This window comes from Sinosporangium album (genome assembly GCF_900100605.1).
Lineage (GTDB): Bacteria > Actinomycetota > Actinomycetes > Streptosporangiales > Streptosporangiaceae > Sinosporangium > Sinosporangium album.
In genome coordinates, this window is record NZ_FNCN01000007.1 from 114,201 (window position 1) to 169,862 (window position 55,662).

At 70.9% G+C, this 55,662-nt stretch carries 56 protein-coding genes and 1 riboswitch (2 of these 57 running past the window's edge); of the genes, 34 read left to right on the forward strand and 22 right to left on the reverse strand.

From position 1 onward, the window contains the following. The 8 genes from BLQ73_RS09510 to BLQ73_RS09545 all read left to right on the forward strand — a co-directional run. On the forward strand, positions 1-454 hold the 3' portion of the coding sequence (locus BLQ73_RS09510; protein WP_093170108.1) for a mannose-1-phosphate guanyltransferase. The gene continues 2,042 nt to the left of window position 1, outside the view; 454 of the gene's 2,496 nt are visible here — the last part of the coding sequence; the start codon falls outside the window, past its left edge; it ends in the stop codon at positions 452-454. A gap of 320 nt (positions 455-774) precedes the next feature. Continuing rightward, the gene (locus BLQ73_RS09515; RefSeq protein WP_093170018.1) at positions 775-1,284 is read left to right on the forward strand and encodes a double zinc ribbon and FHA domain-containing protein; all 510 of its coding nucleotides are present in this window, start codon (positions 775-777) and stop codon (positions 1,282-1,284) included. A 23-nt stretch (positions 1,285-1,307) separates the two neighbouring features. After that, complete coding sequence (gene ftsR, locus BLQ73_RS09520) at positions 1,308-2,030, forward strand: transcriptional regulator FtsR (protein WP_245690943.1); 723 nt, start codon at positions 1,308-1,310, stop codon at positions 2,028-2,030. 167 nt (positions 2,031-2,197) lie between these two features. Next, positions 2,198-2,668: a bifunctional nuclease family protein gene (locus tag BLQ73_RS09525; protein ID WP_093170020.1), complete on the forward strand. Its 471-nt coding sequence runs from the start codon at positions 2,198-2,200 to the stop codon at positions 2,666-2,668. 147 nt (positions 2,669-2,815) lie between these two features. Continuing rightward, on the forward strand, positions 2,816-3,436 hold the full coding sequence (locus BLQ73_RS09530; protein ID WP_093170021.1) for a MerR family transcriptional regulator: 621 nt from the start codon (positions 2,816-2,818) through the stop codon (positions 3,434-3,436). 131 nt (positions 3,437-3,567) lie between these two features. After that, a riboswitch (glycine riboswitch) is annotated at positions 3,568-3,671 on the forward strand. Between the two features lie 211 nt (positions 3,672-3,882). Next, positions 3,883-6,726 (forward strand): aminomethyl-transferring glycine dehydrogenase, encoded by a 2,844-nt coding sequence (gene gcvP, locus BLQ73_RS09535; protein WP_093170022.1) that lies wholly within the window; start codon positions 3,883-3,885, stop codon positions 6,724-6,726. A gap of 119 nt (positions 6,727-6,845) precedes the next feature. Further along, a complete protein-coding gene (locus BLQ73_RS09540; RefSeq protein ID WP_093170023.1) occupies positions 6,846-7,733 on the forward strand; it encodes a tetratricopeptide repeat protein in 888 nt (295 codons plus the stop codon). A gap of 83 nt (positions 7,734-7,816) precedes the next feature. After that, positions 7,817-8,446 (forward strand): alpha/beta hydrolase family protein, encoded by a 630-nt coding sequence (locus tag BLQ73_RS09545; RefSeq protein ID WP_093170109.1) that lies wholly within the window; start codon positions 7,817-7,819, stop codon positions 8,444-8,446. On the opposite strand, the gene BLQ73_RS09550 is transcribed toward BLQ73_RS09545, so the two are convergent. After that, entirely contained in the window at positions 8,403-8,600 is a 198-nt protein-coding gene (locus tag BLQ73_RS09550) for a DUF5999 family protein (protein WP_093170024.1), read from the reverse strand. The two genes, BLQ73_RS09545 and BLQ73_RS09550, sit on opposite strands and share 44 nt — an antisense overlap. A 272-nt stretch (positions 8,601-8,872) precedes the next feature. Next, positions 8,873-9,451 carry a TetR/AcrR family transcriptional regulator gene (locus BLQ73_RS09555; protein ID WP_093170025.1) on the reverse strand — a complete coding sequence of 193 codons (579 nt, stop codon included), beginning with the start codon at positions 9,449-9,451 and terminating at the stop codon, positions 8,873-8,875. Between the two features lie 183 nt (positions 9,452-9,634). On the opposite strand from BLQ73_RS09555, the gene BLQ73_RS09560 reads away from it, so the two are divergent. Continuing rightward, positions 9,635-10,021 carry a hypothetical protein gene (locus BLQ73_RS09560; protein ID WP_245690944.1) on the forward strand — a complete coding sequence of 129 codons (387 nt, stop codon included), beginning with the start codon at positions 9,635-9,637 and terminating at the stop codon, positions 10,019-10,021. Between the two features lie 94 nt (positions 10,022-10,115). Here BLQ73_RS09560 and BLQ73_RS09565 read toward each other — a convergent pair whose 3' ends face one another. The 3 genes from BLQ73_RS09565 to BLQ73_RS09575 form a co-directional block, all read right to left on the reverse strand. Continuing rightward, positions 10,116-11,501, reverse strand: a complete 1,386-nt coding sequence (locus BLQ73_RS09565) for an RNA polymerase sigma factor (RefSeq protein WP_093170026.1) — start codon at positions 11,499-11,501, stop codon at positions 10,116-10,118. 193 nt (positions 11,502-11,694) lie between these two features. Further along, entirely contained in the window at positions 11,695-12,117 is a 423-nt protein-coding gene (locus BLQ73_RS09570; RefSeq protein WP_093170027.1) for a hypothetical protein, read from the reverse strand. A 133-nt stretch (positions 12,118-12,250) separates the two neighbouring features. Further along, positions 12,251-13,414 (reverse strand): AMP-binding protein, encoded by a 1,164-nt coding sequence (locus BLQ73_RS09575; RefSeq protein WP_093170111.1) that lies wholly within the window; start codon positions 13,412-13,414, stop codon positions 12,251-12,253. A 170-nt stretch (positions 13,415-13,584) separates the two neighbouring features. Here BLQ73_RS09575 and menB point away from each other — a divergent pair, with 170 nt between their 5' ends. From menB to BLQ73_RS09595, 4 genes are all read left to right on the forward strand, one after another. Beyond that, positions 13,585-14,412: a 1,4-dihydroxy-2-naphthoyl-CoA synthase gene (gene menB / locus BLQ73_RS09580; protein ID WP_093170028.1), complete on the forward strand. Its 828-nt coding sequence runs from the start codon at positions 13,585-13,587 to the stop codon at positions 14,410-14,412. A gap of 13 nt (positions 14,413-14,425) precedes the next feature. Then, the gene (gene menD, locus BLQ73_RS09585) at positions 14,426-16,084 is read left to right on the forward strand and encodes a 2-succinyl-5-enolpyruvyl-6-hydroxy-3-cyclohexene-1-carboxylic-acid synthase (RefSeq protein WP_093170029.1); all 1,659 of its coding nucleotides are present in this window, start codon (positions 14,426-14,428) and stop codon (positions 16,082-16,084) included. 58 nt (positions 16,085-16,142) lie between these two features. Continuing rightward, positions 16,143-16,784 carry an IMPACT family protein gene (locus tag BLQ73_RS09590; protein WP_093170030.1) on the forward strand — a complete coding sequence of 214 codons (642 nt, stop codon included), beginning with the start codon at positions 16,143-16,145 and terminating at the stop codon, positions 16,782-16,784. A 95-nt stretch (positions 16,785-16,879) separates the two neighbouring features. Continuing rightward, the gene (locus BLQ73_RS09595) at positions 16,880-17,521 is read left to right on the forward strand and encodes a DedA family protein (protein ID WP_093170031.1); all 642 of its coding nucleotides are present in this window, start codon (positions 16,880-16,882) and stop codon (positions 17,519-17,521) included. A 37-nt stretch (positions 17,522-17,558) separates the two neighbouring features. Here BLQ73_RS09595 and BLQ73_RS09600 read toward each other — a convergent pair whose 3' ends face one another. The 3 genes from BLQ73_RS09600 to BLQ73_RS09610 form a co-directional block, all read right to left on the reverse strand. Next, on the reverse strand, positions 17,559-18,584 hold the full coding sequence (locus BLQ73_RS09600; protein WP_093170032.1) for a cytochrome d ubiquinol oxidase subunit II: 1,026 nt from the start codon (positions 18,582-18,584) through the stop codon (positions 17,559-17,561). 3 nt (positions 18,585-18,587) lie between these two features. Then, positions 18,588-19,952, reverse strand: a complete 1,365-nt coding sequence (locus BLQ73_RS09605) for a cytochrome ubiquinol oxidase subunit I (RefSeq protein ID WP_093170112.1) — start codon at positions 19,950-19,952, stop codon at positions 18,588-18,590. Between the two features lie 157 nt (positions 19,953-20,109). Then, positions 20,110-21,339 (reverse strand): isochorismate synthase, encoded by a 1,230-nt coding sequence (locus tag BLQ73_RS09610; RefSeq protein ID WP_093170033.1) that lies wholly within the window; start codon positions 21,337-21,339, stop codon positions 20,110-20,112. Between the two features lie 245 nt (positions 21,340-21,584). Between BLQ73_RS09610 and BLQ73_RS09615 the strand changes: the two genes are divergently transcribed. Beyond that, the gene (locus BLQ73_RS09615; protein WP_245690945.1) at positions 21,585-22,460 is read left to right on the forward strand and encodes a GDSL-type esterase/lipase family protein; all 876 of its coding nucleotides are present in this window, start codon (positions 21,585-21,587) and stop codon (positions 22,458-22,460) included. Positions 22,461-22,500: 40 nt separating this feature from the next. Here BLQ73_RS09615 and BLQ73_RS09620 read toward each other — a convergent pair whose 3' ends face one another. After that, complete coding sequence (locus tag BLQ73_RS09620; RefSeq protein WP_338056612.1) at positions 22,501-23,784, reverse strand: glycosyltransferase family 4 protein; 1,284 nt, start codon at positions 23,782-23,784, stop codon at positions 22,501-22,503. A gap of 318 nt (positions 23,785-24,102) precedes the next feature. Further along, entirely contained in the window at positions 24,103-24,516 is a 414-nt protein-coding gene (locus BLQ73_RS09625; RefSeq protein WP_093170035.1) for a VOC family protein, read from the reverse strand. 78 nt (positions 24,517-24,594) lie between these two features. Between BLQ73_RS09625 and BLQ73_RS09630 the strand changes: the two genes are divergently transcribed. Then, entirely contained in the window at positions 24,595-25,359 is a 765-nt protein-coding gene (locus BLQ73_RS09630; RefSeq protein WP_093170036.1) for a TetR/AcrR family transcriptional regulator, read from the forward strand. 6 nt (positions 25,360-25,365) lie between these two features. Here the strand turns inward: BLQ73_RS09630 and BLQ73_RS09635 are convergent, their stop codons facing one another. From BLQ73_RS09635 to BLQ73_RS32180, 3 genes are all read right to left on the reverse strand, one after another. Then, the gene (locus BLQ73_RS09635; RefSeq protein ID WP_093170037.1) at positions 25,366-28,650 is read right to left on the reverse strand and encodes a S41 family peptidase; all 3,285 of its coding nucleotides are present in this window, start codon (positions 28,648-28,650) and stop codon (positions 25,366-25,368) included. A 126-nt stretch (positions 28,651-28,776) separates the two neighbouring features. Further along, complete coding sequence (locus BLQ73_RS34540) at positions 28,777-28,908, reverse strand: hypothetical protein (protein ID WP_275936280.1); 132 nt, start codon at positions 28,906-28,908, stop codon at positions 28,777-28,779. After that, entirely contained in the window at positions 28,905-29,042 is a 138-nt protein-coding gene (locus tag BLQ73_RS32180; RefSeq protein WP_176955347.1) for a hypothetical protein, read from the reverse strand. Before BLQ73_RS32180 ends, BLQ73_RS34540 begins: the two co-directional genes overlap by 4 nt. Positions 29,043-29,333: 291 nt before the next feature. Between BLQ73_RS32180 and BLQ73_RS09640 the strand changes: the two genes are divergently transcribed. Continuing rightward, complete coding sequence (locus tag BLQ73_RS09640; RefSeq protein ID WP_093170038.1) at positions 29,334-29,618, forward strand: DUF3040 domain-containing protein; 285 nt, start codon at positions 29,334-29,336, stop codon at positions 29,616-29,618. Between the two features lie 70 nt (positions 29,619-29,688). Here BLQ73_RS09640 and BLQ73_RS09645 read toward each other — a convergent pair whose 3' ends face one another. Then, on the reverse strand, positions 29,689-31,320 hold the full coding sequence (locus BLQ73_RS09645) for a penicillin-binding transpeptidase domain-containing protein (protein WP_093170039.1): 1,632 nt from the start codon (positions 31,318-31,320) through the stop codon (positions 29,689-29,691). A 340-nt stretch (positions 31,321-31,660) separates the two neighbouring features. On the opposite strand from BLQ73_RS09645, the gene BLQ73_RS09650 reads away from it, so the two are divergent. After that, positions 31,661-32,125 carry a helix-turn-helix transcriptional regulator gene (locus tag BLQ73_RS09650; protein ID WP_093170040.1) on the forward strand — a complete coding sequence of 155 codons (465 nt, stop codon included), beginning with the start codon at positions 31,661-31,663 and terminating at the stop codon, positions 32,123-32,125. Positions 32,126-32,130: 5 nt separating this feature from the next. After that, positions 32,131-32,541: a VOC family protein gene (locus BLQ73_RS09655; protein WP_093170114.1), complete on the forward strand. Its 411-nt coding sequence runs from the start codon at positions 32,131-32,133 to the stop codon at positions 32,539-32,541. A gap of 184 nt (positions 32,542-32,725) precedes the next feature. Here BLQ73_RS09655 and BLQ73_RS09660 read toward each other — a convergent pair whose 3' ends face one another. Next, complete coding sequence (locus BLQ73_RS09660; RefSeq protein WP_093170041.1) at positions 32,726-33,700, reverse strand: Clp protease N-terminal domain-containing protein; 975 nt, start codon at positions 33,698-33,700, stop codon at positions 32,726-32,728. 1,356 nt (positions 33,701-35,056) lie between these two features. Between BLQ73_RS09660 and BLQ73_RS33120 the strand changes: the two genes are divergently transcribed. Next, positions 35,057-35,857 carry a helix-turn-helix domain-containing protein gene (locus tag BLQ73_RS33120; RefSeq protein WP_218125688.1) on the forward strand — a complete coding sequence of 267 codons (801 nt, stop codon included), beginning with the start codon at positions 35,057-35,059 and terminating at the stop codon, positions 35,855-35,857. Positions 35,858-35,863: 6 nt separating this feature from the next. On the opposite strand, the gene BLQ73_RS32185 is transcribed toward BLQ73_RS33120, so the two are convergent. Further along, positions 35,864-36,034, reverse strand: a complete 171-nt coding sequence (locus tag BLQ73_RS32185; protein WP_176955343.1) for a hypothetical protein — start codon at positions 36,032-36,034, stop codon at positions 35,864-35,866. Between BLQ73_RS32185 and BLQ73_RS09670 the strand changes: the two genes are divergently transcribed. Beyond that, the gene (locus tag BLQ73_RS09670; protein ID WP_420820004.1) at positions 36,008-36,118 is read left to right on the forward strand and encodes a response regulator transcription factor; all 111 of its coding nucleotides are present in this window, start codon (positions 36,008-36,010) and stop codon (positions 36,116-36,118) included. The two genes, BLQ73_RS32185 and BLQ73_RS09670, sit on opposite strands and share 27 nt — an antisense overlap. 48 nt (positions 36,119-36,166) lie before the next feature. On the opposite strand, the gene BLQ73_RS09675 is transcribed toward BLQ73_RS09670, so the two are convergent. Together BLQ73_RS09675 and BLQ73_RS09680 are read right to left on the reverse strand one after the other, a co-directional pair. Next, positions 36,167-37,618 carry an MDR family MFS transporter gene (locus BLQ73_RS09675; protein WP_093170042.1) on the reverse strand — a complete coding sequence of 484 codons (1,452 nt, stop codon included), beginning with the start codon at positions 37,616-37,618 and terminating at the stop codon, positions 36,167-36,169. 2 nt (positions 37,619-37,620) lie between these two features. Next, positions 37,621-38,565 carry an NAD(P)/FAD-dependent oxidoreductase gene (locus BLQ73_RS09680; RefSeq protein WP_093170043.1) on the reverse strand — a complete coding sequence of 315 codons (945 nt, stop codon included), beginning with the start codon at positions 38,563-38,565 and terminating at the stop codon, positions 37,621-37,623. A gap of 61 nt (positions 38,566-38,626) precedes the next feature. On the opposite strand from BLQ73_RS09680, the gene BLQ73_RS09685 reads away from it, so the two are divergent. Beyond that, complete coding sequence (locus BLQ73_RS09685; protein ID WP_245690947.1) at positions 38,627-39,055, forward strand: helix-turn-helix domain-containing protein; 429 nt, start codon at positions 38,627-38,629, stop codon at positions 39,053-39,055. Between the two features lie 72 nt (positions 39,056-39,127). On the opposite strand, the gene BLQ73_RS09690 is transcribed toward BLQ73_RS09685, so the two are convergent. Continuing rightward, positions 39,128-39,550: a tyrosine-type recombinase/integrase gene (locus BLQ73_RS09690; protein WP_093170045.1), complete on the reverse strand. Its 423-nt coding sequence runs from the start codon at positions 39,548-39,550 to the stop codon at positions 39,128-39,130. A 191-nt stretch (positions 39,551-39,741) separates the two neighbouring features. On the opposite strand from BLQ73_RS09690, the gene BLQ73_RS09695 reads away from it, so the two are divergent. The 4 genes from BLQ73_RS09695 to BLQ73_RS09710 all read left to right on the forward strand — a co-directional run bounded on the left by BLQ73_RS09695 (position 39,742) and on the right by BLQ73_RS09710 (position 41,358). Beyond that, positions 39,742-40,233 carry a GNAT family N-acetyltransferase gene (locus BLQ73_RS09695; protein ID WP_245690948.1) on the forward strand — a complete coding sequence of 164 codons (492 nt, stop codon included), beginning with the start codon at positions 39,742-39,744 and terminating at the stop codon, positions 40,231-40,233. A gap of 117 nt (positions 40,234-40,350) precedes the next feature. Beyond that, the gene (locus BLQ73_RS09700; RefSeq protein WP_093170046.1) at positions 40,351-40,677 is read left to right on the forward strand and encodes a PadR family transcriptional regulator; all 327 of its coding nucleotides are present in this window, start codon (positions 40,351-40,353) and stop codon (positions 40,675-40,677) included. Further along, positions 40,674-41,030: a DUF1048 domain-containing protein gene (locus BLQ73_RS09705; protein ID WP_093170047.1), complete on the forward strand. Its 357-nt coding sequence runs from the start codon at positions 40,674-40,676 to the stop codon at positions 41,028-41,030. The genes BLQ73_RS09700 and BLQ73_RS09705 overlap by 4 nt, the downstream gene beginning before the upstream one ends. Before the next feature lies 1 nt (position 41,031). Next, positions 41,032-41,358: a DUF1048 domain-containing protein gene (locus tag BLQ73_RS09710; RefSeq protein ID WP_093170048.1), complete on the forward strand. Its 327-nt coding sequence runs from the start codon at positions 41,032-41,034 to the stop codon at positions 41,356-41,358. 136 nt (positions 41,359-41,494) lie between these two features. Here the strand turns inward: BLQ73_RS09710 and BLQ73_RS09715 are convergent, their stop codons facing one another. Continuing rightward, on the reverse strand, positions 41,495-41,854 hold the full coding sequence (locus tag BLQ73_RS09715; RefSeq protein WP_093170049.1) for a hypothetical protein: 360 nt from the start codon (positions 41,852-41,854) through the stop codon (positions 41,495-41,497). Positions 41,855-42,175: 321 nt separating this feature from the next. On the opposite strand from BLQ73_RS09715, the gene BLQ73_RS09720 reads away from it, so the two are divergent. Together BLQ73_RS09720 and BLQ73_RS09725 are read left to right on the forward strand one after the other, a co-directional pair. Continuing rightward, complete coding sequence (locus BLQ73_RS09720) at positions 42,176-42,982, forward strand: ABC transporter ATP-binding protein (RefSeq protein ID WP_093170050.1); 807 nt, start codon at positions 42,176-42,178, stop codon at positions 42,980-42,982. Positions 42,983-42,991: 9 nt separating this feature from the next. Next, positions 42,992-43,753, forward strand: a complete 762-nt coding sequence (locus BLQ73_RS09725) for an ABC transporter permease (RefSeq protein WP_093170051.1) — start codon at positions 42,992-42,994, stop codon at positions 43,751-43,753. Between the two features lie 181 nt (positions 43,754-43,934). On the opposite strand, the gene BLQ73_RS09730 is transcribed toward BLQ73_RS09725, so the two are convergent. Further along, entirely contained in the window at positions 43,935-44,912 is a 978-nt protein-coding gene (locus BLQ73_RS09730) for a tyrosine-type recombinase/integrase (protein ID WP_245690949.1), read from the reverse strand. A 92-nt stretch (positions 44,913-45,004) separates the two neighbouring features. Further along, a complete protein-coding gene (locus BLQ73_RS09735; RefSeq protein WP_093170053.1) occupies positions 45,005-45,484 on the reverse strand; it encodes a pyridoxamine 5'-phosphate oxidase family protein in 480 nt (159 codons plus the stop codon). Positions 45,485-45,634: 150 nt separating this feature from the next. Between BLQ73_RS09735 and BLQ73_RS09740 the strand changes: the two genes are divergently transcribed. The 7 genes from BLQ73_RS09740 to BLQ73_RS09770 all read left to right on the forward strand — a co-directional run. Beyond that, positions 45,635-46,855, forward strand: a complete 1,221-nt coding sequence (locus BLQ73_RS09740) for an MFS transporter (RefSeq protein WP_245690950.1) — start codon at positions 45,635-45,637, stop codon at positions 46,853-46,855. Positions 46,856-47,270: 415 nt separating this feature from the next. Next, a complete protein-coding gene (locus BLQ73_RS09745; RefSeq protein WP_093170055.1) occupies positions 47,271-50,447 on the forward strand; it encodes an efflux RND transporter permease subunit in 3,177 nt (1,058 codons plus the stop codon). A gap of 93 nt (positions 50,448-50,540) precedes the next feature. Then, on the forward strand, positions 50,541-51,968 hold the full coding sequence (purB, locus tag BLQ73_RS09750; protein WP_093170116.1) for an adenylosuccinate lyase: 1,428 nt from the start codon (positions 50,541-50,543) through the stop codon (positions 51,966-51,968). Next, positions 51,965-52,705: a GNAT family N-acetyltransferase gene (locus BLQ73_RS09755; protein WP_218125690.1), complete on the forward strand. Its 741-nt coding sequence runs from the start codon at positions 51,965-51,967 to the stop codon at positions 52,703-52,705. The genes purB and BLQ73_RS09755 overlap by 4 nt, the downstream gene beginning before the upstream one ends. 158 nt (positions 52,706-52,863) lie before the next feature. After that, the gene (locus tag BLQ73_RS09760) at positions 52,864-54,168 is read left to right on the forward strand and encodes an MFS transporter (RefSeq protein ID WP_245690951.1); all 1,305 of its coding nucleotides are present in this window, start codon (positions 52,864-52,866) and stop codon (positions 54,166-54,168) included. 9 nt (positions 54,169-54,177) lie between these two features. After that, on the forward strand, positions 54,178-54,840 hold the full coding sequence (locus tag BLQ73_RS09765; protein ID WP_093170056.1) for a response regulator transcription factor: 663 nt from the start codon (positions 54,178-54,180) through the stop codon (positions 54,838-54,840). After that, on the forward strand, positions 54,837-55,662 hold the 5' portion of the coding sequence (locus tag BLQ73_RS09770) for a sensor histidine kinase (protein WP_093170057.1). It continues 545 nt past the right edge of the window; 826 of the gene's 1,371 nt are visible here — the first part of the coding sequence; the start codon lies at positions 54,837-54,839; its stop codon lies beyond the right edge, outside the window. The genes BLQ73_RS09765 and BLQ73_RS09770 overlap by 4 nt, the downstream gene beginning before the upstream one ends.

A 55,662-nucleotide genomic window follows, 5' to 3' on the forward strand; every position in this document is an offset into this window, starting at 1 on the left:
GACCTCGACCGCGGTCGACGCGCTCACCGCGGCGGCCTCCGCCCCGGACGTGATCTTCGCCGCGGACGGGAGGGGCGGGTTCGTCGTGCCCGAGTTCGGCCCCACCGTGGACGGCCTCGCCGTGTTCCTCCGCCTGCTCGGGCTGGTGGCGCGCACCCGCCTGTCGCTGAGCCAGATCGACGCGCGGATCCCCGAGGCCGAGCTGCTCCGCCGTACGGTGCCCACCCCGTGGGCCGCCAAGGGGGCGGTGATGCGCTCGGTGATCGAGGCGGCCGAGGGGCTGGAGCTCGACACCACCGACGGGGTGCGGGTGGTGACCGACGAGGGGTGGACCCTGGTGCTGCCCGACCCGGTCGAGGCCGTGACGCATCTGTGGGCCGAGGGCCAGGATGTCGACACCGCTCAGGCGATGCTGGAACACTGGGCTGGCGTCGTCGAAAGGGCGGCGCGGTGACGGCGCGCGGAGCCCGGTGCGGCGGCCCGCGTGGGGGCGTGTCCGCGGGGAGGGAACCAATGATCATCGGCGGCGCGGCGGCATGGACCTCGAGCCCGGCGCGGCGGTAACTTTGTCTACCGTCCGACCTTGTCCCGCCGAGCAATCCCCCAGACCGCTCGCCTTGACCTTTGCGTCTCATCAGCGTAAGTTTCGGCATTCGCAGTCTTGATGCAGCTCCATGAGACAGTCTTTGAACCATCAGTTGAGAAGCGAAGAGCGAGGCGCCCAGCCCCTGAGCACCGACACCGCCTCTTCGCGGTAGGAGGCCGAGCCGATCGATGCCGAGCGTCTACTGCACGCAGTGCGGTCATGCCAACCCCGAGGGCTCTCGATTCTGCTCGCGATGCGGATCGCCGTTGAACAGGGTGGACCCGCTGGGCGACACCACCTCGACGATCTCCCTCGCCGGCATCGAGGCGTATGAGGCGGAGGCGGGGGCCGCGCTGCTCGCCGAGCGTGCCGTCGCGGACCAGCCGCCCCCGGGCGGCGGGCTGCTGGTGGTGATGCGGGGCCCCAACGAGGGCAGCCGCTTCCAGCTCGTCCGCGACCTGACCACGGTGGGCCGCCATCCGGAGAGCGACATCTTCCTCGACGACGTGACCGTGTCGCGCCGGCACGCCGAGTTCACCCGGGGGCCCGGCGGGCATTTCACCGTGCGGGACGTGGGGAGCCTCAACGGCACCTACGTCAACCGGGAGCGCATCGAGGAGTCCGCCCTGTTCGGCGGCGACGAGGTCCAGGTCGGCAAGTTCCGCTTGGTGTTCCTGAGCGGCTCCGGCGGGCCATGAGCCCGCAGGCCGCCCGTTCCCACATGAGCATCGGGGAGGTCCTCGCCCTGCTCCAGGGCGAGTTTCCCGACATCACGGTGTCCAAGATCCGGTTCTTGGAGGGCGAGGGGCTCATCGAGCCGCAGCGCAGCCCGTCGGGGTTCCGCCGGTTCACCCACGCCGACGTCGACCGCCTGCGTTACATCCTGACCGCGCAGCGCGACCACTACCTCCCGCTTCGAGTGATCAAGGACAATCTGGAGGCCGCCGCGCGCGGCGCGACACGCCCGCACGGCGTCCGCGATGTTCTGGACGTGCGCGGTGTGCGCGATACCCGCGGGGGCCGCGACGTCCAGGGGGCCGACGGCCGCAAGGGCGCCGGGGACACGGCCGGGGCCGGGTGCCGGCTCGGCCGGGAGGAGCTGCTGGAGGCGGCCGGGCTCTCCGAGGAGAAGCTCCGGGAGCTTGAGGCGTACGGCCTGGTGTGTGCAGTGGCCCGCCGCTACGACGAGGACGCGCTGGTCGTGGCGCGCAGCGTGGCGGCGCTTGAGCGGTTCGGGATGCACGCGCGCCACCTGCGCGCGGTCCGGGCGGCGGCCGAACGGGAGGTGGGCCTTGTGGAGCAGGCCGTGGCGCCCCTGCTGCGCCGCAGGGCGCCCGGGGCGATCGGCGAGGCCGACGAGTCGGCCCGGGAGATCTCCGGGCTTCTCCTCGATCTTCACGCGGCTCTGGTGAGATCCGGTGTCCGCGGCGTTCTCGGACAGTGACCCGCTGGGGCATTCGAGGCGCTTCTGGTGTTACGTTGAAATGCGATGAGGGATGCGCGGCCTCCGTGCGTCCGCATGTCGGAAGCAAGTCAGAAGCACCACCGGAAACACCATCAGAAGCACGCCGCGCGTTGAGCGACCAGTGACCGAGTGAGACGGAGCAGCCCGTGTTGCAGATGGAGGTCGTGGGCGTTCGAGTGGAGATGCCCTCCAATCAGCCGATTGTCCTGCTCAAGGAGGCCAACGGAGATCGTTATCTCCCTATCTGGATAGGGATGACGGAGGCGACGGCCATCGCCATGGCCCAGACCGAGGAGCCGCCTCCTCGGCCGCTGACCCACGATCTTTTTCGAGATGTTCTGAACGCCCTCGGTGTGCGGCTGCGCAACGTCAACATCGTCGCGCTCCGCGACGGCATATTCTTCGCCGATCTGGTGTTCTCCAACGGCGTGGAGGTGAGCGCGCGGCCCTCGGATTCGATCGCTCTCGCGTTGCGCACCGGAGCTCACATCTTCGCCAGCGAAGAGGTGGTGAGCGAGGCCGGTGTCACCGTTCCGGACGACCAAGAGGACGAGGTGGAGAAGTTCCGCGAGTTCCTCGACACGATCAGCCCCGACGACTTCGGCCGGGCGGGGTAGGTATTTCAGTGCATTTACGCTTCACGACGCGCCGAGTTGGATCGTTGACTGAGGATGGCCCCGGTCCTACGGTGCAAGTGAACCCTGTGGTTGTCATACACGAACCCCCAGATCAGACCACGGGATGAGAGAAAGCCGGAGGTCCGCGTGGCGGTCAGCAGCGGCGAGGGTAAGACGGCCGGCCAGGACGATCAGGTGCGGCGTGAGACAGCGCGTCAGCGCGCCGGTGAACAGGGCCTGCTCTTCGACGGCCAGCCGTCGGCCCTGCCCACGGGCATCGGTTATCGCGGTCCGACGGCGTGCGCCGCGGCCGGAATCACCTACCGCCAGCTCGACTACTGGGCACGGACCGGTCTGGTCGAGCCCGGCATAAGGGCGGCGCACGGTTCGGGGTCCCAGCGGCTCTACAGCTTCCGGGACATCCTTGTGCTCAAGGTCGTCAAGCGGCTCCTCGACACCGGGGTCTCGCTCCAGCAGATACGCACCGCGGTCGGGCACCTCCGCGACCGCGGGATCAGCGACCTGGCCCAGATCACGCTGATGAGCGACGGCGTGAGCGTCTACGAGTGCACCTCCGCCGACGAGGTCATCGACCTTCTCCAGGGCGGGCAGGGAGTGTTCGGGATCGCGCTCGGCAGGGTCTGGCGCGAGGTGGAGGGCTCCCTGGCGGAGCTTCCGGGCGAGCGCGCGGAGGCCGAGCCGGGCGAGATCGACGACCACCCGGGCGACGAGCTGGCGCAGCGCCGCCGGGCACGCCGTACGGGCTGACCTCCGGTTCGCGGCGAGGGCGAAGCGGGGCAGGGCCGGTGTCCGCGCGGGGAGCGCGGCCAGGGGCCGCCGGTGGCGGGGTGTCGTATTCGTCGGTGATGCGGGTGCTTGTACAGTGGGGTCGAGGCTGACGACCTTGTGCGGGAGAGACCTCGGGAACCGACGCCGGTGACCCGGGGCGCCGAAGGAGCAAACTCCCCGGAATCTCTCAGGCAACGGGTACCGCACGGGCGAGGCAACTCTGGAAAGCAGGCGCATCCGCCAGGTGCGCCTCACCGACGGTGCAAATCCCGAAGTCTGCTCATATGTGCGACTCATGTGTGTGAGCCGATCGGGGGATGAAGCTCTCAGGTCGCGATGTAAGCCGTCGTGGATGACAGAGGGGGAGATTCGGACGCGCGATCTCGCACGCTCCGCATCTGTCTCGTGCCTCGGGAGGCCATGTCATGACCGATCAGACCCCGCTCCGCGATCTGACCGCCCCGCCGTTCTCCACACGTCACATCGGTCCCTCAGACGCCGACCAGGCCCGCATGCTCGCGGCCGTGGGGTTCGAAACCGTCGCGGATCTGCTGGCCGCGGCGGTGCCCGAGGCCATCAGGACCAAGGACGGGCTCAAACTCCCCCCGGCGGTGAGCGAGACCGAGGCCGCCGCCGCTCTGCGCGGCCTGGCCGCGCGCAACGAGGTCCTCACCTCGATGATCGGGCTCGGCTACCACGACACGATCACCCCCGCCGTCATCCGGCGCAACCTGCTGGAGAACCCGGGGTGGTACACCGCCTACACCCCCTACCAGCCGGAGATCTCCCAGGGCCGCCTTGAGGCGCTGCTCAACTTCCAGACCATGGTCGCCGACCTCACGGGCCTGGACGTCGCGGGCGCGTCCCTGCTGGACGAGGCCACGGCCGCGGCCGAGGCCATGACGCTGGCCCGGCGCGCCGGCCGCTCCGCGAGCGCGGTCTTCGTGGTGGACGCCGACGCGCTGCCCCAGACCAAGGCCGTGCTCGCCACGCGCGCGGAACCGCTCGGCATCGACCTGGTCGAGTCCGACTTCGCCGGCGAGCTGCCCGACTGCTTCGGCGTCCTCGTGCAGTACCCCGGCGCCTCCGGGCGCGTCGCCGGTTTCGCCGCCGTCGCCGAGCAGGCCAAGGCCAAGGGCGCCCTCGTCGTCGCCGCGACCGACCTGCTGGCCCTCACGCTGCTCACCCCGCCGGGGGAGCAGGGCGCCGACATCGCCGTCGGCTCCTCCCAGCGCTTCGGCACGCCCCTCGGCTTCGGCGGCCCGCACGCGGCCTTCATGGCGGTGCGCGAGGGCCTCCAGCGGCAGCTCCCCGGCCGCCTGGTCGGCGTGTCCCAGGACGCCGACGGCGGACGCGCCTACCGCCTGGCGCTCCAGACCCGCGAGCAGCACATCCGCCGGGAGAAGGCCACCAGCAACATCTGCACGGCGCAGGTGCTCCTCGCGGTGATCGCCGGGATGTACGCGGTCTACCACGGTCCCGAGGGGCTGGTCCGCATCGCCCGCCGGGCGCACCGCCACGCCGCGGTGCTGGCGGAGGGCCTGCGGGCCCGCGGTGTGCAGGTCGTCCACGACCGGTTCTTCGACACCGTGCTGGCGCGTGTGCCGGGCCGCGCGGCCGAGGTGGTCGAGGCGGCCCGGACGCGCGGGATCAACCTGCGCCCGGTCGACGCCGACCACGTGGGCGCCTCCTGCGACGAGACCACCACGGCCGCGACCGTGCGGCTGGTGTGGGAGGCGTTCGGCGGCGCCGCGGGCGGGCCTGAGGACGCCCCCGACGCGCTCCCGGCCGAGCTGCTGCGGACCTCGGACTTCCTCGCCCACCCGGTGTTCCGCACCCACCGCTCGGAGACCTCGCTGCTGCGCTACCTGCGCGGTCTGCAGGACAAGGACATCGCGCTGGACCGCTCGATGATCCCGCTCGGCTCGTGCACGATGAAGCTGAACGCCACCGCCGAGATGGAGCCGATCACCTGGCCCGAGTTCGGGGGCATCCACCCGTTCGCGCCGGTCGAGCAGGCCGCCGGCTACCTGGAGCTGATCGGCGACCTTGAGCGCTGGCTGGCCGAGATCACCGGCTACGACGCGGTGTCGCTCCAGCCCAACGCCGGATCGCAGGGAGAGTTCGCCGGGCTGCTCGCCATCCGCGCCTACCACCGGGCCAGGGGCGACCACGAGCGCGACGTGTGCCTCATCCCGTCCTCCGCCCACGGCACCAACGCCGCGAGCGCCGTCATGGCGGGCATGCGGGTCGCCGTGGTGGCCTGCGACGACGAGGGCAACGTGGACCTGGCCGACCTGGACGCCAAGATCGACAAGCATCGCGCCCGGCTCGCCGCGATCATGGTGACCTACCCCTCGACGCACGGCGTCTACGAGGAGGGGATCACCCAGATCTGCAGCAGGGTGCACGAGGCGGGCGGACAGGTCTACATCGACGGCGCCAACCTCAACGCCCTGGTCGGCCTGGCCAAGCCCGGCGAGTTCGGCGCCGACGTCTCCCACCTGAACCTCCACAAGACCTTCTGCATCCCCCACGGCGGCGGCGGTCCGGGAGTGGGCCCGGTCGCGGTCCGCGGCCACCTCGCCCCCTACCTCCCCGGCCACCCGCTGGCCGGCGACGGGCCGGTCGGCCCCGTCTCGGCGGCGCCGTACGGCTCGGCGGGGGTTCTGCCCATCTCGTGGACCTATGTCCGGCTCATGGGCGCGGAGGGGCTGCGCGCGGCCACCGAGCAGGCCGTCCTGTCGGCGAACTACCTGGCGCGGCGGCTCGCGCCGCACTACCCGGTCCTCTACACCGGCCGGGGCGGGCTCGTCGCCCACGAGTGCATCATCGACCTGCGCCGCATCACCAAGGAGACCGGCGTCACCGTGGACGACGTGGCCAAACGCCTCATCGACTACGGCTTCCACGCGCCCACGATGTCGTTCCCGGTGGCCGGCACCCTGATGATCGAGCCCACCGAGAGCGAGGACCTGGCCGAGCTCGACCGGTTCGCCGACGCCATGGTCTCCATCCGGGGCGAGATCGCCAAGGTGGCCTCCGGTGACTACGACCGCGAGGACAACCCCCTGCGCGGGGCGCCCCACACGGCCGACTGCCTCGTGGCCGGCGAGTGGGGCCACGCCTACGGCAGGGCCGAGGCGGCCTACCCCGTGCCCTCACTCCGCGAGGGCAAGTACTGGCCGCCGGTCCGCCGCATCGACCAGGCGTACGGCGACCGCAATCTCGTGTGCTCCTGCCCGCCGCTCGACGCCTACGAGGACTAGTCACCAGTCACGGAGGCGCCGGACTCGGCCGTCCTTGATCCGGATGTGTTCCCGCATGTTGGGCGACGCGGGGCGGCCGAGTCGTTAGGCTCTGGGTGATCGTCGACGGAGGAAGAGCCATGACGCCCCCAGAGCCCGGCACGCTGTCTCCCGGCACCACGTCCACGTGGGAGGACGACGCCCCCGCGGGCGGCTCGGCTTCCGGCGGCTCGGCCTCCGGCGAGCGGCTGGAGGCCGCACGGCGCCTGGCCGAGGACGGCGACCTCGGCGGAGCGGCCGAGATCCTGGCGGGCCTCGTGGCCGACGACACCGGACCGGACAGGGCGCAGGCGGCCGTGGGCCTGGCCGTCGTGCTCGAGGAGCGCGGCGACGTGGAGGCCGCGCGGGCCGCCGCCCGCACGGCGCTCGCCACGGGCCATCCCGAGTTCGCCGCGCAGGCCGCCTGCCATCTGGCGCGCGGCTTCGAGCGCGAGGGACGGGTCGACCAGGCCAGGGCGGCCTGGCAGGCCGCGGTCGGCTCCGGCAACGCGGCCTACGTCCCCCACGCCCACCTGGCCCTCGCGAGGCTCGCCTCCGGCCGGGGCGAGGGCGGGGAGGCCGAGCTGTCCCTGCGCGCCGCCATCGCGACGGGCGACGCCGAGGTCGGCTCCCTCGCGGCCCAGCGCCTGGCCGAGCTCATGCTGGAGGAGGGGCGGGCGGAGGAGGCGGCCGAGGTGCTGTTCGCGGCCCTGTCGTCCCCGGAGGCGGCCGAGACGCACCGGCTGCGGGTCCTGCTCGGCATCGTCCATCTGGAGCTGGCCTGCGCCGAGTTCACCGCCGCGGTGGAGGAGACCGACGAGGCCGACACGGCGGCGACCGCCCTCGCGATCGAGCTGCTGGCCCGCACCCTGCCCCTGCGGGGGAGGGACGAGGACGCCATGCACGTCTGGAACTACGGCCTCGGCCACCAGGACGAGGAGCTGGCCCACGAGGTCGCCCTCCGTCGTGATCGGGGCGTCGAGCTCTGAGGGCGTCCGCCCGGCCCGAGCGCGTCGCGGAACGGGAGGGGCGGTCGACGGGGGACGGGAGCGGGTCCGCTACCGTGGCGGTCATGGAGATCGCGACCCCGCATGGGCCCGCGCGCGTCGAACTCGACGAGGTGGCGGATCCCGGCCTGCTGCTCGTGCTGACGCACGGGGCGGGCGGGGGAGTCGACGCGCCCGACCTGCTGGCGGTGCGCGACGCGGTGCTCCCCCTCGGCGTGGCGGTGGCCCGGGTGCTTCAGCCGTTCCGCGTGGCGGGGCGGCGCGTGCCGGGCTCGGCGGCCAGGCAGGACGAGGCGTGGGAAGCGCTGGCCGCCGACCTCGCGGCCAGGTTCTCCGGGGTGCCTCTCGTGCAGGGCGGGCGGAGCAACGGGGCCAGGGTGGCCTGCCGTACGGCACGGGCCGTGGGGGCTCAGGCCGTCGTGGCGTTGGCCTTCCCCCTGCATCCCCCGGGAAGGCCCGAGCGGTCCAGGGCGGACGAGCTGCGGAGCGCCGGGGTGGACGTGCTCGTGGTGAACGGCGGGCGCGATTCCTTCGGGGTGCCCGATGCGGCCGACGCGGCACGTCTAATGGTGCTGCCGGAGGAGGGGCATGACCTCAAGAGGGCACCCGGGAGAGTCGGCGAGGTGGTCGCCGGTTGGTTGGAGGAGAGGTTCAGGCTGCGCCGACGAGAGGCAGCGGCCTGTGAGGGGCGATGACGGCGCCGTCGGGCAGGAGCTCACCGGTGTCGTCGAACAGGACGACGCCATTGCACAGGAGGCTCCAGCCCTGCTCCGGGTGCGCGGCGAGGGTGCGGGCGGCGTCGCGGTCCGGTGCTTCGGCGGACGGACAGGTCGGCTGGTGCGGGCACATCGGCGTGCCTCCGATATCTGTAGCTGATCGTGGCTTGCCGGACCTGAGGGGGCTGGCAAGCCCTGGTTTGCACTGGATGAAGCAATTGTGCGGTCTCTCACACCCTGGGGACATAGCCCTTTAGGACGGTTAGGGGGGACCTTCCAGGTGACCCACCGGCCTGGTCCGTCCTTGGTGTGATCTATAGCACACATTGTCTTAATTCATGATAAGACCGCCTTGATGCTCGGCCGCAAGCGTGTGCGACATCTTTTACCTCAGAATTGGCTAGGTCAGTTGGCCGCGAGACCGTCGAGGAGAGCCGCCAGACCGTGCTCGAACGCGGCGTCCGCGCGCTCGTCCGCCCGGGGCCAGGGACCCGGCTCCACCGACGCCTCCGGATCGGCCCAGCCCGACTGCTGCACCTCCACCGCGACGCTCCCGAACACGTAGGCCCGCAGCGCGCGCACGGCCCCTGCCGCGTCGGGGAGGCCCGCCCGCTCAAGCTGGTCGATCTGCTCGTGGATCGCCGCCGCCGTGCGCCCTTTCGGGGGCTTGGTGAGGGCGAGGGCGAGGACGCCCGGATGCGCCCGCAGCGCCTCGCGGCCCGCCCGGCACCACGCCGTGGCGATCTCGCGCCAGCCGCCGTCGCCGGGGTCGACCTCCACCGCCGTGACCCGCTCGGCCAGCGCGTCCATCAGGGCGTCCTTGCCTCTGGGCAGATGGTGGTAGATCGCCATGGCCTCGACCTGGAGGGCGTCGCCGAGCCTGCGCATGGTCAGCCTGCGCAGACCCTGGCCGTCGGCGATGTGGAGGGCGGCGTCGATGATGCGTTCGCGGGAGAGCGGCACGGGAGGTCGCTTGGCGGGCATGGGGATCATCCTGCCAAGTGAGCCTTACTGTGTAAAGGACCCCGGCCCGTGTCGCGCGCCCCCCTGTTTACCGGGCTGCGGCGCGGGCAGCGTACGCTGACCACGAGTGACCGGTGCCCGCGTGCGCCCGGTCACGTGAGCATCGACGAGGAAGGGCAGAGGATGGCGTTTTTCCGTCCGCGTGTGAGCAGGGAGGCGGAGGTTCGCTACCACGCCGACCAAGAGGTCGCCAAAGGCTTCCCCGAGGTGCTGGAAGAGGCCCGCAGGGCCGAGCGCGCCCTGCGCGACGTCCAGGCGGCCGGCGGCACCGCCGCGGAGCTGCGCACCGCCGGGATCGCCTTCGACCTGGCCATCACCGACGCGCTGCGCGCCGCCGAGGCCGGGCAGCGGGCCGTGTTCGGCGTGAAGGCCTACGACGACCGCATCCGCCGCCGCAAGGCCAAGGCGACGCCCCGAGGGGCCATGTGGACCTCCGAGGTCGACCGGCTGCGCACGCTGCGCGAGGTGAACCGGCTGACCGGCATCGCCCGCGTGCCGCGCCCCGTCCGCCTGGCCGCCCGCGCCGGCTAGCGTCCGAAGGCCCGGCCCTCCACCGCGCGGTGGAGGGCCGGGCCTTCGCATGCGCGCGGGCTACCGGGCCACGGGGGTGCGGGGTTGCCGGGGGTCAGCTCGCCCAGTCGAGCAGCGGACGGGCGTTGCTCGGGTGGCGCAGCTTGGACAGCGACTCCTTCTCCAACTGCCTGATCCGCTCCCGGGTCAGCCCCAGGTGCTTGCCGATCTCGTCGAGGGTGTGCGGCTTGCCGTCCACCAGGCCGAAGCGCAGCGACATGATCTTGGCTTCGCGCGGCGACAGGTTGCCGAGCACGCCCCGGAGCTGCTCGCCGAGCAGTTGCCGGTCCACGACCTCCGACGCCTCAGGGGAGTCGATGTCCTCGATCAGGTCCCCGATCGTGGTCTCGCCGTCCTCGCCGATGGTGGCGTTGAGGCTGATCGGCTGCCTGCTGGTACGCAGCAGCTCCTCGATCTGGTCCGGGGTCCTGTCCAGCTCGACCGCGAGCTCCTCGGGCGTGGGTTCGCGCCCGAGCCGCTGGTGCATGTCGCGCTCCACGCGGGAGAGCTTGGACAGCATCTCCAGCACGTGGACCGGGAGCCGGATGGTGCGGGCCGAGTCGGCGAAGCCGCGCTGGATGGCCTGCCTGATCCACCACATGGCGTAGGTCGAGAACTTGTAGCCCTTGGTGTAGTCGAACTTCTCCACGGCCCGGATCAGGCCGAGGTTGCCCTCCTGGACCACGTCCAGGAGCGCCATGCCGCGGTCGGTGTACTTCTTGGCCACCGACACGACGAGCCGCAGGTTGGCCTCCAGCATGTGCTCCTTGGCCTGCCTGCCGTCGTCGGCGATCCACTCCAGCTCGGAGCGCAGGTCCTCGGGAAGCGACGGGTCGTTCTCCAGCCGGTGCTCGGCGAAGAGCCCCGCCTCGATCCGCTTGGCCAGCTCGACCTCCTGGGCGGCGGTGAGCAGGGTGCGGCGGCCGATCGACTTGAGGTAGGTGTGGACCGAGTCGCCCATCACCGACGACTGGTCGTCCAGGTCGAGGGTCCCGCCGTCGTGGTCGCTCTCGGCCTCCTCGACGTCCGCCTGCAGGTCGGGTGCCGAAAGGCGGCTCTCGTCGGGCTCGTCCAGGGCCGGGTCCAGCGGCTCCTTGGGCACTTCGGAGTGCCCTTCGGCCGTTTCGGCCGTGGTCTTCGTGGGGGCTTTGCGCGCCGCTGCCCCGCTCTTGGCGCGGGATGCGGGCTTCGCCGCCTTCCCGGCTCTCGCCGTACGGCTCGGCGCCGACTTCTCGTCACCCCCGGCCAGGTCGACTCCCGCCTCGGCCAGCTCGCGCAGGATCGAACGGCCCCGGGCTGCGCTGATTCCCGCGACGCCGAAGGCGTGGCGCAGTTCGGAGAGGGAAAGGTGACCCTGGGCACGTCCTCGATCGAGGAGCTCGGCGAGAGTCGTCGGGGTCGCCCCACGCTCAGGTGAGGTCGCCACGGCGGTTCGGGGCATGAGGACACCTCCTCCATCACGGAGTCGTCGGTCGGCTGTCGGCAGGTGGGGCGGTCGCGGCCGCTCGGCGCACCGTTAGCAATAACGTTGTTCCGCCAAATTTGTTCCCGCGTGGTCACTGTTGGGCGAATAGCGGGTGGTCAGGGGGCCGTGCCGACGATGGAGGAGGTTCCGGGTAAAGAGGCGGGCGGGACTACTCGACGATCACCATGTCCGGCGCCGCGCCGGGGCCGTCCGCCCCGGGCGCTTGGGCGCCTTCGGTGCCGTCGGTCAAGGCGTCCTCCCCGGTGCCGGGGGCGACCGGCATGGGCATGGGCTCGACCTGCTCCATGCGCTCCTCGGTCCAGTAGTCCGCGACCTCCAGCGGACTCCCCTCGACGGCGTGGGTGACGACGTCGTCGGCCGCCCCCTGGTCCGGACCCTGATCGGGGGCGCGGTCGGGGGCGCGGTCGGGGGCGCGGTCAGGAGCGCCGCCCGCGCTGTCGCGGGCGGTTCCGCCGTCCTCGCGCATGTGCTCGGCCAGGCCCGCCGTGGCCGCGGCGGAGACGGACATGCCGCCGACGAGGACCGTGCCCACCACCGCGGCGGAGATCCACATCTTGCGGGTTACCTTCATCGATTCTCCTTGCCTGGGGAGACCCCGCCATCGGGCGGCGGAAGGGGGACACGGCTCCGGCGCGGGCCCCCGTCTCTCCCTCTCAGACGCGCGCGCACCGTGCGAGGTTCCGTAACAGTCGGGTCTCGGCTGATCATCGCGCGCCCTGCGGCAGGTGGCGCGGGGTACGGCGCAGCGCGGCGAGGTCGGTCTTGCCGTTGGGGAGCAGCGGCAGCGCCGCGGTCAGCACCAGCTCCCGCGGCAGCGCGTGCGAGGGGAGCTCGGCTCTCGCGTGATCGCGCAGGGCCGCCAGGGTGGGGCTCTCGCCCGCGGGCACCACGACCGCGACGACCCGCTCGCCCCATTCGGCGTCGGGGCGGCCCACGACGGCCACCTCGGCGACCGACGGGTGGCGCGCGAGCACCTCGCCCACCCGGGCGGCCACCACCTTCTCTCCGCCGGTGTTGATCACGTCGTCGGCCCTGCCCAGCACCCGCAGCCGCCCGTCCACCAGCTCGCCCAGGTCCGAGGTGCGGAACCAGCCGCCGCTGACGGGGGAGGCGTGCGCCCCCGGTGCCGCGCGGTAGCCGGAGAACAGGGTGGGACCCGACAGCATGATCCTTCCGTCGGCTCCGATCCGCAGCCCGACGCCGGAAAGGGGCAGCCCGTCGTAGACGCAGCCGCCCGACGTCTCGCTCATGCCGTACGTGGTGACGACCCGGGCCCCGCGGGTCCGCGCCGCGTCGAGCAGGCCGGGCGGGGCCGCCGCGCCGCCCAGCAGGATCGTGCGGAAGGCCGACAGGTCGGCGCCCAGGTCGAGGAGGCGGCGGAGCTGCGTCGGGACCAGCGACACGTGCGCGGCTCCGCTGCGGGCGACGCGGGCGGCGTCGAAACGCTCGTGGACGATCGGGTCGGTGCCCGCGCGCAGCGACCGCACCAGCACCTGGAGGCCGGAGACGTGCGAGGGCGGCAGGCAGCACAGCCAGCGCTCGCCCGGCCCCGCCCCGAGGCGGCGCAGCGAGGCGTCGGCGGAGGCGTGCAGCGCCGAGGCCCGCAGCTCCACGCCCTTGGGCGTGCCGGTGGAGCCGCTGGTGGCGATGACGACCGCCGTGCCGTCGCGGGCGCCCGCGCCGCCGGCGTGCCGGCGGACGCCGTCCTCGGTGGCCACGTGCGTCGGCCGCAGCGCCGCGAGCGTCTCGCGCAGGGCGGCCGCGGGAAGCGCGGGGGACAGGGGGAGCACGGCGGGGCCCTCGCCCGACAGGGCCTTCAGGACCGCCTCGGTGAGCCTCGGCCCCGGCGGCAGCACCACGGCGTGCAGTGCCTGCTCGACCCGGCCGCGGGACCCGCCACCCGCCGAAGGCCGATCCACGTGTTCGAATCCGGTCGCCACGGTCGTAAGGTTAGTGCGACAGGACGCACGCCGCCGTGCGGGGTCACCGGGCGTTTCGGTGAGCGGGTCGCCGCGGCGGGCACGACACGAGCGATGGGATGAGCGTGGACGCGGTCGATTGGAAGAGGTCCGGAGACTACGAGGACATCGTCTACGAGACCGGTGAGGGGATCGCGAAGATCACGATCAACCGTCCCGAGCGCCGCAACGCCTTCAGGCCGACGACGCTGTTCGAGCTGCGCGACGCCTTCGACCGGGCGCGCGACGACGGCGAGGTCGGCGTGATCATCTTCACCGGGGCCGGCACCGAGGCGTTCTGCTCCGGCGGCGACCAGAAGATCCGCGGCGACGACGGTTACATCGGTCCCGACGGCATCGGCCGCCTCAACGTCCTGGACCTGCAGGTGCAGATCCGCCGCCTGCCCAAGCCCGTCATCGCCATGGTGGCGGGTTACGCGGTCGGCGGCGGCCACGTGCTGCACGTCTGCTGCGACCTGACGATCGCCGCGGACAACGCCCGGTTCGGCCAGACCGGGCCCAAGGTCGGTTCCTTCGACGGCGGCTACGGGGCGTGGCTGCTCGCCGAGACCGTCGGCCTGAAGAAGGCCCGCGAGATCTGGTACCTCTGCCGGTTCTACGACGCGCAGGAGGCCCTCGGCATGGGCCTCGTCAACAAGGTCGTGCCGCTTGAGGAGCTCGAGGCCGAGACCATCCGCTGGTGCCGGGAGCTGCTCGACAAGTCGCCGCTGGCGCTGCGCATGCTCAAGGGCGCCATCAACGCGGTGAGCGACGGCGCGGCGGGCATGCAGCAGTTCGCCGGCGACGCCACGCTGCTCTACTACATGAGCGAGGAGGCCCAGGAGGGCAGGGACGCTTTCAAGGAGAAGCGCAAGCCCGACTTCTCGCGCTTCCCGCGCCGCCCCTGACCGGGAGGCTTCGTTGAACCCCGCCACGGCGCTGGCGACCGTGCTCGTCGACGAACTGGTGCGCTGCGGCCTCACCGAGGCGGTGCTCGCGCCGGGGTCGCGCTCGGCGCCCCTCGCCCTCGCCTTCCACGCCGACTCCAGAGTCAGGCTCCACGTGCGCGTGGACGAGCGCTCGGCCTCCTACCTGGCGCTCGGCCTCGCCCGCCGCTCCGAGCGCCCGGTGGCGCTGGTCTGCACCTCGGGCACCGCGGCGGCCAACCTGCATCCCGCGGTGGTCGAGGCCGACGAGTCGGGCGTGCCGCTGCTCGTCCTCACCGCCGACCGCCCGCCCGAGCTCCGCGGCACCGGCGCCAACCAGACGATCGACCAGATCAAGCTGTACGGCTCCGCCGTACGCCTGTTCGCCGAGGTCGGCGCGCCGGAGAACCGCCGCGGCCAGGTCGCCTACTGGCGGTCGCTGGCCTGCCGCGCCTACCAGCGCAGCCTCGGCCCCTCCGACGCGGGGCCGGTGCACCTCAACCTCGCCTTCCGCGAGCCGCTGATCCCCGGCGGAGGCGACGAGTGGTGCGAGCCGCTCGCCAGCGACGCGGGAGGGCCGTGGATCAGGGCCAGGACCGCGCCGCCGGCCGCGGCGCTGCACATCCCGCCGACCAGGCGCGGCGTGCTCGTCGTCGGCGACGGCGCGACCAACGTGCGGCGCTACGTCGCGGCCGCGGGCATGGCCGGGTGGCCGGTGCTCTCGGAGCCGATCGGCGGCGGACGCTACGGCGACCACGCCGTGTCGACCTACCACCATCTGCTGGGGCTGCCCGAGTTCGCCGAGAAGCACCGCCCCGAGGTGGTGGTCACCCTGGGGCGCCCGGGCCTGTCCAAGACGCTGCTCGACTGGCTCACCTACGCCGACGAGCACATCGTCGTCAGCCCGGGCCTGCACCGCTGGCCCGACCCGACCCGCTCGGCCACCCAGGTCGCGCAGGTGGTCGACATCCCGGTGGCGGCGGGGGACGACTCGTGGCTGCACACCTGGCGGCGGGCCGACGCGATCGCGCGCGCCGCCCTGGACGAGGTGCTCGACGGCTCGGGGCTCTCCGAGCCGCGGCTGGCCAGGGACCTGGCCGACGTGCTGCCCAACGGGTCGCTGATGTTCTGCGGGTCGTCCATGCCGGTGCGCGACCTCGACCAGACCATGCGCCCGAGGCGCGGCCTGCGCCTGATGGCCAACCGGGGCGCGTCCGGCATCGACGGGCTGGTCTCCACCGCCATGGGCGCGGCGCTCGCGCACAACGGGCCGTCCTACGCGCTGCTCGGCGACCTCGGCTTCCTGCACGACCAGAACGGCCTGGTGCTGGGGGCGCGCGAGCCCCGGCCGGACCTGTGCCTGGTGGTGGTCAACAACGACGGCGGGGGCATCTTCTCGCTGCTGCCGCAGGCGTCGCTGCGCGACTCCTTCGAGCGTGTCTTCGGCACCGCCCACGGGGTGGACTTCGCGCATGTCGCGGCGGCCACGGGCACGCCGTACACGCTCGTGACCGAGGCGGAGCACCTGTCGAGGGCGATCAGGGGCGAGGGGCTGCGTGTCGTGGAGGTGCGCACCGACCGCCGCGCCAACGCGGAGCTCCACCACGATCTGCGCGAGGCGGTCTACGCGGCGATGCGCGCCGAGTTACTCTGAAATCTACTTTGTAAAGGCGTCGGGTGGGTGACCATCGCGGCCTGGGACAATGCCTGCCATGGCCGAGCCGTACCTCACCCTCACCGCCCCCGTCGACTACGAGAGCGAGATCCGCAGATCGCGCTTCCTGTGCGCTCTCGCGCCCGCGGCCACCGTGGCCGCGGCCCGGGGGTTCGTGGAGGAGGTGTCCTCCAGGCACCGGGACGCGACCCACAACTGCTCGGCCTACGTCGTGGGCGGCGACCGCGCGGTGCGCCGCGCCGACGACGACGGTGAGCCCTCGGGCACGGCGGGGCCGCCGATGCTGGACGCCCTGCTCAAGCAGGGGCTCGGCGACGTCGTCACCGTCGTCACCCGCTACTTCGGCGGGGTGCTGCTCGGCGCGGGCGGGCTCGTCCGGGCGTACGGCGGAGCCGTGTCGCGCGCGGTGGCCGAGGCGGGGGAGCGCGGGCTGCTGATCCGCATGGTGCCCGCCCGGGTGGTGGCGGTCCGGATCGGGCACGCGCACGCCGGGCGGCTGGAGAACGATCTGCGGGCCTCGCCGTACACCGTCAGGGGGGTGTCCTACGGCGCCGAGGTGACGGTCGAGACGGGGGTGCGCGAGGCCGACCTGGAGCGCTTCGGGGAGTTCGTCGCCTCGCTGACGGCGGGGCGCGCGGTGGTGGAACCGGGGGAGACCGTGTACGTTCCCGAGGGATGAGGCTTCGCTGAGTCTCGGGAAATGTGGGATACCTCACATCAACGAAAGGTCATCCCCGTGCCTACGGAAAATCAAGCCTTCATACCCTGTCATGCATGACTGAAACCGAGATCGGCGGCATCGCGGGCTGGGCCGTGAGCCTGATGGAAACCATGGGTGAACCGGGCGCGGCTCTGGCCATCGCTCTGGAGAACCTGTTTCCCCCTCTCCCCAGTGAAGTGATCCTGCCGCTCGCCGGATTCACGGCCAGCCGAGGCCAGATGAGCCTCATCGGCGCGGTGGCGTGGACCACGATCGGTTCGGTCATCGGCGCCCTGGCGCTCTACGGCGTCGGCGCGCTGCTCGGCAGGGACCGCACCCTGGCCATCGCCGGCAAGCTGCCGTTCGTGAAGCTCAGCGACATCGAGAAGACCGAGGCGTGGTTCCAGCGCCACGGCAAGGCCACGGTGTTCTTCGGCCGCATGATCCCCATCTTCCGCAGCCTGATCTCCATCCCCGCCGGGGTGGAGCGCATGCCGATCCCGACGTTCTTACTCCTCACCGGCCTCGGCAGCCTCATCTGGAACACCGTGTTCGTCGTCGCGGGCTACACCCTGGGGGAGAACTGGGGACTGGTCGAGGAATACGCGGGGATCCTGTCCAAGGGCGTCCTCGTCGTGGTCATCCTCGCGATCGTGGTGTTCATCGTGGTGCGCGTGCGGGAGCGCCGCACCGGCAAGCACCGCATGGAGAGGTGACCCCCGCGTTCCGGCGGGTTCCCCGCGGTGCGCCCCCTCAGCGCCGGTCGTGCTCACGCGCGGCCGGCGCTGTGTGTTCGCGCTGGAACGTGGCGTACAGCCACCACAGGGACGGCACCAGCAGAAGGGCGCCCACCGCCAGAGCCCCGAGGCTGGCCGCCAGCACGCTGTCGGTGGCCGCCGCGTCGCGCAGAGTGACACCGGGGAGCAGCTCCGGATACTGGCCCACCCCCCACCCCCACAGCAGACCGGCGACGGCCAGGGCGGCCGTCAGCCGTACGGCGACGTAGGCGCGGCGCCACAGCAGCACCAGCGAGAGCAGCCCGGCCGCGACCGACAGCACCAGCAGCGGCAGAGCCCGCCCCGAGGTCAGCTCGGCGAACAGGCGCGGCGCGTCCCAGGCCAGGACGGCCAGGCCCGCCGCCGACAGGACCCCCACCACGATCCCGCACCCCAGCGCCCTGCGCCGGAAATCCTCGGCGAGCCGCTCGTCGCCCACGCGCTGGGCGTCACGGGTGAGGAAGACCGCCGCGAGGTAGGCGGCGGTGCCGACCGCCATCACCCCCGCGACGACCGAGGTGGGGTTGACCCAACTGGTGACCAGGTCGCCCTTGGCGATGCCCGCGGGCACGCGGCGGGACGCGATCGCGCCCGCCACCGTGCCGAGGAAGAACGGCGTGGCCACCGAGGAGAACGCGAAGGCCGCCCCGAACAGGCGGCGCTGCGGCAGCTCGGTGGAGACCTTGCGGAACGCGAACGCCGCGCCCCGGGCGATGATGCCCAGGGCGGCCAGGGTCAGCGGGATGTAGAGGGTCGAGGAGAGCGCGGCGAACACCGGCGGGATCCCGGTCCACATCAGCACGATCACGAAGATCAGCCAGACGTGGTTGGCCTCCCAGACCGGCCCGATGGAATGCTCGATGAGGTCGCGCCGCGGGCGGCCCCCCTCCGCGCGGCCCGCCAGCAGGTCCCAGACCCCGCCGCCGAAGTCCGCCCCGCCGAACAGGACATAGGCGGTCAGGCCCACCCACAGGACCCCGAGCATGATCTCTGGAAGCGGCATCGGTCACACGATCCTGAAGGAGGTGACGTCACGTTCCTGAGGCGCGACCGGGACCGGCTGGTCGGCGGCCAGCCGGCGCAGCACGTAGACCGTCGCGATGGTCAGCACCGTGTAGACGACCGTGACCAGCACGAAACCCCACACCAGGCCGGGCGCGGGGTTCACCGCCGCCGCGCTGCGCAGGACGCCGTAGACGACCCACGGCTGACGGCCCACCTCGGTCACGATCCACCCGGACTCCAGCGCCAGCACCGAGGCGACCCCCGAGACCGCCACGGCCCGCAGGAACCAGCGGGAGCGGGGCGGGTCGCGCCGCCGCCACCAGACCACGCCCAGCCAGATCGACAGGGCGAGCAGGGCGAAGCCGACCGCGACCATGACCTGGAACGCCCAGTGCACCACGTTGACCGGTGGGCGGTCCTGCGGAGGCACCGCGTCGAGCCCGATGACCTCGGCGTCCGGATCCCAGTGGGTCAGCAGCGACAGCGCCTTGGGGATCTCCAGCGCGTAGCGCAGCTCGCCTTTCAGCACGATGCCGCCCAGGTGCAGCGGAACCCCGCGCCCGGTCCGGAACAACCCCTCCATGGCGGCGAGCTTGACCGGCTGGCCGTCCGCCACGCTGTGCGCCGCCCAGTCGCCCACCCCGATCTGCACCGGGGTGACGGCGGCGGCGATCGCGAGCGGCACCAGCAGCCCGAGGCGGTGGTAGCGGTCGCGCCGCCCGCGCAGCATCGCCACGGCGTAGACGCTCGCCATGACGAACCCGGTGACCATGAACGCGGCGAGGATCATGTGCACCGTCAGGTGCGGCGTCGCGGGGTTGAACATCGCCGCCCACGGGTCGACGTCCACGATCCGGCCGCCGCTCACCTGGAAGCCGGTCGGCCGCTGCATCCAGGCGTTGGCGCTGACGACGAAGAATGCGCTGGCCACGCCGGCCACCACGATGGGGATGCCGGTCAGCATGTGGGCGCGCGGCGGCAACCGGTCCCAGGCGTACAGGTAGACCCCCACGAAGATCGCCTCGATGAAGAAGGCGATCCCCTCCAGGGAGAACGGCAGGCCGATGACCTCGCCGTAGACGCCCATCAGCCCCGGCCACAGCAGGCCCATCTCGAACGACAGGATGGTGCCCGACACCGCGCCGACCGCGAACAGCACGCCCATCGCCCTCGCCCAGCGGCGCGCCAGCAGCGCGTAGTGCAGGTCGCCGGTGCGGTGGCCGCGCCATTCGGCGAACAGCGTCATCGCGGGCATGCCCACGCCGAAGCACGCCACGATGATGTGCCAGCCGAGGGACAGCGCCATCTGCATGCGGGCGGCCAGAAAGTCGGGGCCGTCCGCGGCGGCCACCACGCCGGCGATCATCGCCACCCCCGGGATGCGTGTGAGAGACCCGGGGGGCTACCCTCCCGGCAGGGCCAGTCTCACGCCCGAGGGGTGGCCGTCGCACCGGCCGCGCACCAAGTGTCGTGGATCACTCGGCCAGTCCGTTAAAGATCGCGAAAAACGCGCGGCCCGGCCGTCAGCCCTCCAGGGCGTACTGCATGGCGCGCAGTTTCGCCTGGGCCTCGGCCAGTTCGGCGGACGGCTCGGAGTCACCCATGATGCCGCAGCCGGCGAACAGCCTCACCCGGTTGCCGTTGATCAGCCCGCAGCGCAGCGCGATGCCCCACTCGCCGTCGCCCCGGGAGTCGATCCAGCCGACCGGCCCGGCGTAGCCCGCGCGGTCCATGCCCTCCAGTTCGCGGATCACCTCCAGCGCCGTCGCGGTCGGGGTGCCGCCGACGGCGGCGGTGGGGTGCATGGCCTCGACCACGTCGAGCACCGAGGCGCCGTTGCCCAGCCGGCCCGTGACCCGGCTCGCGAGGTGCTGCACGTTGGGCAGCACCAGCAGCTCGGGGGCGTCCGGCACCCGCAGGTCCGCGCAGAGCGGCGTGAGGGCCTGCCGTACGGAGGAGACCGCGCAGGCGTGTTCGTGGCGGTCCTTGGCCGAGGCGAACAGCGCGGCCCCCCGGGCGAGGTCGTCGTCGGCGTCGCCGCCGCGGGCCGCGGTGCCGGCCAGGACCAGGGACTCGACGGCCTCACCGGTGCGCCGCACGAGCAGCTCCGGGGTCGCCCCGAGCAGCCCGCCGACGGAGAAGGTGTAGCACTCGGGGTAGCGCTGCGCCAGGCGGGCCAGCAGCGGACGCGCGTCGATCGGGTTCTCCGCCGTCACCATCAGGTCGCGGGCGAGCACCGCCTTCTCCAGGCGGCCCGACCGGATGGCCTGTACGGCACGGGCCACCGCGTGCTCCCACTCGGGCGCGCTGAGGCTGCCGTCCCCGTAGCGGACCCAGCCGGGTTCGACGGTCGGGACGGCCTCGCCCGTCGGAGCCGCGTCGACCGTGGTCATCCATGCGCGGCCGTCGCGGCGGGCGAGCACCACCTTCGGCACGATCAGCACCGACCCCGGCTCGTCGGGGTCGAAGGTGAACGAGCCGAACGCGACCGGGCCGCTTCCCGGCACTCGCAGGTCGTCGTCGACGTCGGCGTCTCCCAGCACCTCCGCCAGCCACTTCTTGGCCCAGGTGAACCGGTCCGGCCCCGGCGGCACCGCCGTACTCGCCGCCACGCCCCATCCCACGAGGCCCTCGCCGTGCCTGATCCAGGCGGAGGGCGCGGCGTCGGGCAGGGCGGCGACGAGATCGCCGGGATCACCGACGGAAAGGGTGCGCACTGCCGGCGGACGCGTCAATCCAATCGCGACACTCACCCAAGACACTCTATGTGGCGGCCTTCCAAGTTCGACTGCACCCCTAGGGAAGACAGATCCATGGCCAAGTGAAGGACCCCTCCTCCGAGCTTCCTTCCCACCGGTCCCGGATCGATACAACAAGCGAATTTCATCACAGCCGCCCCTTGTCAAGTGGTGATAATGATTCGGTCCACGAAAGACAGGACTTGCCAGGAGGTCATAGGCGGATGCCTTAAAGGATCTCTACGTTGGGATCGCTCCCGATGATCCCGGAGGTCCAGATGCGCCGACTTCTGCCGCGTTTCCTGCCACCGGTGGCGTCCGCGGCCGCCCTGACGCTCGTGACGGCCTTCCCGGCGCACGCGGTCGCGCGTCCGGCCGCCGAACCGCTGCCCGGGGTGATGGCGGCGCTGGGCGACTCGATCAGCACCGGGTTCAACGCCTGCGGGTGGTATGTGTCCTGTACGGACCGGTCCTGGTCGGCCGGGCACGAGGCGTCGGTGCGCAGCCATTACCGCAGGCTGAGCGCGCTCGACGGGCGCTTGAAGGGCAACAACGTCAACCTCGCGGTGCCGGGCGCCACAAGCCGCGACCTCCCCGGCCAGGCCAAGGAGGCCGTGAAGGCCAAGGCCGACTACGTGACGATCCTGGTCGGCGCGCAGGACGCCTGCGTCCGCACCGAGGCCCAGATGACCCCGGTGGCGACCTACCGCGCCAGGATCGACGCCGCGCTCGCAGACCTCAAGGCGGGGCTGCCGAACGCGCGGGTCCTGATCGCCGGCATCCCCGACCTGAAGCGGCTGTGGCGGGTGGGGAAGGACAGCCCCGTCGCGCGCACCTTCTGGACGCTCGGCCGCGTCTGCCAGGCGATGCTGGCCAACCCGCAGTCCACCGCCGAGGCCGACGCCGAGCGCCGCGACCGGGTGCGGGCCCGGGTGAAGGCGTTCAACGCCGAGCTCGGGAAGGCGTGCGCCGCGTACGGCCCCGCCTGCCGCACCGACGGGGGAGCGGTGTTCGCCTACCCCTTCACGCTCCAGCATGTGAGCAAGTGGGACTACTTCCACCCCAACGCCGAGGGGCAGCGGGTCCTCGCCGAGCTGACCTTCAAGGCCGGCTTCGAGTGGGGCCCGCTGCCCTGACGTCCCCGCGCGCAGCCGTACGGCGCGGTCCGCGGGGCTTCTAGCGAGGGGCGACCAGTTCGTCGAACAGGGCGTCCCATTGCGCGCCGACGGCGTCGAGGTCGTAGGTCTCCGCGGTGCGTACGGCGTTCGCCGCGAGGTGCCTGCGGTACGGCTCGTCCTCGATGACCCGGATGATGGCGTTGGCCAGGTTCTCGACCGTTCGGGGTTTGACCAGCAGGCCGTCATGCTCGTGCGTGATCATCTCCTTGGGGCCGTGGGGGCTGTTGAAGCTCACCACGGCGAGCCCCTTGCCCCATGCCTCCAGCAGTGTCATCGGGAAGCCCTCGTGGCGGGAGCTCATCACGAAGATGGACGCCTTAGCCAGTTCCGATCCGACGTCGTCGGTGGAGCCGGGCAGGGTGGCGGTGGCGCCGATGCCGAGGGACTCGATCTGCTCTTGGAGGTTCTCCTGCTGGGGGCCCGCGCCGTAGATGCGGAGGTTCCAGTCCGGATGCACCTCGGTGACGAGCTTCCAGGCGTCGAGCAGGCGGTGGAAGCCCTTGATCTTCGTCATGCGGCCCACTGTGATCACGGTCTTGGCCGACAGGTCGGCCCGGTCGCCGTCCATGGGGGGGACAGCGTTGGGGATGCGCGTGAGTCTGCGTGGCTTCTTGCGGAGCAGCGCGCGGTAGTCGCGCAGGTCGGCCTTGGTGAGGGCGACCAGCGCGTCGAGCTTCGGATAGCGGCGCTTGATCATGGCCTGGATCGTCTCGGCGTGGCCCTGGAGGGCCACGTGCTCCTGCCCGATGGTGATGACCCCGGGCGGGGTGAGGGCCGCGGCGGCGAGGTTCAGCCCGGGCCGCGTGGCGATCAGGACTCCCGTGCGCAGCGAGCGCAGGTAGCGCGCCAGTTTCAGGTCGGTGTACAGCGTGAACCGGTGGTAGGCGGCCTCCTCCTTGGGGATCAACCGGCTCGGCCGCGCCAGGAGCCTGCGGAGCCCCGTCGGCGGCTCGCGCCGGTCGTCCAGAAATGAGATCCGCACACCGGGCGGGACCGGGAAGAACGACTCCTCGGCCTCGCGCAGCACGCTGACGATCTCGACATCATGATCTTTAGCCAGATATCCGGCCAAGTTGTAGACGGTTCTAATCGTGCCGCCCATCCCATATGCATGTAGAAGCAGGATTTTGACCTGCTCTGCGGATGGCGGGGGAGCTGTACGCTCCCGCCGCCTGTTCACCGCCGCCAGCGCGTTCACCGCGAGTGAGGCGACGGCTTTCCTCCCCTTTCCCTGCAATCCCCGCAACAGAAGATGCTCCACTTCCCGTTGACGACCGCACACCTTCCCCGTGGTGTGGAAGGTGGCGCTGACCTGTGTCACGCCGCTTCCGGCGTGACACAGACGGGAGGCCGCCTAAGTCGCGTTCTCTGCAATGGAGAGCGCTCAGTCCCCGTGGGCGTGCTCTTATTCCCGCGACTCCTTAGACGACTGTGGGCATGCACATGGTTGCCTCAAATATCCAGAAATGCTGCTGGTGATCAGCCGATAACTCTTTGACTTGGCTATTTCGGACATTGAGGCCCTATTGTGCGCCGACGTTGTGCGCTGACGCTGTGCGGCGAAGGGGCGCACGCGGCCTGGAGTGCGGGGCTGCGGGTGTCACCGGTTCTTGTGGACCGAGTCGTCGGGCGCGCCGGCGCCGTTCCAGTCCAGGAGCTGGACGATGACGCCGTTGGGGTCGCGGACCTGGAAGGCGCGCTCACCCCACGCGTCCTCGGTGAGGGGCATCGTGATCGTGACGCCCTCGGACTGCAGGCGCGCCAGTTCGCCTTCGAGGTCGTCGACGGTGAAGGCGAGGATCACGCCGCCGGCGTGGTCCTCGCGCTGGTCGGCGGGAAGCGTCGGGAGGCCGCGGCGCAGGAAGATCACGTTCATGGCGATGTCGTCCCTGGTCAACGAGGCGAAGCCGTTGGCGGCCATCTCCTCGTGGAAGCCGAAGTGCCGGACCAGGAAGGCGCTGGAGGCGGGGACGTCGGTGACGTTCAGGGAGACGGCGGGCGCGGTGATGCGCAAGGGAACTCCTCGTGGTCGAAATCTACGTACGTCGTACATTGTACATCGTACGACGTTTTTGTGCGGCAGGATGTTCCCGTGTCCAACGAACGCACCGGAGCCGGAGACCCGGCGCGCACCCTCGCGCTGCTGTGGCGCGACCCCTCGGCCGTGCCCCGGCGCGGCCCCCGCCAGGGGCTGACCGTCGATGCCGTCGTCGAGGCGGCCACCCGGGTCGCCGACGCCGAAGGGCTCGACGCCGTGACGATGCGCAGGCTCGCCCAGGACCTCGGCGTCGCCCCCATGACGCTCTACACCTACGTGCCGGGCAAGGCCGAGCTCCTCGACCTCATGCTGGACGCCGCCTACGCGGCCATGCCGAGGTCCGACACCGCCGGACGGCCCTGGCGGGCGCGAGTGGCCGCCGTGGCGGAGGAGAACCGTGCGCTGTTCGAACGGCACCCCTGGCTCGTCTCGGTGTCCACCGGGCGGCCGCCGCTCGGGCCGGGCGTGATGGCGAAATACGAGCACGAGCTGTCCGCCCTGGAGGGCCTCGGCCTCGACGACGTGCGGATGGACGCCGCCCTGAGCTTCGTGCTGGGCTTCGTGCAGGCCAACGCCCGCGCCGCCGCCGAGGCCCGTGCGGTACGCCGCGACTCGGCCATGGACGACGCGGAGTGGTGGCGGCTCAACGCGCCGCTGATCGCGCGGGCGCTCGACGAGAAGGCCTATCCGCTCGCCGCCCGCGTGGGCGCCGCCGCCGGCGCGGCGCAGGGCGGCGCCTACGAGCCCGGGCACGCCTACACCTTCGGCCTCGAACGCGTCCTGGACGGCCTGGCCACCCTCGTCGACCGCCCCCGCTGACGGGGTCTACAGCGCGGTGCCGTGCGCGCCGGGCGGATGGGGGCGGGCGGCGGGGTCGGGGGTGTGCGCCGGGTGCTCGGCCAGGAGGTCCAGCGCGATGTCGACGGCCGTCTCCAGCTGGGTGTCCACGCCGCCCGCGTAGTCCTGAGGGGTGATGTCCACCTCCACATCGGGGTCCGTGCCGTAGTTCTCCAGCCGCCATCCCACATCCTCGAAGGCGAAGGAGAACTCCGGCTGCGTCGTCACGGTCCCGTCGGCGAGCTGGTGCCGCGGCCACATCCCGATCACCCCGCCCCACGTGCGTTTACCGACCAGCGGGCCCAGGCCCAGCAGCTTGAAGGTGTGGCTGAAGATGTCGCCGTCCGACCCCGCCCACTCATTGGTGATCGCTACGAGCGGCCCCCGGGGCGACTCGGGAGGGTACGGCTCGGGCACGCCCCACCGGGGATGGTCGTAGCCGAGCCGGCGCCGGGACAGCTTCTGCAGCAGCAGCGCCGACATGTTGCCGCCCCGGTTGTAGCGCACGTCCACGATGAGGGCCTCGCGGTCGTATTCCGTGAGGAAGCCCCGATGGAACTCCGCGTACCCGTCGGGGCCCATGTCCGGGACGTGGATGTAGCCGATGCGGTCGCCGCTCCGCTCCCGGCACCGCGCCCGGTTGGCCTCCACCCAGTCGCGGTAGCGGGCCGGCTGCTCGTCGCCGAGGGCGCGGACGGTCACCGTACGCGTCTCGTCGCCGCGCGCCACGGTGAGCAGGACCTCCTCGCCCGCCAGGTTGACCAGCCGCTCGTCGGGGGAGACCTCGGCTCCGACCGGCCTGCCGTCCACCGACAGGACGGCGTCGCCGGGCCGTACGTCCACGCCGGGGCGGGTGAACGGCGACGTCGCCTCCGGGTCCCACCGGTCGCCTTCGACGATGCGGTGGATGACGTGCAGCCCGTCGGCGAAACGCCAGTCCACGCCGAGTTTGCCCTGGTGGTAGTGGGGGCGCGGGCGGTACTCCCCGCCGCTTTCGTAGGCGTGGGAGGTGCCGAGCTCGCCGAGCAGCTCCCACAGCAGATCCGACAGCTCCCCGCGCGTCGCCACCCGGTCGACGAGCGGCAGGTAGCGCTCGTAGACGCCGTCCCAGTCGATCCCCGCCATGTCCTCGGCCCAGAAGTGCTCCCGCTGCAGCCGCCACGCCTCGCGGAACATCTGCCGCCACTCGGCCGCGGGGAACACCGACACCCGGACCCTGCCCAGGTCGATCCAGCCTCCCGCGCGGGTCGCCGACTCGTCGTCGCCGGGAGGCTCGGAGGCGCGCACCACCCGCAGTCCGCGTTCGGCGCGGTAGAGCAGCGTCGCACCGTCGGGGCCCACGCTGAACTCGTTCACCCCGGTGGCGAACACCTCGCTCTTCTGCTCCTTGAAGTCGTACTGGTGGAGCGTGCCGGAGGTCTGCTCGCCGTCGCCGTCCTCGCCGCGCGCCCCCTCCACCGGGAGCGAGGAGAACAGCGCCCGGTTCCGGATGCCCACGATGCGCGTGTACTTCGCCTCCGGGACGGGGAACGCCGCCACCCGGTCGGCGAGGCCCTCCACGTCGATCACGACCTCGGGGGGAGCGTCCTCCTCGTCGCCGTCGCCCTCCTCGGCATGGTCGTCCTCGTCGTCGTCCTTGGCCGTCACGGGCCGCGGCTCGGGCACGAACGGCGAGCCGGTCCCGGTGCGCAGCGCCACCGCGTACGGCCGGGAGCCCAGCGGGAAGCCCATGTCGAACTGGAGCGAGTCGTAGACGGGGTTGAAGACCCGCTGCCCGAGGAAGTACAGATAGCGCCCCCGCGGGTCGAAACTCGGGCTGTAGTCCCGCAGCAGCGGCCGGGTCGCCGCGGCCACCTCGCCGGTCTCCACGTGGAACAGGTGGATCGCGGCCGAGTGCGCGGAAACGGGGCGTGAATACGCGAGCCAGCGGCCGTCCGCCGACCACGCCGGGTCCTCGATGCGGCCGAACGGGCTCGACTCCACGACCTGCGCGACGGCGGGGAAGGAGGTGAGGTCCACCACGATGAGCTCGTTGCGGTGGTTGGTGACCGCGACCCGGTCGTGGCGCGGGCAGGCGGTCAACGTGACCGCCCGGCCGGTGTCGAGGTGGTCGAGCCGTATCTCGCCCGTCACCGGGTCGGGCGGCGACTGGCTCGGGCGGCGCCGGGCGCCGCGCCCGCGGGGCCTCGGCCGTAGGGGGGCCTCCGGCGCGTCGGGGTCGCCGGGGAGCAGGACGAGCACCTCCCGGTCGCCGTCGTCGCTGGCCGCCGCGACCAGGTGCCGGCGGCTCGGGAGCCACGTCAGCAGCCGGTAGCGCACCCCGTCGGGCGTTCCGTGCGCCCGTACCGGCCCCTCCCAGCAGGCCATCGAGAACGCCTTCCCCCGCGTGGTGATCGCCAGGCCGCTGCCGTCGGGGTTGAGCGCGGCGCTGTCGAGGAACTCCTCGGCGTCGACGAACCGCCGGTTGCGCTGCGTGCGGGAGCTGCGCAGCCGTACATCGATCCGCCGCGACCCGCCCTCGGCGGGGTCCAGCAGGTGGAGGTCGCCGCCGGCGTGGTAGACGAGCCTGCGCCCGTCGCTCGACAGGTTGCGCGCGTAGTAGTCCTCGTGGTCGGTGTGGCGGCGCAGATCCCCGCCGCCCGGCGTGCACGAGTAGACGTTGCCCGTCCCTTCGTGGTCGGACAGGAAGTAGACGCGCCTCCCCACGACGCACGGCGCGGCGAGGTTGCCGGGAATCGCCAGCAGCCGCCGGAACTCCCCGTCCGGGCCGCCGACCCACAGGTCGCCCACCGTCCCTCCCCGGTAGCGCTTCCAGCGCGCCGGGTCGGCCGTGTTGCGCCCGATCACGACCAGGCCGCCGGGTCCGTAGGAGATCGAGTTGGCGGGGCCGTACGGCAGGCGCTCGGGGAAGCCCCGGGGCTTGACCCGGTGGAGCCACCGCCGGCCCTCGAACGGCTGGCCGGCGTCGCCCGCGTACACGATGTGGCCGGCGGGGTCCCAGCCGGTGACCGTGCAGCGGGCGCCGTGGAAGGTGACCCGCCGCGCGGCGCCGCCGTCGGCGGGCATCACGTAGACCTCCTCCGGGCCCTCCTCGCGCCCCACGAACGCGAGCCTCTCTCCCCGGGGCGAGAACCGCGGATAGGCGGCCTCGGCCACCCCCGCCGTCAGGCGGAACGCCCGGCCGCCGTCTGCGGGCACCATCCACAGGTCGTCTTCGGCGGCGAAGACCACCACGTCCTTGAATATCGTCGGGAATCGCAGGTAGGCGGGCATCGATCCTCATAGGCCGCAAGGCCGTGCAGTCCTGGGTATGGAGGGCGGCGGGACGAACAGACCGGGCACCCGCGCCGCATGCGCGGATGCCCGGTTCGCGAGCAGGTCGGCTCGGGGCCGCCCGCGTCAGCGCGGCCGGGCCGCCCGCTGCGGCGCCCTCGCCTCCCGCCGACTGCGGCGGCAGGGCTCGCGCCCGCCGCTCACCGGCGTGCCGCCGCCGTGTCCGACGTCCTGCTCAGCGGTGTGGAGCAGGGTCACTGCTGCTGCTCCATGGAGGAGTCCTCGCGTTTGGCTTCGCGCTTGGCCTGCTTGTTCTCGCGGCTGGCCTTCATCGCGGCCTTCTTGCTCTTGCCGGTGGCCTTGGTGGGTTTCTTCTGGTTCTCCGTGTTCATGGTTCCCCCAACGTTGAACGGTGGATGCATACCATTTGTGCATCACGGCGGGTAATACCCATTACGGAGGGTTATGCGGCTAAACTTAGAGTAAGGGGAGGGTTATGTGTTGCTTCGTTCCGTGAGTCGAACGTTGCGTTTCGTGTCCGCGTGGCGGCGCCGTTCGGTCGAACGCGTGTTCCCTTTGTGTGCGAAGGAAAAGTGAGAGTAATTCACCGGTCTAGAAACGGCTAATGATCTTGACGTTGGGGCAGAAAGTCGGCAACCACTTTGCGTTCTGGGAGGTGCGGCATGGCCTGGTCACAGGACGAGGAGCGGGTGCTGGCCCAGATAGAGCACCACCTGGGCGATGAGGATCCGCGGCTCGCAGCTCGGCTCGAATCCTTCAACGAGCGTGTCCAGCGTCAAGAGAACGGCAGACGTCGCCGTGAGGCCAAGGAGGAGCGCAGAAAGAGCGGGCGCCGCGGGCCGCAGAGGTCGACGATCATCATCGCGATCAGCTGGCTGCTCATCACCGTCCTGCTCGTGACCCTCCTCGTCATGATCCTGCGCAACCCGGCCGCCCTGCCGATCTGATCCCCCCACCCGCGGACACCCGCGGACCGCCCCTCCCCGGGGCGGCCCGGGGCCGGCCGACCGGTCGGCGTCAGAGGCCGCGCAGGAAGTCCGCGGCGACCGGAGCGGCGACCTTCCCGCCCGCCTCGCCGCCCTCCACGAGCACGGAGAAGGCCAGATCGCCGCGGAAACCGATGAACCACGCGTGCGTCGCCGTCTTCCCCTCGGGGGTGTCGTATTCCGCCGTGCCGGTCTTGCCGCGCGTGCCCGACGGCAGGCCGGCCGACTTGGCGGTGCCCTTGGTCACCACCGCCTTCATCATGTCGCGCAGGCTCGCGGCGACCCCGTCCGGCAGGGCCTTCGGCCGTGTCTTCTGCTTGATCGACGCAACCAGGGTGGGCGGACGCCAGGAGCCGTCGGCGATGGCCGCCGCCACCGTGGCCATCATGAGCGGACTGGCAGTGATCTTGCCCTGGCCGAACGACTCGGCAGCGAGCTCCGTCTCGCTCCGCGCCTTCGGGAAACTCGCCTTGGCGGCGGGCACCCCGATGTTCAGCGGCTCGTTGAACCCGAACCACTCGGCCGTGTCGACCAGCTTGTCCGCCCCCAGCCGCTCGGCCGTCATGGGTGCGATCGTCGTGTTGCAGGAGTAGGCGAAGGCGTCGGAGAAGCTCAGCGAGCCGTGGTCGGCGTATTCCGAGTTGCGGAACCGCATGCCGCCGAGCGTTGCGAACCGCGGGCATTCGACCCGGTCGCCGGGGGACACCCCCTCGGCCAGCAGGCCGGCCGCCGTGACGCTCTTGAACGTCGAACCCGGCGGATACGCGCCGTTCAGGGCCCGGTTGAACCCGCCCAGGTTGTTCACCACCGCCAGGACCTCCCCGGTGGACGGGCGGACCGCCACCAGGGACGCGGTCTTCTTCAGGTCCCGCACCGCGTCCGCGGCGGCCCGCTGCACCCTGAGGTCCAGCGTCGTCTCCACGGGTCTGCCCTTCTCGCCCTCCGCCTTGTGCAGTGTCCTCACCGGCTTGCCGTCGGCGCCCACCAGGCGGATCTCGGTGGCGGGGGTGCCGGCCAACTGGGTCTGGAAGGTCTCCTGCAGCCCGCCCCGGCCCACCGCGTCGCCCGCCTTGTAGGCCGAGCCGAGTCTCTTCACGTCCTTGTCGGTGGCCTTGTCCAGAAAGCCCACCAGCTGCTGCACCGACCCGCCCGCATCGCCGCCGTCCACCCGGTCGCCCGACGCCGCGGTGATCGCGGCACGCGCCGGCCACACCGGCTTCAGCGCCAGGCCGCGGCCGTCGGCCAGATCGGGATGCGCCGCGGCGGGCGTCCAGGCCACCTTCCAGTGGCGGTCGCGCACCACGAGGTCCACGCCGCCCCGGTAGCTCCAGTCGCCCGCGTTCTTGAGCTTCAGCGTCGCGGTGAACGTCACCCGGGCGCGGTCTCCGTCGGGCTCCTTCGCGGGGTCGAGCTTCACCGACACCGACTCCACGCCGAGCGCCCGGTTCATCGTCTGGTAGGTCGTGGTGAAGGCGGCCTGGCGGGTCGCGAGCTCCGTGCCCATCGCGTTCAGATCGCCTTGCTCCCAGGCCCGGGTGAAGCGCTCGGCCACGCCTTCCGGCGTGCCCCGAGTGTGGAGCAGGTAGTAGGCGCCTCCCGCCACTCCTGCGGTCACGACGAGAGCCGTGACGGAGACGATCGCGATCGAACGGCGGCTAGGCACGTGTACCCCCCGGTGACTCGTCGACCTTACGGCTGGACAGCCTAGCGTTCAGCAAAACCGGAATTGTCACCTTTCGTCGGGATCTGCTGCGCTCGCTCTTGGTGAAGACGCAACAGATTTGAAACGCCCGTGGCGGACCGGTGGTTCTTCGACCTGCGATCCGGGGGGCGTCGTCCGCGAGGCCGGCAGTCCCGGCGCGCGGACGAACGGCGGCAGCCCCGACGGCCGGCACCTGAAGGGCCGGGCGGGGCGAGGACGTCGGCGGATCGCCAGGTCAGAACGGGTGCGGTGGGTGACGCCCGCGGCAATGCGCCGCTCCCGCCCGACGTAGCATGCGCATGTGACCAGCAGACCCGCATCGGAGCAGCACCTGCGCGACCTCGCCCGGCTGCGCCGCGTCCGCGACCGGATCGACCGCGACTACGCGCAGCCGCTGGACGTCGAGGCGCTCGCCCGCGGCGTGCACATGTCGGCCGGGCACCTCAGCCGCGAGTTCCGGCGCGCGTACGGCGAATCGCCGTACGCCTATCTGATGACCCGGCGCATCGAGCGCGCGATGGCCCTGCTGCGTCGCGGCGACCTCAGCGTCACCGACGTTTGCTTCGCGGTCGGCTGCTCGTCGCTGGGCACTTTCAGCACCCGCTTCACCGAGCTGGTCGGCGTGCCGCCCAGCGTCTACCGGCGCCACGCGGCGCGCGCGGCGGAGGGGGTCGCGACGGAGGGGATGCCGTCGTGCGTGGTCAAGCAGGTGACCAGACCGGTCAGGAATCGAGAAGTGCCGATTACCGAGGCGCAACTAACGTGACCGCCATGGACATCACCATTCATCAGACATTCCTCCCTCACGATGATCCGGAGGCATCCCTCGCCTTCTATCGCGACATCCTCGGCTTCGAGGTGCGCAACGACGTCGGATACGGCGGGATGCGCTGGATCACGGTCGGCCCCGCCGGACGGTCCGGCGCGGCCATCGTGCTGCATCCGCCGGCCGCCGACCCCGGCATCACCGACGACGAGCGCCGCCTCATCGCCGAGATGATGGCCAAGGGCACCTACGCCAGTATCATCCTGGCCACCGCCGACCTCGACGGCGCCTTCGAGCGCCTGCAGGCCGCCGGCGCCGAGGTCGTCCAGGAGCCGGTGGAGCAGCCGTACGGCGTGCGCGACTGCGCCTTCCGCGACCCCGCGGGCAACATGGTCCGCATCCAGGAGGTGCGCTGAGCCGTCCGGCGACCGCCGCGCCCCCCTGGGGCGCGGAAGATGCCGCGCCGCGACGCCGGCCGAGTGAGCGCCGGGGCCGGCCCGTCCGCGGGGGCACGGAGCCGCGGGCCAGGGGAGCGGCCAGGGGAGCAGGGGAGCGCGGGGGCATAGGGCGGCGCGGGGGAGAGGGCGGCGCCGCCGGCCGTCAGTCGCGGGGGCGCGGTCGGGGAGCCTGCTGCTCCAGGCGTTCGACGCGCTGGAGGAGGGGCTGGAGTTCCGCCCGGACCGCCGCGGCGACCGTCGTGGCGATCAGCGACGCGGCGTCGGCGGCCACCCCCGGCCCCGCTGCGCCCGGCCCGCCCGCCGCGCCTGGCCCGTCCGTCGTGCCCGCGCCGGCCGTTTCTGTCTGAGGCCCTGCCGGGGGTCGGGCGCCGTGCCGTACGGCCTGGGCCCGGAGGTGGACGTATCCCGCGAGAGCGGCGGTCACGGCCCGCCGGGTCGGCTTCGGCTCGGCGCCCGCGGTGCGGAGCAGCCGTCCGCCGCGGCCGTCGGGCTCGCTCACAAGCCCCAGGAGCAGGTGCTCGCATCCGACGTAGTTGTGCCCCAGCGCGACCGCCTCGGTGGCGGTCAGCTCCAGCACGTGGGCGGCGTGAGCGCCGAACCGCGACGCCGCAGGGCCCTCCGCGGCGGCCTCGCCCCCGCCCGCGGAGCCGGCGGAGCCGGTGGGGTCTGCGGAGCCTATGGGGCCGGTGGAGCCCGTGGTGGATGCGGCGTCGGGCCCGGCCGGAGGGCTTGGAGGGGCCGGGCGATCGGACGCGCCGGCGAGCAGGCGCTCCAGATGGCCGGGGTCGATCTCCATGGCCCGCAGGACGTGCAGCGCCAGGCTGGTTCCCTCGGAGAGCAGGCCGCCGAGCAGGTCCTCGGTGCCGACCTCGGGTGCCCCCCGGCGTCGCGCCCGCTCCACGGCCAGCCGGATCGCGGTGCGGGTGCGCTCGGTGAAGTGGGAGAGCCGGGTGAGGGACTCCTCCGAGGAAAGGTCGCCCAGAGAGGTCGCCCTGATCGCGGCGACCCGCTGCACGGCCTGCTCCAGGGCGCGCTGGCATATCGCCGAGACGGGCACGCCCGTCTCCTTGACGCTCTCGGCGAGATCGTCGGGCAGGTAGATGTTGATCTTCGGCATCACGGGCCTCCGGTTCAACACGGACAGGTCTATAACCCGTTTATAACCCCATCTGGTCGGAGGTGTAAAGACCTGGCGGGAGGTGGAGGCCGGGACGTGGAGAAACGAAAGACCCTGCCCGGTGATCACCGGACAGGGTCCAACGCGTAGGGCCGATGTGGCGGTCGCCTCCTCGGCGAGAGGCACAACACGGCTCCAGCCGAACGGTATTCCGTGAAGGCGGTAATTTGCGGCCCGGGGGACACAGACCACATCGGCCACTTGACTCTAACGGACTCTCGGGGGTCCTTATTCCATGGGGAGCCCCGCAATCGTCAAACCTCTGTCAGGGGTCGGTCAGCCGAGCCGTCCCTCACGGCTCCGGCCGAGGCCGGTGAGCGGCGTGAAAGGGCTCTGAGCAGCATAGATGCCCGTGCTGGAGGCTGCTGCCCACCTCCGCGCGATCCGGCGAAACTTCTCTCCCCCGCCTTCAAGTCCCTTCCCCGCCGGCGGGAACCCGGGCGAGTCGTACGGCGCCGGCCTCGATTCCACGCGCCTGCGGGCGCCCACGGGCCGCCCCGGACCGTGGCGCGGATGCGGTCCGGGGCGGCCGGTTCGCGGAGCCCTGGCCGAGGCCGTGGGGTCCCGTGCCGGCGGGCCTCGCCGGGAGGGGGCGGGCGCCGGGCCGCTCGGTGCCCGCCGCGCCGGTTCCACGCCGGTTCCACGCCGGTTCCACGCCGGTTCCGCTCCGCCCCCGCGGGGTGCGGAATCCGTGGAGTGGCGAGGCATGGAGGCGCTGCCCTACCGAAGGCCGGGCTAGAGGGAGGCGGGCGCGTCCGCCGCGGGGGAGGGGGCCGCCTCGTATTCGTAGGGGGCGGGGAGAATTCCGTTCTCGTTCATGGTGGTTCTTCTTTCTGAGTCGAATGTTCATCGGGGGGGCGGCCCCGGAGGGCCGATATGGCGACGCCCTGGAAGAGGGTTCCGTCCTCTCCGGGCAGAGCGTCGGCGGTTACCGTGGTCGGGTGTCCGCCGGTGGCGCGGAGTCGAGGTGTACGCGCGCCTCCCGATGGGGTGTTGACCGTCGGCATGATGAGCATTTTTCGTCGTATTTCATAACCCTAAGGGCGGGAAATCCGACCTTGAGAGGGGGGTTTTCCTCCGGGGTCCCCGGCGGCGACGCGAAACGCTCGATGACGACGCTGGCATTCGCGCCCAGCGGGTGGCAAGGTGATCCTCCGGGGTGGGATGCTGGGACACCCCGACCCAGTGTGAACTGTGTCTTTGCCGCTCCTGTGGGATGTCTGTGGGATGCCTGCGGGGCGGCGTCCCCGCCGTCGGCGCGCTGTGTCGGGCCCGCTCCTTTACGCGGAGGGCACGATGGCGCAGTCTGAGGCGGTCGAACAGTTCGCGGCGCGGCTCCGCATGCTGAAAGAGCGCTCGGGAATGAGTTTCGAGGCGTTGGCCGGGCGGACGGGAATAAGCGGCTCCAGCCTTCACCGATATTGTTCGGGAATAAAGCTTCCCGTCGGATTCGGCGCTGTCCATTCATTCGCCAAGGCGTGCGGCGCGACAGCCGAGGAATTGCGGGATCTGCATAGGCTGTGGGCTCTCGCCGACGCCGACCGCTCCCTGCCGCCTCGGAATGCGGGCGACGATGCCGGCCCTCCTGGTCCGGTCGCTCCGCCGACCGGGGACAAGACGGCTGTCCGGAGGCCGCTGGCGCGGCAGGGAGCCCGGACGTGGGTGCCGGCGGCGTCCGGTGCCGTGCTGCTCGGCGTGGCGGCCTTCGTCGGAGTCCTGCGCTGGGGCGGTCACGACCCCATGCCGGCGCCCCCGGGCACGGCCCCCGGCGCGACCCCCACGACCTCGCCGATCAGGGTGTTCAACACGGAATACGGCTGCCGGCACGGCGCCGGGCGGCTCCCGGCGTGCAGCCTGGGGCTGGCGCGTGATCCGCGGCTGAGATACGACGTCGCCAATGTGGTCGAGCACCGCGTGTGGCACGGCGACCTCCTGCGGACGGACTGCGTCTTCTACGGCGGGTGGCGCGTGCTCGACGAGGCGGGTGTCAGCAGCACGAGGTGGTACCGCGTGCGCCTGCCCGGCGCCGGGGGCGGTGTCGCGTGGCTTCCCGGCGTGCGCACGAAGGACACCATGAAGCTGCCGGCCTGCCGCTGATCTCCCTCACGCGCCCGGACGCCCGGTGCCGACCCCCGGATCGGCGCCGGCGTGGGGGGACACATCGGCGCACCGCGAGAGGAGGAACTCACGCTCAGCGTCGGTGCCGACGAGGTCGAGAGCCTTGCCGTACCACCGGACCGCCTCCTCGTGTCGCTGTCGACGGTCAAGACGCATCTGGGCAGCATCTTCGCCAAGCTCGGTGTCAAGAATCGGGTTGGGATCGCAGCTTGGGCGTGGGAATCCGGCGTGATGAGCTGAGCAACGGGGGTGCCGGGATACAGGTGAATCAGTATTGTCTGTCGGTGCTCAAGCCGTTGCCTCTCCTGACCTGATCTGGGGGTCGTTGACGGTGCGGGGCAGCAGTGCCAGCAACGCCACCAGGACAAGGGCAGCCGGCGCGCCCCAGAACAACACGTCCGGGATGGCGGCGGCGGTCGCCTGCGGGCCCGGGGCCTGCCCCTGGAGTTCGCGGGTGAGGAGGCTGCCGAAGACGGCCACGCCGAGCGACATGCCCAGGCCGCGGACCGACACCGTGGCGGAGGTGGTCGCGGCCAGGTCCGCGGGGGAGACGGCGTTCTGGGCGACGACCACAAGGTTCTGCATCAGCAGCCCGAAGCCGACGCCCAGCACGCCGATCCCTACGGCGAGCAGGGCGTAGGGGGTGTCGGGCTGAAGCAGGCTCAGCAAGGCGAATCCCAGCACCGCGATCAGCGAGCCGGCGAGCAGGTAGGGCTTGAACCGGCCGCTGGCGCCGATGCGGGCGCCGACCAGCGAGGTGACCGCCATGAACGTCAGGACGTACGGGTTGAGCGCCAGGCCCGCCTGGGTGGCTCCCATGCCGTAGGCGGCCTGCAGGTAGGTGGGCAGGTACACGATCGATCCGCCGAGCAGCGCACCGAGCAGCGCGGTGGCGGGCAGCGCGACACGCAGGGTGGGATCGGCGAACAGCCACAGCGGCAGCAGCGGGTTGGCCGCGTGTCGTTCCCGCCACACGAACAAGGCTCCCAGCACTACCAGGGCAGCGATCAGCATGAGGATCACGCCGGAGTTCCACGCGTACGTGCGGCCGCCCCATTCGGCCACCAGCAGCAGACTCACGGTCGCGCCGGCGATCAGCACGGCCCCGGCCAGGTCGACCCTGCCGTACCCGCCGGTCTTGGGCAGCCGTAGAGCGAGCGCGACCAGCGCCATCGCGAGCAGGCCGAGCGGCAGGTTGACGTAGAAGATCCAGCGCCAGCCCCAGGCGTCGGTGATCGCGCCGCCGGCGAGCGGGCCGCCCACGCTGGCGAGGGCGAAGACGCCGCCGGTGAATCCCTGGATCCGGCTGCGCAGACGGGGTGGGTACAGCTCGGACAGCGCGATCGTGGGCAGCACGAACAGCGCGCCTGCGCCGATACCCTGCAGGGTCCTGGCGGCGATCAGCTGAGGCATCGTCTGGGCCAGGCCGCACAGTGCGGAGCCCGCGACGAAGACGGCGATTGCGGCGAGGAACACCGTACGTCGGCCGAACCGGTCACTGAGGCGGCCATACAGCGTGCCGGTCGCGGTCGAGGCCAGCAGGTAGGAGGTGACGACCCAGCCGATCGCGTCCATGCCGCCCAACTCGGCGGCGATGTCGGGCAGGGCGATGGCCACCACCGTCTGGTCCAGCACCGACAGCAGCATGCCGATCAGCAGTCCGGCCGTGGCGAGCGGCACATTGCTGCTGCCCTTCGAAGAGACGTCGGAGGCGGTCTGCGTGAGATCCGCGGACACCACGATCAGCCCCTTGCCTGCGTGAACGGGTTGGGCAGGTCGAAGTCGGCGCTCAGCAGGTCCTGGTCGATGACCGCTGCGGCGACGGTGCCGCTGGCCGCTGCGGCGATGACCGCGGCCATCGGCACCGGCACGCTGGCCCGTCGTGCCATGTCACCTGCGGCGTACAGGCCGGGCACGCTGGTCTGGCCGAACTCGTTCACCTCCACACACCCGTCGGCGAAGGTCACGCAGCCGAGGCGGGCTGCGAGGTCGGAGCGCTGGCGTGGCACGTTGACGACGAACACCGCGTCCCTGGCCAGGGATGGGCCGGTTTCGAATACGATCTGTTCCAGCCGTCCGTCCGTTCCCTCCAGGCGGGTGATGGCCTCGCAGCGCACGCCGACTCCGTGCGTTTCCAGCGTGGCCTGCGCCGCGGGGTCGAGCGGCCGGCCGCCGGTGCAGAGTGTGACGTCGGCGGCGAAGCAGCTCAGCTGCAGCGCCAGCCGTACTCTGGCCGGATCCGTGCCGAGCACCGCGATCCGCTTGCCGGTGCATTCATAACCGTGGCAGTAGGGGCAGTGAAAGGCGGAACGGCCCCACAGCGCTCCTACCCCGGGCGGCCCGGGAAGCTCGTCGGTCAGCCCGGTGGCCAACAGCAGCCGCCGTCCCTCCGCCGTGCCACCTCCAGACAGGTCCAGCTGGAAGCCGTCCCCGTCCAGCACGCGGACGTCGGTGACCCTCCCCGTCCTTGTCTGCACCGCCGGGTACCCGGCCAGCTCCTCTCGGCCGAGCTTGCGCAACTCGGCCGGTGGTGTGCCGTCCCGGGTCAGGAAATTGTGCACGTTCTCGGCGGCGGTGTTGCGGCCTTCTCCGGCGTCGATCAGCAGCACTGTCCGGTGAACCCGTCCCAGGGTCAGCGCAGCGGCCATGCCGGCCGGGCCTCCCCCGACGGTGACGACGTCGAACATCTCTTGCCTCCATGTAGCTTGATCGCTTGACGTGAAGGCAAGTCTGCAAGTTAATGTCAACATGAAGTCAAGCGACTGGATGCAGATCGGGCAACTCGCGGAGCAGTTCAACCTCGCCCCGCATGTTCTGCGCCACTGGGAGGCCATGGGCCTGCTAGCCCCCGCCGCCAGAGTCAACGGCCGCCGCCGCTACACCCGCGATCACGTCGTACGCGTCCTGACGATCGTTCGCGCCAAGGCAGGGGGCATGAGCCTGGAGCAGATCCGGGAGATCCTCACCGTCTCCAGCCAGATCGAGCGCCAGGCCCTCCTCCGGCAGCACCACACGGAACTGGAACATCGGCTACAGGAGATATCGGCCTCCAAGGCGCTGATCGAGCACCTTATGCAGTGCACGGCGGACGACTTCACCCAATGCCCTGACTACCGGCGGATGGCGGAAAGCGCGGCCGGACTCCACAACCTCGACAAGGACGACTGCGTGACCTGAAACACCACCCTTACCCAACGTCGTCGTGGAAGAGGTGCGTGCCCCGCTGCGGCGGTCTCCGGCCGAGGGCGGTCAGAGGGGTTTGGGGTCGGGGAGGCGGAGCCGGTCGACGGCTTCGCGGCGTCGGCGTTCGGGGCGGCGGTCGTAGCGTGCGGTGGTGGCGGGGGAGGAGTGGCCGACCAGGACCTGGGCGGTGGCGAGGTCGACGCCGGCATCGAGGAGCTCGCCGATGAAGGTGCGGCGGAAGTCGTGCGGGGTGCGCCGGGCGGTGATCGGCCGGACCTCCACGTCCTGCGATGGGCAGGCGGCGGCGAAGGCCACCGCGTCGTCGACGTCCCGGGCCTCGACCGTGAGATAGCGGCCGATCTGCTCGGTCGTCTCCGCGTAGGGCCCGTCGGTGATCACGAACCCGTCGCCGGTCCTCTTCACCGTGGTCGCCGTCGAGGAGTGGGCGAGCTCCTCACCGCCGAACACCGCGTCGCGGCTTTTGAGCATGCCCTCGAACCGGCCCCACCGCTCGTAGATCTCGCTCTGCTCCTCCGGGCCCGCCTCCGCCTACTCCCTCTCGTCGCCGACGGCCAACAGCGCATACATCATGGTGAATCCCCCTTGTAGGTCCTCTCGGGTCACTTGCACACTCATGACGTACGGCACACGCCCCTATCGACAGCCGGAGGAAATTCTTCGTGCTGCACACCGAACGGTTGCTGCTCAGGCGCTGGACCGACGCCGACCGCGAGCCGTTCGCCGCGCTCAACGCCGGCCCCGAGGTCATGGCCTACTTCCCGCGCACGATGACCCGCGACATGTCCGACCGGATGATCGACAGGATGGTGGCGGAGTCCGACACGCGGGGTTTCGGCCTGGGGGCCGTGGAAGTGCGCGACACGGGGAAGTTCGCGGGGATGACCGGGCTCGCCGTCCCCGGCTTCGAGGCCCACTTCACCCCGGCCGTCGAGGTGGGGTGGAGACTGGCCCGCACGGCATGGGGGCGCGGCTACGCCACCGAGGCGGCCCGGGCGGTGCTCGCCGACGGATTCACCTGGCTCGGGCTGCCCGAGATCGTCTCCTTCACCGCCGCTGTCAACACGCGGTGGTCGGCGGTGAAGGAGAGGGCTCCGGCCGTATGGCGGGGCACCTCAGGGAATGTGGCAGCTCGCTATGGGCAGCGCTGGTGATTCGAATCGCTTCCGTGGTCGGTGCTCGCCGCCTTGCCGGTGTTGTCCACTACTCGGTAGTGCCGTATAGTGGTACTCGTTAGCACGAAGTACCAGGAGGGCGGAAGAGGACCCGCGATGGACGACCTGACGGAGATGCTGAAGGGCACACTCGAAGGCTGCGTGCTCGAGATCATCGGCAGCGAGGAGACCTACGGGTACGCCATCACACGTCGGCTGCACGACCTCGGCTTCGCCGACGTCGTCGAGGGCACGGTCTACACCATCCTGCTGCGGCTGGAGAGGAACGGGCTCGTCCAGGTGGCGAAGCGACCGTCCGGCCTGGGCCCGCCGCGCAAGTTCTACACGCTCAACGACGCGGGCCGCCGAGAACTCGCGATGTTCTGGGCGAAATGGGAGTACATCGCATCGCGGATCGACAAGCTCAGGGAGGGCGGGAGATGAACCTCTGGGAGACCATGACGGGCAGCGATCTCACCAGGGAATGGAAGGCGTTCGAAGCCCGGGCCGCGGCATTGCCGGCCGGCCACCGGGCGGCATGGGAACAGATCAAGGGGCATCTTTCCCTCTACTCGGACTTCACCGGGCGCAACCTGATGCCGATCCTGGACGCCGCCCTGGGGCTGCTCGAGGAGACCGCGGCCGACGGGCAGGGCGTCCGCGAGGTGCTGGGCGACGACATCGCGGGCTTCTGCGCGGCACTGGCCGGCGGGGAAGGGCGGCGCGGTTATCGCGACCGGTGGCGCGAGCAGTTGAACAGGAACGTCGCCAGGAGACTGGGCAGGCTGGGAGGCTGACGTGGGCATCGCAGACATCATCGAGGGCAAGAGGCAGTGGCGGGCGCACACGGCGCGGGTCAAGGCGCTGCCGCCGGACTACCGGATCGTCTACAAGGAGATCCAGAGGTATCTGTTCAAGGTCGGGCCGGTCGACCTGCATGACGGGTCCCTGCTCTCGGGGATCGTCGATTTCTTCGAGGAGGGCGTCGCGTCCGGCAGCGGGGTCCTGGAACTCGTCGGCAGCGACGTCGCCGCCTTCTGCGACGGCCTGGTCAAGGACTCACGCACCTACGCCGACATCTATCAGGAGTCCATCAGAGGGGAAACCTGCACGACCGAGAAGTAACACCCGCCGACCCGGCCCTATACGACCCGAACTGCAGCGCCTCGGTGATCCGAATCAAGCCCGTGCGGTAAGTGGTCGGTGTAGAAGGCCTTGAACACGCGCTGCTTGTGCTGCGGGTACGAAGATCTGTTGGCCTTTACTCGTACGGCAGCGTCACCTGAGGCTTGTAGCCGCCGGGCGCCGCGGGACAGATGACGTCCTTGACCGTCTCGGTCGGTGCCTCCGGCGCGGCCTCGGTCATCGTGAATCTGAACTCCAGCCCCCTCACCGGCGCGCTCATCGGCGCGGCCCGGTCGACATCTCCACCGGCAGCGGCGAGCTCCGCGTCCGCGCGATCAGCGCTTGCGGGGCCGTCAGTGAACTCCGGCGGACATCCCGAATCGGCGAGGCCACCGGCGACCTGCCGGATGAACTCGCCCAGCGGCGACATCGTCGCCGAGCGCGCGCACGGCAGCGCGCTCACCGCGAAGACCGCCTCGGGCGCCTCCAAGCTCATCGACAAACGCTGTCGACGCTCACCTACGTCATCAGCCGAGCGAGCCGAAGCAGCGCTACCAGTAGTCCTGGAAAGACTCACCGGGCCGAGTGAGGACAGCGGCGCTATCGGCCATGCGAGGTGCGTACGCACCTGGTCGAGCAGAGCACGGCGGACAGAACCCCCATCCGAGAAGTCGCGGGGCAGGACTGGGGGAGTTCGCCGAGGCATTCCCAGCGAACCATCCGCCCCTTGGATCAGCCGTGAGCGAGAACGGCTGACCGACACCATCGATCGCGCCACGGGCGACAAGCCGTGGCCGAACAGAGAACGGATATCTGAGTGACAGCCAATGAGGCCCGAGGGCCTGTGATCCGCGTGCAGGGTCTGAAGAAGTCGTACAAGGAGCTGCAGGTGCTGCGCGGCGTGGACTTCGACGTGGCGCGGGGCAGCATTTTCGCCCTGCTCGGCTCCAACGGGGCAGGCAAGACCACGGTCGTGAAAATCCTGTCCACGCTGCTCAAGGCCGACTCGGGCACGGCCGGTGTCAACGGCTTCGACGTCACCACGCGGGCCGCGAACGTCCGGGAGTCGATCAGCCTGACGGGGCAGTTCGCGGCCGTCGATGAGATCCTCAGCGGGCGGGAGAACCTGGTGCTGGTCGCCCGGCTGCGGCACCTCAAGGACCCGGGCAAGATCGCCGATGACCTGCTGAAGCGTTTCTCGTTGACGGATGCGGGCACGCGGAAGGTGTCGACGTATTCGGGGGGCATGCGCCGCCGCCTCGACATCGCGATGAGCCTTATCGGCAATCCGCCGGTCGTCTTCCTCGACGAACCGACCACCGGGCTGGACCCCCAGGCGCGTATCGAGGTGTGGCAGACCGTCAAGGAACTCGCCCACCACGGTACGACGGTACTGCTCACGACGCAGTATCTGGACGAGGCCGAACATCTCGCCGACCGGATCGCGATCCTGCACGAGGGCCGGATCCTCGTCAACGGCACCCTGGCCGAGCTCAAGCGGCTGCTCCCGCCCGCCAAGGTCGAATACATCGAAAAGCAGCCGACCCTTGAGGACGTCTTCCTGGCCCTCGTCGGTGACAACGGCAAGCACGGCCATGACCGCAACGTCGGTACTAACGCGTAAGGAATGACAATGACCAGGCATTTCGTCGGCGACACCGCCGTCCTGCTGGGACGATCCCTCCGCCACATCGCGCGCAGCCCGGACACCATCCTCACCACCGCGATCACGCCGATCGTCATGATGCTGATGTTCGTCTACGTGTTCGGCGGCGCGATCAACACGGGGTCGGTCTCGTATGTGAACTACCTGCTGCCCGGCATCCTGCTCATCACGATCGCCTCGGGCATCGCCTACACCGCGTTCCGGCTGTTCATGGACATGAAGGGCGGCATCTTCGAGCGATTCCAGTCCATGCCGATCGCGCGGTCGTCCGTACTGTGGGCGCACGTGCTGACCTCGCTGGTCGCCAATGTGATCTCGCTCGTGGTCGTCGTGCTCGTCGCCCTGCTGATGGGCTTCCGCTCTGCGGCCGGGCTGCCGGCGTGGCTCGCGGTCGCCGGCATCCTGATCCTGTTCACTCTGGCGCTGACGTGGCTGGCCGTCATCCCCGGTCTGTCCGCGAAGTCCGTGGAGGGCGCGAGCGCGTTCTCCTACCCGCTCATCTTCCTGCCCTTCCTCAGCTCGGCCTTCGTACCCACCGACACCATGCCCGGCCCGCTGCGCGCCTTCGCCGAGAACCAGCCGGTGACCTCCATCGTCAACGCCATCCGCGACCTGTTCGCCCAGCAGCCGGTCGGCACCGACATCTGGATCGCCCTCGCCTGGTGTGTCGGCATCCTCATCGTCACGTTCGTCTTCGCCACGAACATCTACCGCCGCAGGACCGCCTAGGGTAGCTACCGGAATGCGGGCCAGTGCTCCGGCCTTCGGGCCGGGGGTGAAGCGGACCCTCCCGCGCGGCGTGGCGGTCGGAGCGAGCCGGACACCGGTCCTCCTCGTGTCTTGGAACGGATCGTCGACGATCTGAAGGATCTCCTCGACGCGGTCGGCGGAAGCTGAGGGCTCGGGGCGGTCAGAGGGGTTTGGGGTCGGGGAGACGGAGGCGGTCGACGGCTTCGCGGCGGCGGCGCTCGGGGCGGCGGTCGTAGCGTGCGGTGGTGGCGGGGGAGGAGTGGCCGACCAGGGCCTGGGCGGTGGCGAGGTCGACGCCGGCGTCGAGGAGCTCGCCGATGAAGGTGCGGCGGAAGTCGTGCGGGGTGCGCCGGGTGGCGCCGGCGGCGGCAAGCCGGCGGCTGAGGATGTCGGCGACGGCCTGGCCGGTCATGGCGGCGGGTGCGCCGTCGCGGATGCGGAGCCGGCCCGCTCTGCTGATCGGGCAGAAGAGGGCTCCCGCCGTGCGGCCCCGCACGGCGAGCCAGCGTTCCAGGCGGCCCAGCGCCTCCGGGGTGAGGTAGACGAGGCGTTCCTTGTCGCGTTTGCCGCGGACGCGCAGGGACCGGGCGGCCGAGTCGTAGTCGCCCAGGGTCATGGCGGCCACCTCGGCCCGCCGGCAGCCGGTCGAGTAGAGCACGGCGAACAGCGCGGAGTCGCGGGCTCCGGCGGGGGAGGGGTCGTCCTGGCAGACGGCCAGGGCGGCGGCGACGAGCTCGGGCGGGACGTGCTGGCCGCTGGGCAGGCGGGTGCTCTGGACGTTGGCGAGGTCGGCGGCGCGCTGGTAGTCCTCGGCGGTCATCTGACCGAGCCGCCACGCCTCCCGCATGACGCGCCGCAGCGCGACCAGGTGCTTGTTGACGTGGGCGGGGGACCAGCCCTGCCCGGTGAGGATGGCCCGGATGCGGGTGGTGTGCTCGTAGCGGAGGAGGTGCCAGGGCTGGCCGCTGCCGGTCGCGGCCTCGTCGCCGGTGAGGACGGCGGCGATGCGGTCGAGGCAGCCGCGCATGGTGCGCCGCGACTCGGCGCTGGCGAGGGAGTCGAGGTAGACGTGGTAGGGGTCGCCTGAGGGCGGCGAGGCCGGACTGATGTCGCGGCCGGGTATGGCAAGTGCCTCCACGGACTGCATCCTATCGAAATCTACAATGTAAAGGCGTCGGCTGTGTGAGCACTTCATGCAGCCGATCTCAAAGCCCTCACCTAGGAGGGAGCTCAGCGGCGGCGCACCTCGCGCAAGCCTTTCCCCTCGTGCCATATCTCGATGACAAGCATGTCGCCGGTCTCGGCGACGCGGGTGATCACGGCTTCCTCGATCTCGATGCGGAACAGGTGGGACTCGCGACCCTGCGGCAGATTGAACCGGTCGAGCACGTCGGGGTCGGTGATCTCGATCGCCCTACCGGAGAGCTTCGCGTCGCCCGGCCATGCGGCGGGATTCTCGTCATCGGGATCGGGTGACCCGCTGTGCAGGGCGACCCGGGGGTCGCGTTTGAGGTCGAGCGCTTTCACGGCGCCGGGCATGGACCCGATCCAGAGGTCGCCGTCTTTGAACTGGGCTTCGGAGCCGCTGATGCGCGGTGACCCGTCCTTGCGGAGGGTCGCCATGGTCTTGTGCCGGTGGGCCTCCATGAGGGTGCGGAGACGTGCGGCGAAGGCGGGCGCCTCGCCTTCGAACTGCTGCCAGGTTGCCATGGCGGCCATCATGCCGGAGGGCGCTGACAATTCTGGGGGGGGGTGCGTGGGAGCGCGTCATTTCACGAGTGAACGCCCAGAGGCCCCATGGGGAATTTCTGATCATTATGGGATACTCCAGTGGTACCTATGCGATGGAATGGGGGCTGCGTGAGGGCCGAATCCAGGGAGGCCGCCGCACGCCGCGCCCGGCTTTCGGTCTGCTATTCGTTCGCGCTGCTGGGCGTAGTGCTCGGGGTTTGGGCTGCCCGAATCCCGGCGGTCAAGGCGGATCTCGGACTGAGCGACGGGCAACTCAGCATCGCGCTGTTCGCGCTCGCGGCGGGCCTGGTGGCCGGAATGCAGGTGGCGGGCCGGCTGACGGACCGCCTCGGCAGCGCGCGGGTCATGGTGCCGGCCGGAGTCGTGATGGCGCTCGGGGTGATCCCGCCCGCATTCGCGCCCGACCTCGGGTGGCTGATCCCCGCGCTGGCGCTATGGGGGGCGCTGAACGCGTGCCTGGACGTGTCGATGAACGCGCACGCGGTCGAGGTGGAGCGGCTGTACGGGCGGCCGTTGATGTCCTCGTTCCACGGGATGTTCAGTGTGGGCGGTCTGATCGGCGCCGGGCTCGGGGCGCTGACGGCGTGGCTGGACGTTTCGATCGGGCTGACGATGGTCATGGTGAACGTGCCTTTGGCGGCGGTCGCCGTACTGGTGGGACGGTGGCTTCTGCCCTCGCAGCCCGCTCAGCCCGCTCGGAAGGCGGCGTCGGCGGCGGAGTCAGCGGCGGAGTCGGCGGAGCCGAGGCGGCGGCGGGCGCTGTGGCCTGCGGCCGTGGTGTTCATGGGTGTGATGGCGTTTTCGGGGTCGGTCGGCGAGGGCGCGGCGGTGGACTGGACCGCCGTCTATCTGCATGGGGACCTCGGGGCGTCCCAGGCGCTGGCCGGGATCGGCTATGCGGTGTTCTCCGCATGTATGACGATCGGGCGGTTCGCGGGTGACCGTCTGGCGCAGCGGTTCGGGCCCGTGGCCCTGGTGCGCTGGTCGGGTCTGGTGGCGGCGCTGGGGCTCGGGGTGACGCTGCTGGTGGGGGACCTGGCGGTGGCGCTGGTCGGCTTCGGGCTGTTCGGGTTGGGGCTGTCGACCATGGTGCCGCAGGTGTTCTCGGCGGCGGGGAACCACGATCCCGCGCGTGCGGGTGAGGCCATCGCGCAGGTGGCCACGCTGGGTTACTCGGGGTTGATGCTTGGCCCGGTCATCATCGGTGGTGCGGCGGAGTTGACCGGTCTGCCGGTGGCGTTGGGGATCCCGGTGGTGCTGTGTGTGTTCATGTCGGCGTCGGCGGTGTCGCTGCGTCCGCGTCCGCGGGTGCCCGTGCCGCAGGACTGAACGAGGGGATGTCCTGTCCGGCTGCGGGAGTGCGACTTTGGTCAGGGGGGCTCGTTCTCAGGCATGAGGGTGTGATCGTGCCCGTTGACGACGATTCTCCGGCGCGGGGATGTGAAAGTTGTAGTACCGCTCACCTGAGCGGCTGAAAGGTAAACGATCTTCATGCGATCTCGTCGTTGGACCGCTTCGCTGTCGGTGTCGGTGTCGGCTTCGATGCTTCCCGGGGTGGCGGTGTCCGCGTCCGTCGCGCGTCCGCGTCCGCCTTCCGTTTCCTGAGAGAGTTATCAGGATTCGCAGGTCACGCTCATTATTCGGTAAAAGCAAAGTGTTAGTGTGGGGCGGGAGCGGGGGCCGTTGAGCCGTTCCGCATTTCTGTTCCTCCCTTTCTCGTATTCTCCTCAAGGAGCCTTCCCTCATGACCGCCTTGGCCAGGTTGAGCCTTGCCAACCGCAGCCTTGTGATCTTGATAGCGGTTGTGCTCAGCGCGTTCGGTGCTTATGTGATCCCGTCGCTGAAACAGCAACTGCTTCCGTCTCTGTCATTTCCCGCCGCGTTCATCGTGGCGCCATATCCCGGGGCCTCGCCCGAGATCGTCGAGGAGCAGGTGGCCGCTCCGATCGAGGACGCGGTGAAGGGCCTGGCAGGTGTCACCGAGACGACGTCGACGTCGTCGGAGGGGGTGGCGCAGGTCCAGGTGGCGTTCGAGTACGGCACGGACGTCGACGACTCGGTGTCGAAGATCCAGCAGGCGATGGCGCGTCTGTCGTCGCGGCTTCCGGCGGACGTCGACCCGCAGGTGATGGCGGGCAGCACCGACGACATGCCGGTGCTGGCGCTGGCGGTGGGCGACGGCGGCGACTCCCGCGCGATGAGCGAGAAGCTCGACCGCATCATGCTGCCCGAGCTGCAGAGCATCGAGGGTGTGCGGGAGGCGGAGGTCAGCGGCGCCCGCGAGGAGCAGGTCGTGATCACGCCCGATGTGCGCAAGCTGGCGAGGGCGGGGCTCGCTCCGACGTCGATCGCCGAGGCGCTGCGCGCGAACGGCATGGCGATTCCGGCGGGCAGTCTCGTCGAGGACGGCAAGTCGTTGACGGTGCAGGTGGGGGCCCGGTTCGAGAAGCTGTCGGATCTGGAGAGCCTGTATCTGACGCCGGCGGCTTCCGCCGCGGCGCCGGCGGGGATGGGTCGTCCCGGTGCGCCTGCCGCGGCGGCGCCGAAGCCGGTGAAGCTCGGGGATGTGGCAGAGCTTGAGCGCAGGTTGGTGTCGGCGTCGACGGTGACGCGCACGAATGGTGCGACGAGCCTCGGTGTGACGGTGACGATGCGGCCGGGTGGCAACGCGGTGACGATCTCGCAGGAGGTCCAGGCCAAGCTTCCGGGGCTGGTTCGGGCGCTGGGTGACTCCGCTGAGATCACCGTGATTTTCGATCAGGCTCCGTATGTGCAGCGTTCCATCAAGGATTTGACGACGGAGGGCCTGCTGGGGCTGGCTTTCGCCGTACTTGTGATCTTGGTGTTCTTGTTGTCGCTGCGGTCGACGATCGTGACGGCGGTGTCGATTCCGCTGTCGGTGGTGATCGCGTTGCTGGCGTTGTGGGCGGGGGATTACTCGCTGAACATGCTGACGCTGGGGGCGTTGACGATCGCGGTGGGCCGGGTCGTGGACGACTCGATCGTGGTGTTGGAGAACATCAAGCGGCATCTGGGGTACGGCGGGGCCAAGCGGCGGGCGATTGTGGCCGCGGTGCGTGAGGTCAGCGGCGCGGTGACGGCGTCGACGTTGACGACGGTGGCGGTGTTCCTGCCGATCGCGATGGTCGGCGGCATGGTGGGTGAGTTGTTCGCGCCGTTCGCGGTGACGGTGACGGTGGCTCTGCTGGCGTCGCTGGTGGTGTCGCTGACGGTGATCCCGGTGCTGGCGTACTGGTTCTTGAAGGCGCCGGTGTTGACGCCGGAGCAGGCGAAGGCGGTGCGTGAGGAGGCGGAGGCCAAGGAGCTGCGGAGTCCGTTGCAGCGGGCCTACCTGCCGGTGTTGCGGTTCGCGACGCGCCGCCGGTTCGTGACGCTGCTGATCGGTGCGGTGGTGTTCGCGGCGACGATGGGTTTGACGACGCGGTTGGAGACGAACTTCCTCGGGTCGTCGGGCATGGACACCTTGTCCATGTCGCAGCGGATGCCGTTGGGCACGGATCTTGAGACGACGGACGCGGCGGCGAAGAAGGTCGAGGCCGTTCTCGAGGGCCTGAAGGGCGTCAAGTCGTATCAGGTGAACGTGGGGTCCGGTGGTGGTTTCACGGGTGCCGGGGATGCGGCGCAGGCGTCGTATTCGCTGACGTTGGCCGAGGGTGTCGATGCCGATGCGCTGCAGGATGAGCTGCGGGGCCGGGTGAAGACGCTGGCCGATGTGGGTGAGGTCACGGTCGGTGGCGGCGGCGGGATGGGCGGCTCGTCGGACCAGGTGCAGGTGATCGTGCGTGCCCCGGATGCGGCGGTGCTGCGGGAGGCCGCTGAGGCGGTCCGCGGGAAGCTGGCGGGTCTGTCGGGTGTGCGTGATGTGGATTCGAACCTGTCGGCGAGTGCGCCTCGCATCGAGGTGCAGGTGGACCGGCGCAAGGCCGCGGCCCGGGGTTTGACGGAGACCGCTATCGGCCAGCTCGTGGCGCAGTCGTTCCGGGGCATGCCGCTGGGGCAGATGACGTTGGACGGGCGTCCGGGTGATCTGGTGTTGAGCGGTGGTGATGTGCCGGAGTCGGTGAAGGACGTCCGGGATCTGCAGTTGCCGACGGCGTCGGGTCTGGTACGGCTGTCGCAGGTCGCCGAGGTCGAGGAGGTCGAGGGGCCGACGTCGGTGACGCGGATCGACGGTGAGCGCAGTGCGCTGGTGTCGGGCCGGGCGACGGCGAACGACCTGGGTGCGGTGACCACGGCGTTGACGGCGGAGCTTGAGAAGGTGAAGCTGCCGGCGGGGGCGTCGTATGAGATCGGCGGGGTGAGCGCGGATCAGGAGGAGGCGTTCGCGGATCTGGGGCTGGCGATGCTGGCGGCGATCGCGATCGTGTTCCTGATCATGGTGGCGACGTTCCGCAGCTTTGTGCAGCCGTTGATTCTGCTGGTGTCGGTGCCGTTCGCGGCGACGGGCGCGGTGGGGCTGCTGCTGGCGACGGGCACGCCGCTGGGTGTGCCGGCGATGATCGGGATGCTGATGTTGATCGGCATCGTGGTGACGAACGCGATCGTGCTGATCGACCTGGTGAACCAGTACCGCGCCCAGGGGATGGGTGTGACGGAGGCGGTGATCGAGGGTGGCCGGCAGAGGCTGCGGCCGATCTTGATGACGGCGGTGGCGACGATCGGGGCGTTGACGCCGATGGCGCTGGGTTTGACGGGGTCGGGCGGGTTCATCTCGCAGCCGCTGGCGATCGTGGTGATCGGTGGTCTGGTGTCGTCGACGCTGCTGACGCTGATTCTGGTTCCGACGCTGTACACGCTGGTGGAGGGTGTCAAGGAGCGGTTCCGCCGTAGGCGGGGCGGTTCGTCCGGGGTCGGTACGGTGGAGGCCCGTGGGGAGGAGAAGCTGACGCCGGCCACGTGATCGGTTGGTGAGGTGTGGGGTGGCCGGTACGGCGGGGCCGTACCGGCCACCCTTGTGCTGTGTGGCGGTGGCGGGTCAATAGACTCAGCAGTCGTGACTTCCAAGCCGGTTATCCCGAATGTTCTGGCCGCTCGCTACGCCTCTGAGCAGTTGGCCCGTGTCTGGTCTCCCGAGCAGAAGGTCGTCGCTGAGCGGCGGCTGTGGGTGGCGGTGATGAGGGCTCAGGCGGATCTGGGGGTGGCGGTTCCGGCTGAGGCGGTGGCGGCCTATGAGAAGGTCGTGGAGCAGGTCGATCTGGGGTCGATCGCGGAGCGTGAGCGGGTTACGCGTCACGATGTGAAGGCGCGGATCGAGGAGTTCAATGCGCTGGCGGGGTTCGAGCACGCGCATAAGGGGATGACGTCGCGGGATCTGACGGAGAACGTCGAGCAGGTGCAGATCCGCGACAGTCTGCTGTTGGTGCGGCGGCGGTGTGTGGCGATGCTGGCGCGGCTTTCGCGGTTGGCGGTGGAGCACGCGGGGCTGGTGGTGGCGGGCCGTTCGCATAATGTGGCGGCTCAGGCGACGACGTTGGGGAAGCGGTTCGCGTCTGCGGCGGAGGAGCTGCTGGCGGGGCTGGGGCGGTTGGATGATCTGCTGGCGCGTTATCCGCTGCGGGGTGTGAAGGGGCCGGTGGGCACGTCGCAGGACATGCTCGATCTGCTGGGTGGGGATCGGGCGCGGTTGGCGGAGCTGGAGGACCGGGTGGCGGCGCATTTGGGGTTCGCGCGCCGGTTGGACAGTGTGGGGCAGGTTTATCCGCGGTCGTTGGACTTTGAGGTGGTGTCGGCGCTGGTGCAGTTGGCGGCGGCGCCGTCGTCGCTGGCGTTGACGGTCCGGCTGATGGCGGGGCATGAGCTGGTGACGGAGGGGTTCGCGGAGGGGCAGGTCGGGTCGTCGGCGATGCCGCACAAGATGAACACCCGGTCGTGTGAGCGGGTGAACGGCCTGGCGGTGGTGTTGCGGGGTTATACGTCGATGGCGGGGGAGCTGGCGGGCGGTCAGTGGAATGAGGGGGATGTGTCGTGTTCGGTGGTGCGCCGGGTGGCGTTGCCGGATGCGTTTTTCGCGTTCGATGGGCTGGCCGAGACGATGTTGACGGTCTTGGATGAGTTCGGGGCGTTCCCTGCGGTGGTGGAGGCGGAGCTGGAGCGTTATCTGCCGTTCCTTTCCACGACGAAGATGCTGATGGCGGCGGTTCGGGCGGGGGTGGGGCGGGAGACCGCCCATGAGGTGATCAAGGAGCATGCGGTGGGGGCCGCGCTGGGGATGCGGGCGGGTGGTGTGAACGATCTGCTGGACCGGTTGGCGGCGGATTCGAGGTTCCCGCTAGACCGGGCGGGGTTGGAGGGGCTTTTGGTGGATCGTCTGTCGTTCGCGGGGGCTGCGGGCGATCAGGTGGCGGCGGTGGCGTCGCGGGTGGCCGTGGTTGTGGAGGGTGACCCGGAGGCGGCTGCGTATGTGCCGGGGGCGATCCTGTGATCCGTGAGTTGTCGGCCGTCGCGGAGGTGGCGGCGGCCTGCGGCGATGATGACATGACGGTGTGGGCGGCGCAGGGGATGCGGCGTGGGGTGCGTGCGTTCGCGGGTGGGGACGCGGTGGCGGTGGTGACGCCGGGGGCGGCGCGGCATGATCGGATCGCGTTGTGGGGTGATCCGGGGGACGCGGCGGTGTTGGTGGAGTTCGCGGTGGCGGAGTGCGGGCCGGGGTTCGGCCCGTTCGGTGAGGTCGACCTGGTGCGTGAGGTGGTGCACCGGGTGGAGGGTTTGGAGTTGCGGGGGGCGTTTTCGTGGATGGGGGTGGGGCGGGTGCCTGCGGGTGATCCGGAGGGGGTGCGCTGGTTGGGGCGTGAGGAGGAGGTGGAGGTGTCGGCGTTGTTGGCGGCGGCGCATCCGGATTCTTATGCCACTCCGTCGGTGGAGGGTGTGTCGCGGTGGGCGGGGGTGCGGGGGCCTGATGGCGGGTTGGCGGCGGTCGCGGCGGATGCGTGGAGCGCTCCGGAGGTGGGGTTGTTAGCGGGTGTGGCGACGGCGGTGTCGGCGCGGGGGCGCGGGTTGGCCGAGCGGGTGTGCCGGTTTGTGACGGCTGAGCTGGTGCGGCGGCATGGGCGGGCGGCGTTGCTGGTGGATGACGCGAACGGGTCGGCGATCCGGGTGTATGAGCGGTTGGGGTTCGTGCGGCGGTTCGCCGCGTCGGCGCGGGTGGTGCCGCGGGGCTGAGGCCGCGGGGCTGAGGCCGTAGGGGGTGGGTCTGTGACTGTGGGTGGCGGGTCCGCAACGTTAGGGCAGTGTTATTTCTGAGGGGTCTCCTCTGGACGGGTGTCGTTGGGCCGCCCATGCTGCGTGTTCCGATGGCGGCTCACGGCAGAGGAGGTCCTGTGGCGACCGAGGCACCGCGGCGGACACCGTGGAAGGCGGTGTTGGGCGGTTCGATAGGCAATCTGGTTGAGTGGTATGACTGGTTTGTCTACGCGAGTTTCGCGACCTATTTCGCCGCGTCGTTCTTCCCGGAGGGTGATGCGACCGCTCAGCTTTTGAATGCGGCGGGTATTTTCGCGGTCGGTTTCTTTATGCGTCCTGTGGGCGGGTGGCTGCTCGGCCGTTATGCGGATCAGCATGGGCGCAAGGCGGCGTTGACGTTGACGGTGACGTTGATGTCGGTGAGTGCGCTGCTGATCGCGGTCGCTCCGACGTATGACTCGGTGGGGTATTTCGGCGCGGTGGTGCTGCTGGTGGCGCGGCTGTTGCAGGGGCTGTCGGTGGGCGGTGAGTACGCCGCGAGTTCGACGTATCTGACGGAGGCGGCGCGGCCGGGCGGGCGTGGTCTGGCGGCGAGTTTCCAGTATGTGTCGATGACGGCGGGCCAGCTTGTGGGGTTGGGTCTGCAGATCGTGCTGCAGCAGTCGATGACGGAGGAGGCTCTGCGGTCGTACGGCTGGCGCATTCCGTTCGTGGTGGGGGCGCTGGGGGCGGCGGTGGTGTTCTATCTGCGGCGTGGTCTGGTGGAGACGGAGGTGTTCGGGGAGGAGGCGCGGCAGTTCGCGCGGGAGCGGGGGACGCTTCGGGCGCTGCTTGAGCATAAGCGGGAGTTTGTGCTGGTGGTGGCGCTGACGATGGGCGGCACGGTCGCGTATTACACCTATACGACGTATTTGACGAAGTATCTGTCGAATACGGCGGGGTTGGCGAAGGAGACGGCGACGCTGGTGAGTTTCTGCGCGCTGTTCCTGTTCATGCTGGTGCAGCCGCTGGCGGGGGCGCTGTCGGACCGGGTCGGGCGGCGTCCGCTGCTGATCGCCTTCGGGGCGGGGTCGGTGGTGGGCACGGTGCCGTTGATGAGCGCGCTGGCGGGGGTGAGCGGGTTCGGTGAGGCGCTGCTGCTGTCGCTGTGCGGGCTGCTGATCGTGACGGGGTACACGTCGATCAACGCGGTGGTGAAGGCGGAGCTGTTCCCGACGAATGTGCGGGCGCTGGGGGTGGCGTTGCCGTACGCGATCGCGAACGCGTTGTTCGGGGGGACGGCGGAGTATGTGGCGCTGTGGTTCAAGGACGCCGGCATGGAGTCGGGTTTCTACTGGTATGTAACGGGCTGTGCGGCTGTGTCGCTTGTCGTGTACCTGATGATGCGGGAAACCCGCGGCGTCTCGCTGACCCGGGAGGAGAGGGAGGCGGTCCGCGTCTAACCTGATCGCATGCGCGTACTCCTCGTCGAGGACGACGACCGGCTCGCCGGGGCCCTCTCCACGGCGCTGACGCGGCACGGCCACCGGGTCGTGCGCGCGGGGCTCGGGGCGGAGGGCCTCCGCCTGGCGGGAAGTGTGGACTTCGTCCTGCTGGATCTGGGACTGCCCGACATGGACGGCCTGGACCTGCTGCGCCGGACGCGGCGGGTGTCCAGCGTGCCGATCATCGTGGTGACGGCGCGCGCGGAGGAGCGCGACGTGCTGCGGGGTCTGCGGTCGGGCGCCGACGACTACATCGTCAAACCGTTCCGCACGGCGGAGCTGATGGCCCGCATGGAGGCGGTCCTGCGGCGCGGCACCCGGCCGATAGCGGCGCACGACCACGTGGTGACCGCCGGGGACGTGTGCATCGACCTGTCGGCCAGACGGGTGACGGTGGCGGGCGAGCCGGTGGCGCTGACCCGGCGCGAGTTCGACGTGCTGGTGCTGCTGGCGCGCAGGCCGGGCGTGGTGCGGGGCCGGGAGGAGATCCTCGACGAGGTGTGGGGAGACCCGCTGCTGTCGGCGTCGCGCTCGCTGGACGTCCACGTCGCCGGGATCCGGTCCAAGACGGGCCGGCCGTGGCTGGTGGAGACGCTGCGCGGCACCGGCTACCGTCTCGGGTCGGCGTGAAGTCGCGGCTCGTCGCCGCGTTCGCGACGCTGATCGCCTCCCTGGTCGTGGCGCTGGCGGTGCCGCTGGGGCTGGCGTACGCCTCGCACCGCACCGACCGGCTGCTGCTGGACCGCCGCGCGGACGCGACGCGGTTCGCCTATCTGGCCGATCAGGCGGTGCGCGACGGCGACCGGTCGGTGCTGGCGGCCGAGATCACGCGCTATGCGGAGCTGTACGGCGCGGCGGTGCGGGTGCGTGACCGGGGCGGTGAGGTGCTGGTGGAGGCCGGGGTGATGGCGTCCGACGACCGGGACGCGGTACGGCTGGCGCTGTCGGGGCGCACGACCGAGGTCCTGCCGCCGCTTACGGCGTTCGGGCCGCCGCGGGTGCTGGTGGCCGAGCCGGCGGGGCGCGACGCCCAGTTGTCGGGGGTGGTGGTGCTGGAGACTCCGGCGGGCCGGGCTTCGGCGGAGGTGGCGGTGGTGTGGGGCGGTCTGGGGGCGGCTGCGGTGGCGGCGTTCGGGTGCTCGATGTGGGGGGCGCGCAGGCTGGCGCGGTGGATCATGCGTCCGGTGACCGAGCTGGACCGCACGACCAGGGCCATCGCGGAGGGGCGGCTGGACGCGCGGGCGGGCGCGGGGACGGGGCCGTCGGAGCTGCGGCGGCTGGAGGAGCGGTTCAACGTGATGGCGGAGGCGGTGTCGGTGGCGATGGAGCGGCAGCGGGCGTTCGTGGCGGACGCCTCGCATGAGCTGCGGACGCCGCTGACGGTGCTGTCTCTGCGGCTGGAGAACCTGGAGCCGCATGTGCGGGAGTCGGGCGCGGTCGACTACGGGCAGG

Bases quoted from the DNA above. Each gene is read 5' to 3' on its own strand.
- BLQ73_RS09515 (WP_093170018.1), top strand. From the start codon at position 775: ATGCCGAGCGTCTACTGCACGCAGTGCGGTCATGCCAACCCCGAGGGC.
- ftsR (WP_245690943.1), top strand. From the start codon at position 1,308: ATGAGCATCGGGGAGGTCCTCGCCCTGCTCCAGGGCGAGTTTCCCGAC.
- gcvP (WP_093170022.1), top strand. From the start codon at position 3,883: ATGACCGATCAGACCCCGCTCCGCGATCTGACCGCCCCGCCGTTCTCC.
- BLQ73_RS09540 (WP_093170023.1), top strand. From the start codon at position 6,846: ATGACGCCCCCAGAGCCCGGCACGCTGTCTCCCGGCACCACGTCCACG.
- BLQ73_RS09545 (WP_093170109.1), top strand. From the start codon at position 7,817: ATGGAGATCGCGACCCCGCATGGGCCCGCGCGCGTCGAACTCGACGAG.
- BLQ73_RS09550 (WP_093170024.1), bottom strand. From the start codon at position 8,600: ATGTGCCCGCACCAGCCGACCTGTCCGTCCGCCGAAGCACCGGACCGC.
- BLQ73_RS09555 (WP_093170025.1), bottom strand. From the start codon at position 9,451: ATGCCCGCCAAGCGACCTCCCGTGCCGCTCTCCCGCGAACGCATCATC.
- BLQ73_RS09565 (WP_093170026.1), bottom strand. From the start codon at position 11,501: ATGCCCCGAACCGCCGTGGCGACCTCACCTGAGCGTGGGGCGACCCCG.
- BLQ73_RS09570 (WP_093170027.1), bottom strand. From the start codon at position 12,117: ATGAAGGTAACCCGCAAGATGTGGATCTCCGCCGCGGTGGTGGGCACG.
- menB (WP_093170028.1), top strand. From the start codon at position 13,585: ATGAGCGTGGACGCGGTCGATTGGAAGAGGTCCGGAGACTACGAGGAC.
- BLQ73_RS09590 (WP_093170030.1), top strand. From the start codon at position 16,143: ATGGCCGAGCCGTACCTCACCCTCACCGCCCCCGTCGACTACGAGAGC.
- BLQ73_RS09595 (WP_093170031.1), top strand. From the start codon at position 16,880: ATGACTGAAACCGAGATCGGCGGCATCGCGGGCTGGGCCGTGAGCCTG.
- BLQ73_RS09600 (WP_093170032.1), bottom strand. From the start codon at position 18,584: ATGCCGCTTCCAGAGATCATGCTCGGGGTCCTGTGGGTGGGCCTGACC.
- BLQ73_RS09605 (WP_093170112.1), bottom strand. From the start codon at position 19,952: ATGATCGCCGGCGTGGTGGCCGCCGCGGACGGCCCCGACTTTCTGGCC.
- BLQ73_RS09615 (WP_245690945.1), top strand. From the start codon at position 21,585: ATGATCCCGGAGGTCCAGATGCGCCGACTTCTGCCGCGTTTCCTGCCA.
- BLQ73_RS09635 (WP_093170037.1), bottom strand. From the start codon at position 28,650: ATGCCCGCCTACCTGCGATTCCCGACGATATTCAAGGACGTGGTGGTC.
- BLQ73_RS32180 (WP_176955347.1), bottom strand. From the start codon at position 29,042: ATGAACACGGAGAACCAGAAGAAACCCACCAAGGCCACCGGCAAGAGC.
- BLQ73_RS09640 (WP_093170038.1), top strand. From the start codon at position 29,334: ATGGCCTGGTCACAGGACGAGGAGCGGGTGCTGGCCCAGATAGAGCAC.
- BLQ73_RS09655 (WP_093170114.1), top strand. From the start codon at position 32,131: ATGGACATCACCATTCATCAGACATTCCTCCCTCACGATGATCCGGAG.
- BLQ73_RS09660 (WP_093170041.1), bottom strand. From the start codon at position 33,700: ATGCCGAAGATCAACATCTACCTGCCCGACGATCTCGCCGAGAGCGTC.
- BLQ73_RS33120 (WP_218125688.1), top strand. From the start codon at position 35,057: ATGGCGCAGTCTGAGGCGGTCGAACAGTTCGCGGCGCGGCTCCGCATG.
- BLQ73_RS32185 (WP_176955343.1), bottom strand. From the start codon at position 36,034: ATGCGTCTTGACCGTCGACAGCGACACGAGGAGGCGGTCCGGTGGTAC.
- BLQ73_RS09680 (WP_093170043.1), bottom strand. From the start codon at position 38,565: ATGTTCGACGTCGTCACCGTCGGGGGAGGCCCGGCCGGCATGGCCGCT.
- BLQ73_RS09685 (WP_245690947.1), top strand. From the start codon at position 38,627: ATGAAGTCAAGCGACTGGATGCAGATCGGGCAACTCGCGGAGCAGTTC.
- BLQ73_RS09690 (WP_093170045.1), bottom strand. From the start codon at position 39,550: ATGCTCAAAAGCCGCGACGCGGTGTTCGGCGGTGAGGAGCTCGCCCAC.
- BLQ73_RS09700 (WP_093170046.1), top strand. From the start codon at position 40,351: ATGGACGACCTGACGGAGATGCTGAAGGGCACACTCGAAGGCTGCGTG.
- BLQ73_RS09705 (WP_093170047.1), top strand. From the start codon at position 40,674: ATGAACCTCTGGGAGACCATGACGGGCAGCGATCTCACCAGGGAATGG.
- BLQ73_RS09715 (WP_093170049.1), bottom strand. From the start codon at position 41,854: ATGAGCTTGGAGGCGCCCGAGGCGGTCTTCGCGGTGAGCGCGCTGCCG.
- BLQ73_RS09725 (WP_093170051.1), top strand. From the start codon at position 42,992: ATGACCAGGCATTTCGTCGGCGACACCGCCGTCCTGCTGGGACGATCC.
- BLQ73_RS09735 (WP_093170053.1), bottom strand. From the start codon at position 45,484: ATGGCAACCTGGCAGCAGTTCGAAGGCGAGGCGCCCGCCTTCGCCGCA.
- BLQ73_RS09745 (WP_093170055.1), top strand. From the start codon at position 47,271: ATGACCGCCTTGGCCAGGTTGAGCCTTGCCAACCGCAGCCTTGTGATC.
- BLQ73_RS09765 (WP_093170056.1), top strand. From the start codon at position 54,178: ATGCGCGTACTCCTCGTCGAGGACGACGACCGGCTCGCCGGGGCCCTC.